This is a genomic window from Pseudaminobacter soli (ex Zhang et al. 2022) (genome assembly GCF_014595955.1).
In the GTDB taxonomy this organism is placed as follows: Bacteria; Pseudomonadota; Alphaproteobacteria; order Rhizobiales; family Rhizobiaceae; genus Kumtagia; species Kumtagia pseudosoli.
In genome coordinates this window covers 115,185-172,855 of the sequence record NZ_JABVCF010000006.1, presented here as the reverse complement: position 1 = coordinate 172,855, position 57,671 = coordinate 115,185, and the positions used below count along the sequence as shown (strand labels likewise).

Below are 57,671 nucleotides of genomic sequence, written 5' to 3'. Positions count from 1 at the left end.
CTTTTCGTCATTGCGCCAAGGCCGGCTGATGAGAGAGCGCTGAGCGCGGCCACGCTCGCGGCCCCCTTGAGCACGGAGCGCCGTGTGGCACCCATGCGCATGAGATGGTTGTAGATGTCGACCTTCATGTCATTTCCTCCCAGACATGCTGCTGACCATGCAGAGTTCGGCGGCCGTGGCCGCCATCTGCAAGATCTTTCCCCCTATTGAGATCCAGAACGGGCGAACCTCCCAGCGGCCCGTTCGGTAGCGCAACGTCTTAGATGCGCCTGTAGAGCATCACTATTCTCGCAAGTCAGTCCGGTGTCAACGAGGGGCCGAGCGGCGATTCGCTTCATTGCTGCACGAACTTATAGTCTATCAGGCTCTGCTGTAGACTTGGGCGAGAGGCTTCGATAGCTTCCGCGAAAAATGGCGTGCCAGTGGGGGAGAGATGGCGCAAGTAGCAGTCCGCGACGTGTCGAAGGCGTTTGGCGCGGTGAAGGTGCTTCACGGCGTCAATGTCGACATTCCGGATGGCGCCTTCGTGGTCCTCGTCGGCCCATCCGGCTGCGGCAAGTCGACCTTGCTGCGCATGGTGGCGGGCCTCGAGAGCATCACCGGCGGAACGATCTCCATCGGCGACAGGGTCGTCAATCACCTGCCGCCGGCCCGACGCGACATCGCCATGGTCTTCCAGAACTACGCGCTCTATCCGCACAAGACGGTGGCGCAGAACATGGCGTTTGCGCTGAAGCTCAGGAAGACTGACCCCGCCGTCATCACGGAGCGCGTTAAGAAGGCGGCGGAAATCCTTGATCTGACGCCTTATCTCAGTCGATATCCCCGCCAGCTCTCGGGCGGTCAGCGCCAGCGCGTCGCCATGGGGCGAGCGATCGTGCGCGATCCGCAAGTGTTCCTGTTCGACGAGCCGCTCTCGAACCTCGATGCCAAGCTGCGCGTGCAGATGCGCACCGAGATCAAAGAGCTCCACCAGCGCCTGAAGACCACCACGATCTATGTCACCCATGACCAGGTCGAAGCCATGACCATGGCTGACCGGATCGTGGTGATGCAGGCCGGGCGGATCGAGCAGATCGGCGCGCCGCTGGAACTGTTCGATCGGCCCGCCAACACCTTTGTCGCCGGTTTCATCGGTTCGCCGGCCATGAATCTGCTGAAGGGCAGGGTGGCCGGCGGCGCGGTGGAAGTAGAGGGGTTTCAGTTGCCGCTCCCGCCCGGAGCACAAGTCACCGAAGGCCAGGAGGTTCTCTACGGCATCCGGCCGGAGCATTTCGAGCGCACGCCCGATGGCTTCTCGGCCCGCATCAGGGTCGTCGAGCCGACCGGCTCCGAGACGCTCGTATTCCTGCGGTTCGGCCAGGGGGAGATCGTGGCGCTCTTCCGCGACCGGCACAATTTCCAGCCGGACGAGACGCTGGCATTGCGTCCGCGACCCGAACTCGTTCATCTGTTCGATCCGGCCACGGGCAAGAGGCTCTGACCGTCTCGCCCCAAGCCGATGACAAAGACACCGGGAGGAACTGAATGCTGAAGGGTATCAACCCGCTTCTCAATGCGGACGTGCTGCGCGCGCTGCGGGCGATGGGGCATGGCGACGACCTGATCATCGCCGACACCAACTTCCCCTCCGACTCGGTGGCGCGCCAGACCCGGCTGGGCAAGCTGCTGCGGATAGACGCCAGCGCCGCCGAGGTCGCGAAGGCCGTTCTCTCGGTCTATCCGCTCGACACCTTCGTCGACGATGCGGCGGCACGCATGGAGATCGTCGGCAAGCCGAATGAGGTCCCGCCGGTGCAGCAGGAGGTTCAGCGCGAGATCGACGCCGCCGAAGGCAAGCCGTGGCCGATGATCTCGATCGAGCGCTACGCCTTCTATGAGCGCGCCAAGCAGGCCTATTGCGTGATCCAGACGGGCGAGAGGCGGTTCTACGGCTGCTTCGCGTTCCGCAAGGGCGTCATTCCTCCGGATGCGGTCTGACCCCATGTCCGGAAAGCCGGTCGTCATTCTCGGCGTCTTCGTCGCCGATACCGCGTATAGGGCGGCCCGCCAGCCTCGGATGGGCGAGACGCTGCTCGGCAGCGGCTTCAAGCTCGGGCCGGGCGGGAAGGGCTCGAACCAGTCCGTCGCAGCGGGCCGGCTGGGCGCTGACGTGACCTTCATCACCAGGCTCGGTCGCGACCCCTTCGCCGACATGGCCAAGGCGACCTGGCGCGATGCCGGTGTGAAAGCTGCTGTCATCGAGACGCCGGAGAGCTACACCGGTGCCGCCTACATCTTCGTCGAGGAGACGACCGGGAACAACGCGATCATCGTGTCGCCGGGAGCCGCCGGCCTCATCTCAGCCGACGACATCGAGGACAATGCCGAACTGATCCGCTCCGCAGGGGTGTTCGTCACCCAACTCGAGCAGCCGATCCCCGCCGCGCTGCGCGCGCTTGAGATAGCGCGGAAGGCGGGGGTTGTCACGATCCTCAATCCCGCGCCTGCCGCCGCCCTGCCGGAGTCAGTCTTCGGCCTCTGCGACTATGTCACCCCGAATGAGACCGAGACCGAGGAATTGACCGGGATCAGGGTGGAGTCGGTGGAAGACGCCCGCCGCGCCGCCGATGCGCTGCTGCAAAGGGGAGTGGGCGCCGCCCTGATAACGCTAGGGGAAAGGGGGGCGCTGCTTCACACGAGGAACGGTTCCGAGATGATCCCTGCCTATGTGGCAGGCCCAGTGGCGGAAACCACGGGCGCGGGGGACGCCTTCAACGGTGGATTTGCCGCCGCTTTGTCGCGTGGCTACGAGCCGGTCGAAGCGGTGCGCTTCGCCTGCGCCGTCGCAGGCATCTCGGTGACCAGGCCCGGCACGGCGCCTTCCATGCCGACGCTCTCCGAGGTGGAGGCGCTCCTGGCGCGATGAGCGCCAGCATCCCATGGACCTAGCTCGATTGGGGAACGATGTGGTTCTCCGGCTGACTCAATCGGACCCCTTCGACGTCCGCTTCACCAGCAAGATCCTGCGGTCGAACCACGGCCGCAGGAACGGCAGCGCCACCGACCCGAACATGCCTAGCATCTTCATCTGCAGGCCGGGATAGATTGCGAACCGGCCGCGATGCAGCCCGGCGAGAGCCGCCCGCGCCACCTCGTCCGCGCTGCGCATGCCGCCGGCTCCGATCGCGGCATGCGCCTCGGGCGGACGCAGTGAACGCTCGGCCAGGAGTTGGGGCGTTTCCGTGTCCGGCGGGAAGCAGATGGAGACGGTGACACCGTAAGGCCTGGCTTCCGCTCGCAACGCCTCGGCGAAGCCGGCGACCGCGTATTTCGACGCGCAATAGGCGGTGTATCCGTACACCCCGATCAGGCTCAGGCCGGAGCCGACCATCAGGATCTGTCCGCGACGCCGGGCCTTCATGCCCGGATAGACGGCGCGGACGGCGTTCACAGTCCCCAGCAAATTGATCCTGATCTGGTTCTCGAATTCCTCGGAGGTGACGGATTCGAAGCGGCCGGGAATGACGATGCCAGCGGACGTGATCAGGGTGTCACACGGGCCGAGCTCGCGCTCGCATTGTTGGATCGCCGAGCCGAGCGTCGCGGCATCGCCGACATCGGCAGGCTGTGCCGCAAACCTTTGGCCGTGCTTGCCGAATTCGGAGACGAGCGCCTCGCGCTGTGCCGCGAGCGCTGCTTCTGTCCGTGCTATGACCGTCACGTCGTCGCCGCGAGCGGCACTCGCGCGAGCCAGGGCGGCGCCGATGCCGCTCGAACCTCCGGTGATGATGACGTGTGCCACGATCCGCTGCCTGTTGCGGTGCGACTAGCATGGGAAGGTCCGTCGCGCCAGAACTGCGCCTTGGATAGAGTGACAGCAAAGCTTGCGCTGATGTTCCGAAATTGCGTAGAGGCAAGTATCGGCGGCCTGCCTGAGGGGGCAGTCGTCGATTGAGTGATTCCGCAGGTGCGGAATCGTGAGTGGGGACTTCTTGCGTTTTGGCGACCTTCGGGCATGGCTGGTGGCTGGTCGCGGCAACCTTCGTCGTCGCAGTGGCCGTGACATACCTCACCGATCGCTTCGCTCTGCCCCGCAAGGTGGCAGCAGGTGCTCTTGGCGAGCGCCAGCCCGGGCAGGCAGTGATCGACATGGCCGCGCGCATTCCCGCGGTAGCCTTGATCTATGCCCTGTTCTTCGCGATCTCGTGGCGCCCGTATTACGCGCTGACTGCAGTGGTGAGTACCTTCTTTATCTTCACCGCTATTTCACGTGCGAAATACGAGTTCATTCGAGAGCCGCTGGTCTTTTCGGATATCGCACTGGTTCTGCTGGTGTTCCGTCACAAGACCATGTTCTACGCCACCTGGCTCAATCTGGTGTTCTGGTGTGTTGCGCTCGGCTACGTGTTCGGGGCCTCGGCGCTTTTCATGATCTATGAGCCGTCGTTGCTTCCATCACAGGGGCGTTTAATCCTGATTTCAGGCATGGTGATGGCGGCGGCCGCGCCCTGGCTTTTTCTGTATCAGCCAGGGTACAGACATGCGATCTCGCGCATTTCCTCGGCCTTGACCGGCAAGGATGGCGCAATTGCTCTCACCGCCAGGCTCGGCACGTTCGCGTCTGTCCTGTATGGATTTCTCGCCTGGCTGAAGGAGCCGACAGCCCCGGTTTCGGTTCCGGCTTCGGCGGGGGAAGGCCGTGATCTGCCGATGCCCAACATCGGCAAGGGGGAGGAGGAGAATCCGCTCCTCGTCGTCTGGCAGTCCGAATCGTTCATGGACATGCGCCATTTCGGTGTCTCGCCGCTGTCTCTGCCCAACCTGGACCGCCTGAGAAGCCGCGCGGCCGAATGGGGCCGCATGTCGAGCATCTTCGAAGGTGGCTATACGCTGCGAACGGAGTTTTCGGTCATCACCGGCTTACCCCCGGACGATCTCGGCCCGGATGCCGCTCACCCTTACCTCCGAGCCGGTGCGTATTCGGAAGCCGCCTGGCCGAATCGCCTGCGCCGCGCGGGATGGTCCACCCGCTTCCTTCACCCCTACGACCGGCAATTCTTCTCGAGGGACCGCGCCCTGCCGCAACTCGGCTTCGAGACGCTTTCCATGCTGGAAGAATTCGAGAAAACGGGGGGCGCGGCCGGCGCTTACGTAAGTGACATGACGTTGGCCGAGCGGGTCCTTGAATACTGCCGAGAAGGTTCCAAGAGCACTGGGCAGTTCATCTTCGCGGCCTCGATCGAGAATCACGGCCCTTGGCAGCCTGGCCGCCACGAGGGATGCAAGCACCCGCTCGACATCTATCTCGCGATCCTCCAGCGTTCGGACGAAGCCCTCGGCTTCCTGGCAGACGAGTTGGACCGGCTCGACCGTCCGGTGTGGCTTGCCTTCTACGGCGATCACGCCCCCTTGCTTAAATCCTTCTCCGATCCCTTTCCCGATCCCCGGACCGACTATCTGATTGTGCCGCTCGCTCGCGCGGGTGCCGGATCTCGGCCGGCCAAGACAGCGACGGAAAAGGCTCCCTGGCAGATCATAGCCGATACGCTGAGGCACATGGCAACTGAGCAGTTCGACAGGCGGGCAGTGGAGGCCCGCCAATGACGCCCGGAGCGAAGGGCGAGACAAGATCGCCGCGTGAGACCTTTCTGTTCCTTCAGGGGCCGTCCTCGCCGCTCTTCGCGAGGATCGCCGACAAGTTGGAGGCGCTTGGCCACCGTTGCATCCGGGTCAATCTCTGTGCGGGTGACTGGATGTTCTGGCGTCGGCCGGGCGCAGTCAACTATCGGGGTCGCATCGAGGACTGGCCGGCCTATGTGGCGGCGCTGATGGATGCACAAGGTGTGACCGGCATCGTCCTTCTCGGCGAAGAGCGGCCGCATCACGTCGCAGCGATCATGGCCGCCAGGGCGCGCACCATCAAGATCTACACCGTGGAGATGGGATATCTGCGCCCCGACTGGGTAAGAGTCGAGATTGGCGGGAGCGGCCACCACTCGCATTTTCCGGCGGACCCGGACGCCATTTTCGAGGCCGCCAGACACCTGCCGGAACCCGAGTTCGCGCCGCAGTTCGAGCACAGTTTCTTCTACGAGGCTGTCTATGACCTGATGTTCAACCTTCCGAACGTCTTCCTCTGGTTCCTCTATCCGCACTACCGCTGGCATGCGATCTATCACCCGCTGGCGGAATATGCCGGCTGGATCGCACGTCTCATGAAGGCGAAGCGACGCACACGGGAGCGCGAGGAAACGCTGAAGAAGGTGCTCGCCGACGACGCTCCTTACTTCATCTTCCCCCTGCAATTGGAGACGGACTACCAGATCAGGTCCTATTCCACCTTCCGGAGCCAGTTGGAGGCGATCGACCTCGTCATCGGGTCGTTCGGGGCGAATGCGGCGTCGAATTCCCGGCTGCTGGTGAAGGTCCATCCGCTCGACAATGGCCTCGTCGACTGGAAGGCGAAGGTATCCGATCTGGCGGAAAAGTACGGTGTTCCCGACCGAGTGTTCTTCATCGACGGCGGCAATCTTACCCGCATGCTCGCAGGCTCCGCCGGCGCCATCACGATCAACTCGACCGCCGGGCTCGTCTGTCTCCAACAGGGACGTCCGCTCAAGACGCTGGGCCTCGCGATCTATGACATTCCCGGCCTGACCTCGTCCCTGCCGATCGACCGCTTCTGGCAGGAGGCGACAACGCCCGACGAGGCGCTATTGAACGCGTTCATCCGCCTGATAGCCGTCACGATCCACGTGCGCGGCAACTTCTACTCCCAGAAGGGCGTGAACGCCGCGGCCAAGGCGATTGCATGGCGCTTCGACGAGGGCTCGGTCAACGAGCCCGGCGGCTTCGTCTCCAAGCCGCCGCGCTCGCGGCCCTTGAAGTCAGGCGCTAGCCTGACCGAGCGTGCCGGCTAGCTTTCTCCGGCCATCCTGCGCAGCACCGCCTCGATATCGACGGAACCGACGCCGAAGTTCCGGGAAACCAGCGCCTGCAGCTTCTCGGCCGTGGTCGCGACGGTGAACTCGATCTGCTGGGGCGTGTGCTCGCTCGTGATGAAAAAGCGCAGGCGCGCCAGGCCCTCGGGCACCGCCGGGTGGATGATCGGCATCACGTTGATGCCTGCCGCAAGAAGATCGTTCGACAACTGCGCCGCGCGCATAGAGTCGCCGACGATCAGGGGGATCACCGAGCAGCCGACGCTCACCCCTGTGTCCAGCCCCCGCGCCCGGGCAAGTTCGAAGAACAGCTTGCCGTTGCTCTGCATGCGCGCGACGCGTTCCGGCTCGCGGTCGATGAGTTCTAGGGCGGTCCGCGCGCTGGCGGCCAAAGCCGGCGCTAGGCCGACGCTGTAGACGAAGCCACCCGCGGCGCCTTTGAGCAAGGTGACGAGCGCCTTGCTGCCGGCAATATAGCCGCCGCAGCTCGCGGTCGTCTTGGAAAGGGTGCCCATCCAGATGTCGACGTCGCGCGGATTGCAGCCGGTGTGCTCCGAAGTACCCCGGCCGGTTTTCCCGATAACGCCGAGTGCATGGGCCTCGTCCACCATCAGCCAGAAGCCAAAGCGCGACTTCAGCTCGATCAGTTTTGGCAGGTCGGCGATATCGCCGTCCATGGAGTACACGCCCTCCACGACGACGAGCACGCGCCTGTATCGGCCCTCGGTCGACTGCAGGATCTTCTCCAGTTCCGCCACGTCGTTGTGCCGGAACCAGCGGCGATGCGCGCCCGAGAGCTTGGCGCCGACGAGAGCGCTGTTGTGGATGAACTCGTCATGGAGGATGAGATCTTCCGGGCCGAGCAGGGTGCCGATCGTCGTGACATTGGTCAGGTAGCCGCTGACGAAGACGACGGCGGCTTCGGCTTCGTAGAAGGAGGCGAGCTTCTCCTCCAGTTCGTGATGGGCCGGACGCTCGCCGGCGACCACCCGGCTCGCCGAAGCGGAGATGCCGTAACGCTCGATGGCATCCTTGCTGGCACGGAGCACCTCGGGATGCCTGTTGAACCCGAGATAGTCGTAGGACGCGAAATTGATCAGCGACCTGCCGTCGACCACCGTGGTAGCGCTGGCCGCGCCCTCGTGGCTACGGAAGAAGGGATTGCCGATGCCAAGCAATTCCCCGGCCGTCTCCTGGGCCATGATCTGCTTGTATTCGGGCAGGTCGGAGAAGGCTGTGGCCGCATGCGCCACCGACGGAGAGGGCGCCCGCGTCTGGCGCCTCTGTGCGCCAGCACGTGCATGGTCCTTCATGAACGATAGGACCTGATCGCGGACGAGGGAGGGATCACCCTCCTTGCGCCGGCCCGTCATTGTGCGCCTGCCTGAGCGCGGTTGGCGTGGAGCGCTGCGAGGTGGTCCACGACCATCGCGTCAACACCCTGCTGCTGCGTAGGTTCGGAGCGTTCGACCACCTTCTGATAAAGCTTTCGCGCCACGTCCCCGACCGTAGTGCTTTGCGTGACACTCGAAAGGGGCATCTCGAATCCGGTCTTCTGCCGGAAGTTCATTCCGAGTTCCATGGCCATCAGGCTGTCCAGGCCGATGTCCTTTATGACCTTCAGCGGAGAGATATCGCTCGCCGGAATCCTCAGGATCGAGGCGATCTCTGTTGCCACGAGTTGGAAGATCGCCTTCTCGCCTGCTTCCGGCGCCTTGCCGGCGACCAGCGCTGCAAGGTCGATCGTATCGCCGTCCGCACCGGAGACCTCGCCACGCGACGACCGCGCAACGATCTCGAACAGCGGACCGGATACGGTCTTAAGATTGCGCGCCATGCCCATGTCGATGTCCGCGATGGCGACCACGGCAGCGTCCACGTCGCCTGGATCGCGGGCGATGTAATCGTCCACGTACGCGAGCGCCTGGGCGGCTGTCATCCCAGTCTTGCCGATGCGCTTCGACAGGATTTCGTTCACGTCGGCATTGCGCGTGAGGAAACCCGTGTCGGAGATCGCCCCAAAGCCGACCGCCAGCGCAGGCAGGCCGACCCGGCGGCGCTCCTTGGCCAGACCTTCGAGATAGCCGTTGGCCGCGACATAGTTCGCCTGGCCGGGATTGCCGACAAGGGTCGTCGCCGACGAGAACATGATGAAGTTGTCGAGCTGGTCGCTCCGGGCCAGCCGGTCGAAAATGGCCGCCCCCTTTGCTTTCGGCTCGACCACGGCACTGACGCGCTCCTCCGTGAGGTTCTCGATCATCCGGTCGTCGAGCACCATCGCGGCGTGGACGACCGTCTTCAGCGGGCCATCCGAGCGGATTGCGTCGAGCATCGCACCGACCGCGGACTCATTCGTGATGTCGCAAGCATAAAGCTTGGCGGTCATACCCTGGGCTGCCCACTTCTTCATCGCCGCCGTCGTAGCTTCGTCAGCGACGCCGCGGCGCGAGCAGAGTGCAACCTTCTTCGCGCCCTTATCCACGAGCCAGTTGGCTGCGCCCAGCCCGAAGCCCCCGATCCCGCCGAGCACCAGGTGAATTCCGTCGGCATCGATCTTGAGGCCGGGGCCTTGGGCTTTCCGGACGGTGTCCACGCCGGCCGCCGGCGGCACGACCACGATCTTTCCGATATGGCCGGACGACTGCATGAGCCTGAAGGCGTCGACGATCTCGTCAGCCCGGAACGCGCGATAGGGCAACGGCGTCAGTTCGCCCTTCTCGAACATCGAGGACAACTGCGCCAGAAGCGATGCGCTGAGCTCTGGCTGGGCATTGAGCAATTGGTCAGCATCGATGCCGAAGTAGCTGATATTCCTACGGAATGGCCTGAGTCCGATCTTCGTGTCGCCATAGAAGTCGCGCTTCCCGAGCTCAAGGAAACGGCCGAACGGCTTCAGCAGCGACAGGCTGCGCTCCATCGCCTCCGAGAAGAGCGAGTTGAGCACCATGTCGACGCCGGCTCCATCCGTCACCGACAGGACGTCGTCGACGAAGTCGAGGCTGCGGGAGTTGAAGACATAGTCGGCGCCGAGCGTCTCCAGGAGCCGGCGCTTCTCCAGCGAGCCCGCGGTGGCGATGACCTTGGCGCCGCGGCTTTTCGCGACACTGAGCGCGGCGAGCCCAACGCCGCCGGCCGCGCCGTGCACGAGCACGGTTTCTCCCTCCCTCAGTCGCCCGAGTTCGACCAGCGCATAGTAGGCGGTCAGGAAGGCGACCGGCAGGGTGGCGCCGGCCACCGGGTCGACGCCGTCCGGCAGTCTCGCGACACCCGAGCGCTTGACGCGGACGTGGGTCGAGAAGGCTGCCGGGGCCACCGCCATGACGAGGTCGCCAGGGGCGAGGTCGCTCACCTCGGCGCCGATTGCCACGACTTTGCCGGCACACTCCATGCCGATCGTCGGGCCGGCGAAGCCATCCTCGAGCGCCTCCTCGGGCAGCATGCCCATGGCCCACATGACGTCCCGGAAGTTCAGGCCTGCCGCCGCCACTTCGATCAGCACTTCGTCGAGGCCGGGCGAGGGGACGGAAGTCTCCTCCCAGACCAGGCTCGTGACCTGCGAGGTCACGTCCTGACGGATCGTGGCCGCGGAGAAGCTGGACGTCGCCAGTTGGGCGTTGCTCAACGGGCCAGGTACGACGCGAACCTCGTCCGCGTCTCCGGTTGCCGCATCGAGCGCCCATTCGCGGTTTCCGCTGGCCTGAGAGATCAGCGACAAGGCGAGTTCCGCCCGCTCTGCCAGGTCGGATTTTGCGGTATTGGTCAGTTCGACCCAATGCACCTCGATCCCGGGGAATTCGTTCCGCAGGACGCGAGCATAGGCATGCAGGCCGTCGCTGCTTGCTGCCGAATGCGAGAGTGGCGGGACATCGGTAGTGGCCGAAGCGACTCCGGCATGCTCTTTTGCGACGAGGATCGCAAGCTGCTTCCGCCTTTGCCCCTCGTCGGCTCCGTTTTCAGGCACACCGTCCAGCAGTCCCGCGATCATGCCGAGCTTCATCACGTTCGAGGCGAGCCAGTTCGATCCGTCCCCTTCGACTTGTTCCGGGATGAATATCAGTCTGGTGTCACCGTCGAGCTTCTGGACCGCTTTGGAGATAAGGTTTCTGTCGGCTTCGGAGTGGCCGCCGATCGCCACGGCTGCAATGAGCGAGCGGTCGAGATCGGCCTTGGCCTTCGACAGGACATCCGCCGAGGCAACGAGCAAGCCGCCGCTGACTTCATGCGCCGCAGTGCGCGGCGCACGCCGCATGGCTATCCCTTCGATCGAAACGACGGCGCCATCGGCAAGTTGGTGTTGTACGGCCGACCCATCATCCACCTGGAGGGTGCGCAGCAGTGCGCTCCAGTCATCAACATTCGCGAACTGGCCGACAGGGAAGTCGACATCCTTGCTGCGGTCGAACCATCCCGGCATAAGCCCATGGATGAAGTCCGCCAGAGGCCCCGCATCGGGAGCGCAAAGCAGAAGGCGCGTCGCTGGCCCGAGCAGCGGCTCCACATCGGCGTCGGAACTAAGCAGTGAGAAGGCGTGGTCGGCGGCGCTGACGATGATATCCGCATGTCCGACCGAACGGGTCTCGGAGGGCTTCACAACGGACACTTCCGGCCTGTGCTCGAAGGCAATGCTCAGTTCATCGAACGCTTCCGGCCGCGTTTCGACAATGACGAGCCTGCTGCCATGCCGTGCCGCGGTCCTGGCCAGACTCTCGGAAAGCGACCGCGATACGGTGCCAAGTTCAACGATCGTGCGAACGGGAGCGTCGTGACGCAGAGCCCCGACAGCTTCCTCGAGCCCTGCGGTCACCATCTTCGCCCGCGCCGAGGCCGCCGGAGCACTTGCCCGCAAAGCTTCCAACGTCGTCTCGCCGACACCTTGCGAGCCCGAGCGCGCAGTGTCTTCTGTGCCGGTGGAATCCATCGCGGACCCGCGGACCTCGAGGCGCGACAATGCCTCCGCATAGACGCCATTGATCGCGGTGATTTCGGCAATCCGGTCCGGGCGCTCCCGATAGATCACGTTCAGAATGTCTGACACCGGAGGGAGCGAACAGTCGCTCTTCAGCGCCCAGCCGGTTTCGTCCTGCTCGGCGAGCCCGATATCGACCAGGGTGTTCAGGCAGTTCGAGAGGAAATGCTGGAAATCCTGATCTCCGGGCAATCGGTGCGCAACCGCCAGTCTTGGGCCAGTGCAGAGCCTGCGTGCGATATCGTAGCAGGACCGGAAGACCGCAGCCTCGAGCATTTGCGAGGAACCGTCTCCCTGCTCCTGACCCTCTGACTTGATGAAGGTCAGCGAGCGCGACTTGCTGTCGGCCCGATCCAACGGCTTGCGCAGGCTCAGGCTGCTAGGCACTCGGGCCTGATGGTAGCTGACGCTGGCGAGCGGCTTGCGCTGGCGCAGATAGGTCCGCCGGAAACGGCAATCCTCGAACCTCGCCACCACCTCGCCGCTTTCGTTGACGAAGCTGAAATCCGCCTGGATCGAACTGCGGGAAGCCCGTCGCGTGTCGATGCGGGCTCCTGTGACGGTTTCTCCGATGCGATAGATCCGCGCCGAACCGATCCGGACCGGGACGTAGGGAGCGTCGCGCATCTCGGCCGAGGTATCGGCGAATACCCCGAGCAAGCCGTGGAAGACCGCATCGACCGAAACCGGATGCAGGCTGTATTCCAGATAGGGATTGCGGGTCGGCAGTGGGGGCTTGAGGGAAACCTCGGCATGTCCCTCGCTGACTGGGATTGCCTGGGCGAGCAATTGGAAGCTCGGTCCGTAGTCGAGACCGAGCTTGCGGGCGGTCTCATAGACTTCGGAGCCGCTCAATTTCTTCGCGATGCGCTTGACGGGGGCGACGCGCTCTGGCTCGGCCGAACTGATCTTGCGGCACCTCGCCATCGCATGAAGCGTCCAGTCGTCGCTGCTCAGGCGATCGCGTGACCTGATCTCGATGTCGCCGGTCGACGGGGAGATCGTGGTGGAAAGTTCCCGCGTCTGGTCCGGGGACAGGTCGAGCGGGCGAACGATCTCGAGATTGGAGATCTCGATCCGATCGGAGGTCAGGAACTGGCGGGCGGCCGACACGGCGATGTCGAGGAATGCGCTTCCCGGAAGAATCGCTTTCCCGTCCACCACATGCTCGGCAAGGTCCGGGAAGAGCTGCGCGTCGATGTGGTTCTTCCAACTGGCTCCCGAAGTGTCGACCCGCCATCCGGCAAGCGTGTAGGGTGTGTTCTGGCGGCCATAGAGGTCGACCGAATCGGTCGTGAACTCGTGGCGCATCTCCACGGATTCGAAGGGAAGCGGCGGGAGCACGACCCGCGCATCGCGTGAACCGAACGCCTTGGCGCGATCGAATGCGCCGCCATTGGCGATGATGCGCGAATAAACGGCCGAGACCGGGTCGGCGGGGCTTTCATCGCGCAGAAGAGACGGGATCGTGGCTGCGGCCGTCGCCCGCTCGCGGATCGTCTCCCTGAGGTAGGTCGACAGGATGGGGCGAGGTCCGACCTCGAGGAAGAGGCCGCAGCCGAGATCGAGCGCGCACTCGGTGCCGCCAAGAAAGTTCACCGGCTCGCGAACATTGCTCCACCAGTACTCCGGATCAAGGGCGGTTCCTGACAGGATCCCACCAGTTACGGTCGAGATGAACGGGATCTGGGTGGGCCTGAGCGCGATCTGCGCCATGTCTTCGAGGAAATCTTTCCTGGCGACCTCGATGAGCGGATGGTGGAAGGGGTAGTTGATGTCGAGGACTGAGCCGACCAGGCGCTCGGCCTTCATCTTCTCCTTCAACGCTTCGATCTGCTCGCTGGGGCCCGATGCCGTGATCGACGTCTTCGAGTTGACCGCAGCAACGACCAGGTGGTCGAGACCATGGCGCTCGAAGAATGCCTGCGCTTCCTCTGCTCCAAGTTGCAGCGCCGCCATCCTGCCCAATCCGGCGAGGCGATCCTGGTGGTACGACCGCTTGGCGATGACGGAAACGGCGTCCACGAGCGAGAGGGCCCCGGACACATAGGCCGCCGCAACCTCGCCGACGGAGTGTCCATAGACCGCATCGGGACGCACGCCCATCAGTCCGAGCACGTCCGCGAGCGCTGCCTGGATCGCGAACAGCATGGGCTGCGCGATCTTGGTATCGCGTAGCTTCGTCTCCAATTCGGGATCGAGCAGAAGGTCGGCGAGGCTGATATGCGAGCGGACCTGGAACAGCGCATGGATGACGTTGAAGCGATCGCGGAACGCCGTGTTGCGTCGATAGGCATCGATGCCCATGCCCGCCCACTGCGAGCCGTTTCCGGAAAAGACGAACGCAATCTTCGCCTGGTCGCGCAAGGCCTCGGCCTCGCTTGCTTCCTGCGCGTCGCGTCCCCGCACACGCGCGTCGAGGGCCTTGGCGATCGCCTCCGGATCGTCGGCTGCCACGGCGAAACGATGCTTCATATGTGGCCGGTTGGCCCCGGCCGAAGCGATGATCCTGCGGCGCTCCGCCGGATCGGCATTACGGATCGCATCCCGGTAATCGGTGAGTAGCGCCTCGAGGGCCGATGCCGTCTGGGCGCTGGCAAGGAAGACCTTGCCAGCCGGCTCTGCCTGGCGAGGCACACGGATTTCCTCAGGATCGCTGATGATGACGTGCGCGTTGGTTCCGCCGAACCCGAAGGAATTGATGCCCGCGAGCCGCGCATGCTTCCCGCGCAAGAGCTCGATCGGCTCTGCAGCAACGTGCACGTTGAGCGCGTCAAAGTCGACGGCCTCATTCGGCGTCTCGAAATGCAGCGACGCCGGAAAGCAGTTGTTCTCGAGCGCGAGCATCGCCTTCATCAGGCCCATGAGGCCGGAGGCGGGCTCGGTGTGTCCGATATTGGTCTTGATGGAGCCGATCGGAATCGGTGCACGGCGAGCCGCCCCGACCACGGTTCCGATGGACCAGATTTCGGACGGATCGCCCACCTTGGTGCCGGTTCCGTGGCCCTCGATAAAGGCAAGGCGGTTGGCGTCGATGCCGTTGCGCTCGTAGAGCGACTTCAGCAACTGCGCCTGGGCTTTTTCCGAAGGCAGCGAGATGCCGTTCGTCCGCCCCGCAGAGTTGACCGCAGTCGCGAGAATCCGGGCGAAACTGTGGTCTCCGTTGGAACGGGCCTGGTCGCTACGGCGAAGGATGACGACCGCGCCGCCTTCCGCGCGCACGTAGCCCATGCCCTCATTGTCATAGGCGCGGCAGAGCCCCTCGGGTGACAGCATCCGCGCCTGGGCGAAGCCGACGAAGGGCAGGGGATGGGTCAGTGCATTGACGCCGCCGACGATCGCGGTGTCCACTTCTCCGGCTTCGAGGGCCTTCACGGCGAGATCGAGCGCGACGAGGGAGGACGAGCAGGCCGTGTCGACGGTAAGACTCGGCCCGTTCAGCCCGAACACGTGCGAAATGCGGTTGGAGACGATCGACAGCGTATTGCCCGTCATGAAGTAGGGGCTCGCCGCTGCCGGATCCTCGACCACCAGGTTGCCGTGATCGAGTGCCGAGGCGCCAACATAGACGCCGATCCGCTGCTCGCGCAGGGCGGCATAGTCGAGATTAGCGCTTTCGAGCGCCCGCCAGGTGAGATGGAGGACCATCCGCTGCTGCGGATCCATCATCTGCGCTTCGCGCAGGCTGAGGCCGAATACCGCCGCATCGAACTTGAAGCAGTCGTCCACGATGCCGGCAGCAAAAGTGTAGGTTTTGCCACGCGTACCGATCTGCGGGTGCCAATAGCGGGACTGGTCCCACCGATCGGCGGGCACCCGGGTGATCATGCAGCGGCGCTGCCGCAGGACCTCGAAAAGTTGCTCAGGTGAATCCGCGCCCGGCGCAAGGACTGCGCGACCAATGATTTCTACCGACATCTGCCTTACGCCGCTGTACTCAGAATGTCACCGATCGCTGTGCTCAGAGCCGGATGCATTTGCCAATCCCACCACTCCTTCCCGAATGCGACCTCCTCCGACTTCCGGGAGTAGGAGACTCCAATGGGCAAGCTGCGATGATTCGTCCTCGAGAACACAATGGTTCCTATGAAATTCTTCGCCCAAATGCCTTCGCAACACCGCTTCAGTAGCCGAAGTGGACGCGGGACACAATTCAAGCGGTTGTGCTTGCGGCGTGTTAGCAACCAAATCAAGTGTTAGCGGCCAATTTTGCATCCGGGTACCCAGATTCTCGCGGTGCATCTGTGGACAACCCGAATCCCCGAAGGAAACCATCAGTGACGCTCTTTCGGTCATCTTGCAATGAATCCTGCAATCCTCACCCTGGGTCAGGATTTGAGGCATCGCTGCGGAAAGCCGGCGTCGCCGCTGCGCCCCCGGAACGATTGACAGCGGACGGGCCCGGACCCATTGGATGATCAGCCCGTGGAAAGGTGAGAGGGAATGGTCGCATTCGGAACGAGCGGATTGCGCGGCCTTGCGGTGGACCTGCTCGCCGGGCCGGGATACGCGCATGTCTGCGCCTTCGCCAGACATATGCTGGCCGGCGGCAGCCTTGCTCCGGGCGCCAAGGTGCTTGTCGGCCGTGACCTCCGTGCCAGCAGCCCGGAACTCGCCCGTCAGACGATCGCGGCGCTGGCGCAATCCGGCCTTACACCGGTCTACTGTGGCGTGATCCCCACCCCGGCGCTGGCGCTCCAGGCGCTCAAGCTGGGAGCCGGAGCGGTGATGGTCACCGGCTCTCACATCCCGGCGGATCGGAACGGTCTCAAGTTCTATCGGCCGGACGGCGAGATCGCCAAGGCAGACGAGCGCGCCATCGCCGCCCTGGCGCGAGAGAATGCCGGAAGCGCAGCGCCCTCGGAATTGCCTCGACTGCCGCCACCCGACGACGAAGCCGTTGCCGCCTATCTGGCGCGGTACCGAACCGCGTTTCCGCAGCCTGTGCTGCAGGGCAAGCGGGTCGGCGTCTATCGGCACAGCTCCGTCGCCGCCGACATCCTGGTCGATCTGGCCGGCGCACTCGGGTCCGAGGTGGTGCGCCTTGGCGAGAGCGACGGGTTCGTCGCCGTGGACACCGAGGCAATCGACGCTAGAACGGCGGACCGCCTCAAGGCCTGGTCGCGCGACCATCGCCTCGATGCGATCATCTCGACCGACGGCGACGGCGACCGGCCGCTCCTTGCCGACGAGACGGGACGGATCGTGCGGGGCGACGCGCTCGGCCTGATCTCGGCGAGGTTCCTGAAGGCCGACGCGGTGGTCACTCCGGTAACCTCCAATCCCGGAATCGTCGGCGGTGACGGATTCCGGCTGTTCCGAACGAAGGTCGGCTCGCCCTTCGTCCTCGAAGGGATGGCGGCCGCCACGGCGGCCGGGCACCGCGCAATCATCGGTTTCGAGGCCAATGGCGGCCTGCTCATTGGCAGCCCGATTGCCTTGCCGACCGCGGAGCTTGAGCCGTTGCCGACCCGCGACAGCGTGCTTCCCATTCTCTGCGCCCTCACGTCTGCCTTCGGAGCGGGGCTTGAACTGTCCGCGCTCGTGGCAGGCCTCGAACTCCCCGCATGTGCCAGCGGTCGATTGGAAAATTTTTCGCGCGACGACAGCGAGCGGCTGATGACATGGCTCAGCGAGGACGAAGAAAATGTCCGGACTTTCCTCGGTGGGTTGGGCGACCTGTCGGGAATGGATGACACGGACGGGCTGCAGATGACGCTTTCCGATGGAGGCTCGCTGCACTTACGCCCTTCCGGAAATGCGCCTGAAATGCGGTGCTATGCCTCGGCGCAGAGCGAGGAGCGAACGTCCGCTCTTCTTGCTGCCGGCCTGGAGAGAATTCGGAGATTCGCGCAGGTCCCGGGTTTGAAGACCGGGTAAGGTTCTGAGCGGTCTGCAGGTGATCTCGGCTGTCCGGTCTCTGGCACTTGCCGGCCGGGCTGGCCCAGTTGTCGTTCGCGACGGCCTCGCGGAGCTAATATGGCTGGGCGATATGCCGTCGCGGGGATATGAAAGGAGCGCCGGGTCACCCGCGAAAAGCGGAAAACAGGAGTTCGGAGCGCTTGAAGCCAAGGAGGATCATCCTTCCGGTCGTCGCGCTGGCGGCACTGACCGTTCCGTATCCTGCGCCTCCGCAGCCGGATCTGGCTTCGCTGCCGAAGGATCAACTACAGTCGGCCCGCCCCCCGCGACCAGAAGATAAGCCCGGGTTCTTGTCCTTCGCGTTCGACAGCCCCCACCCATTCGTTCCGGTCATCGGCAGCGATCCGGAGCGAATCTGCGACCGGCTCGACGAGGCCGGATTTGCGAATTTCGGCTGGCGCGGCGCCGAAATCTCCGGGATCTGGGAGTGCATGGCCCGGCTCGAGGAGGCTCCTGTGGACATCTCTCAGGATGACGAAGCGGAGCCAGATGCCGGGGAGGGGTTGGACGCGGCAGGCCCGCCGGCAAAGGAGAACAGCCTGTTCTATCTGTTGCGCGGGACGAGCCGACAACGGCTTGCCTATGCGCGGATGAAGCTTAATCTCCTGGAGCCGCAGAACGAAGACGAGTTGTTGGGTCGAGCCAGGGAATTCCTCGAGGTGCTGGCGGACGCGGCCAGATTTCGACTTCCGCAGGAGATCGCGGCCGCCGTGCTGGCCAAGCAGCCGGTCACCGTGTGGACCGCGGAGGCGACGTTCAAGCTGAAGCCGGAGTTCGACGACCCGCGCCGCTTCAACCTGTCGATCGAATTCGGGCCGGCCCTCCGCGCCTTCCACCAGTCCGAGTATCGGGCCGCCGGTCCGGCTCCAGGCAACGGAGCCGCAGACGAAACCGTTTCAGTTAAAGAGGGCGGCAACAACTCCCCCGACAAAAGGGGAAGGTTGCGGCCGGATGGTTAGCTGTTTGGTCCCGGCATTTTCTGGAGCGGGCTTGCCCTGGGGCGTTCTTGCCGAGAATCGAACGCTTCGGCCAACCGCGATGCTGCCAGATCCGTCCGACTTGAGCGCCCGCGATTGGAACCTTACATCATCTGTGGGCTTGACTCCTATGCGCGTGTGGATACAAGGCAGCCCATCCGACCCGGGCTGCTTCGGCCCCGCAGTTGGGGAATAGGTTAACGGTAGACCAGCGGACTCTGACTCCGTTAGTCCTGGTTCGAATCCAGGTTCCCCAGCCACTTGATTTTGTTACGCTTTTTGACTTTCCGAACTCAACCATGTTCGCAGGGTCCGCGTCGAGGCGGCCCGCCAACTCGGTCCCGTGGGCCTCGATGTTCGCGCCGATCAGCGCCGGCTCGGTCCTCGTCGGGACCGGCAAGGGCATCGCGCAAGGGAACGATTGACGGCACTTGTCGCAATCCAGCCGCAGGGTTGCTGCTCGAGAGATTTCGCAACTCGACGTGCGTAAGTCGGCAGAGGCAGCGGGCGATCGGGAACGGTCTGGTCAGCGAGCGAACGGGCGAACGGCTGCCCATTCATCACGCTTCACCCCTTATCCATCACTAGCTTCAGCGTTTGCAGCAGCCGCCTGTGCACGTGGGAGTGGCGATGCCTGACATGCACGGCCGAATAAATCGGGTGCGAGATGATTGGCGCTTCAGCCACCGCGCGGACAAGGCCCTCCGCCAGGAGCGGCTCGGATGCGGCCTCGGTGACATAGGCCGTGCCGCCTCGTCGAGACAACAGAAACACGATCGCTCCGAGATTGCCCACGGAAAGCGGCGTGCTTTCCAATTGCGGAAGGAGTTGCTTGTGCATGTGGGCGAATGGCAACGAGTAGTTCGCCCTGATGTAGTCGCTCCTGTCGACTTCGCTCAAATGCAGGCGGTTTGAGCTGACCATGACGTAACGCTCTTCGGCGATCTGTTCATAGTGGAGATCCGGCATATGCCTGGGAGAATACAGGACGGCGAGGTCCAGGTTTCCACGCGTCAGATCAAGGATCATTTGATCGGCGTAGTCGATTTCCACATAGAGCGCGAGCTTGGGCATGGTGGATCGAACGCGATTCAGGAAGCTTTCGAGGACCCGCTCGTACATCTGGCTCGCGAGGCCGATTCGAATTAGCTGATCGAATGCCTCGATCGATTGGACGTTGCGCCGGGCATCGAGCCAATGCAGCTTGAGCGAACTGGCCAGTTCTTGAAAGCGCGCCCCTGCCGCCGTCGGCGAAGTACCCGACTTGCTGCGCTGAAACAGCTGCTTTCCCAGCATCTGCTCAAGCGTGCGAATGCGGCTTGAAACGGTGGACTGCCGCACGCCAAGGCGCTCCGCGGTGCGATTGAAGTTCCTCGTCTCGATCAAATCGAGGAAGGTATCCAGCAACTCGAGATTCATCGTCCCTCGGCTTTCCGCCACGCAGTTGCCAATCCTAATCGGGATTATCGATTAATGACAGATGCCGCTCGGGTTGCTTGCCGCGGGAGGAGGCTCCAAGATCGCCGCGTTGCTGTGCTGTCCATCCCGCCACTGCCGGGGCAGCGGAACCCAGTCCTGCGAGAAAGTCCGGTTATGGAAACGGTCAAATTCACTCAGATGAAGGATGGCGACAGGGAGGATTACGCCTTCCTGACTGAGCATGAAGTCGAGTACGCGGCAGGCACCGCCGACCGTCTGCTCGACGCGATGACCTCGCTGGACAAGTCACTGTCGGGCTACAAGGTTACACGGCTCGGTCATTCGTTGCAGAGCGCCACTCGCGCGTGGCGTGCGGGTGCGGATATCGACTGGGTGGTTTCGGCGCTGCTGCACGATATTGGCGACATCTATGCGCCGTATAACCACGACGAATATGCCGCAGCCATTATCCGGCCCTTCGTCCGCGAGCAGTGCGCCTGGGTGGTCGAGAAGCATGGCGACTTCCAGATGCTCTATTACGGCGAGCATGTCGGCGGAAATCCCAACAAGCGCGACGCGTTCAAGGGACACGCCTGCTATGAAGACTGCGCTGACTTCTGCGAGATGTGGGACCAGTCCAGCTTCGATCCGGATTACGACATGATGCCATTGGCCTTCTTCGCGCCCATGGTCCGGGAGGTCTTCGCGCGTAAGGCCTATGACCCGCAAGTAGTCAGGCCCGGCATACGCGTGCCGCTCACGGATGCCGGCGTCGCCGCCCAGCGCGCCAGTCAGAATTGATATTTTTCAACTCACGAAGACGGCTTCTCTTAAGCCGCTCTTAGCACACGCCATAAGGTTACACGGAGAGGAGCGAATGGCCGGTTTCAAGAGCAATGGTGACCGCGTCCCTGGTCATATCCACGATATGGCCGTCCGCGCGAAAGCGGGCGAGATGGATCGCCGCGAATTCCTGGCGATGGCCAGCGTCTTCGGCGCCGCGGCCGCCATGGCCTACGGCTTGATCGGCCTTGCCGCACCGACGCCCGCAGTTGCGCAGGAGCCGAAAAGGGGTGGCGTGCTCAAGGTCGCCATGGTGGTCAAGGAGCCGAAGGACCCGCGCATTTCCGAGTGGCCGGAGGTTGGAAATGTCCAGCGCCAGACTCTGGAAACCCTCATCCGCTACAACCGCGATTTCACCTTCTCGCCCAACCTGCTCGAAAGCTGGGAAGTGAATGATGACGCCACCGAGTATGTTCTGAAACTGCGCAAGGACGTGACCTGGACTAACGGCGATGCTTTCAACGCCGACGACGTCGTTTTCAACTTCGTGCGATGGTGCGACAGGTCGGCCGAAGGCAATTCGATGCCCGGTCGGTTGGGCACGCTGGTTGATGACAAGACCGGCAAGGCTCGCGAAGGGGCCATCACCAAGGTTGACGACCACACGGTGAAGCTGAGTCTGCTTTCCTCTGACATCACCATCATTCCGAGCATCAGCGAATACACAGCGCTCATTGTACACCGCAGCTTCGACGAGACCGGCGCCGACTTCGTGAAAAACCCGATCGGCACGGGACCGTTCGAACTGGTGTCGTACGACGTCGGCACGCGGGTGGTGTACAAGCGTCGTGAGAGTGGCACTTGGTGGGGCGGCGACGCGCTGCTGGACGGCGTGGAGTTCATCGACTATGGCGCCGACCCGAATGCCATGCTCAATGCCTTTGAGGCCGGCGAGGTGCACGCCAACTACGAGACGACCGGCGATTTCGTCTCCATTCTCGACGGCATGGGCCTGACAATGTCCGAGGTGGCGACCGCCGCCACCATCGTCTGCCGCACCAATATCAACAACAAGCCTTACGACGACCAGCGCGTGCGCAACGCGCTGCAGCTTGCCGTCGACAACGAGACAGTCCTGCGCTTGGGCTATGGCAATCTCGGCTCCGTGGCCGAGAACCACCATGTAAGCCCAATCCATCCCGAATATGCCGAGCTACCCAAGAAACAGCGCGACATTGAGAAGGCCAAGGCGCTGATGGCCGAAGCAGGCCAGATGGACTTCGAGCATGAACTGATCTCGACCGACGAGGAGTGGCACAAGAACACCGGCGATGCCATCGCCGCGCAGCTTCGCGAAGCCGGCATCAAGGTCAAGCGCACGGTGCTGCCGGGTTCGACGTTCTGGAACGACTGGGCAAAGTATCCCTTCTCGCTGACGACGTGGAATTCGCGACCCCTCGGCGTGCAGATCCTCGCCATCGGCTACCGCTCCGGGGAGGCCTGGAACGAAACCGCGTTTTCCGATCCGGATTTCGACGCCAAGCTCAATCAGGCGCGCGGCGTAGCCGACGCCGACAAGAGGCGCGAAATCATGAAGGACATCGAGACGATCCTGCAGGATTCAGGCGTCCTCATTCAGCCCTTCTGGCGCAAGCTATATTGCCACATGCAACCAGAAGTGAAAAATCATGCCATGCATCCTGCATTCGAGTTGGATTTTGGCACGGTCTGGTTGGGCGAGGCGACGTAGAGGCGCTCGCGGAGACAGAAGGCAGCCGGCCCTTCCAGCCGGGTTCCGCCATTGTGTCGTCCATCTCGTGATGAATGGGGCTGACGAACCTATGACAAGGTGCCGGGGGCGAATGTGACATCGCCCCCCGAGAAATTTCTTGTTCGACGGGCACTCGGTCAGGCGGACTCCCGGGGATCTCGTGGCGTCCGCGGGCCATCAGCATGGCGACCGCGCGACATGCGCCGTCGAACTCATTGGGGCTTGGGTGCAGGTGAGGCTGCACGTGCCTGTTGTGGCTCGCGGTCCCGGACATATGGAGCAGAGCCATAAGCCGGATGAATTCGCGACAGAGGCGCAGTTGCACCAATGCAGCGCGTTGATGATGACCCTCGTCGACGAATTGTCCTCCTGACGCCGTGCGGGATTCGCCACCGGGACAGGGTGCCTCGATCAAGCCGGTCTGGAGGATTGCTCTTGAGTTGATGATCCACGTCTTCCTTGCGAACTCTGCAAGCCGCCAAGGACAGCCTCATTGGGTTCTTCGTGGTTGACCTGTCCCGAGGGCTTCCATTTCCTTCATCCGAATGCACGGGGCTTCCGTCTCGGTTCTTCTCCCGCGATTGGCGGAACTGAGTGTTGCCGGCGCGGTTGTCTCCATCATCTCGAGTTCGCTCGTGGTCCGTAATCGACCCGCTTGAGATTGAATGCAGAGGCGACGATGGTGACAGACCCTTATCGCGAACCAGCCTCCCGCCAGGTATCTCACCTGGCATACTCGTCAGTCCGCCGACGTTCGAGCGTCTCCCTGATCCTGGTGGCGTTAGCAGCCGGGGCAGGGTTGTTCCTTGCCTGGCAGGTCTCCCGACCTCTTCTTCTGATATTTGCCGGCCTTCTCTTTGGCGCGTTTCTCGACGCATGCACGCGCGGGCTCGCTGCACTGGTTCCGCTCCGACGCGGATGGCTACTGACGATCGTGTGTCTCGTCCTTGCGCTCGGTGCGGCCTGGCTGGTCGTGTGGGGGGGCACCAATCTGATCCAGCAGGCGGATAGCCTCGTCCGCCTCATCGGCAATGAACTAGTAGACCTTCGAGCGGAACTCCAGGCGATAGGGATCGGACCGCCGCAGGATGGGGAGGCGCCGCGCACTCTCGGCCAAATACTGTTCCCTAACCCGGGCGCCTTATTCGGGACGGCCTTTTCGGCGTTCAATCTGGCGTCGAGCTTCCTGGGCAGCATCGTGGTCGTGGTCTTCATCGGCCTGTTCATGGCGGCGAGCCCGGAGACCTACCATCGCGGCGTGCTGAGCCTCGTGCCCCGAGCACGCCGGCAGCGCATCGGGGAAGTGCTAAATGAGATGGCCGGAGCCCTACGTTGGTGGCTCGTCGGTCAACTCGCTGCGGGAACCCTGATAGCCATAACGACTTGGGTTGGCCTTGGGCTGATCGGAATGCCAGGCGCGCTCCCCCTGGGGCTTCAGGCTGGGCTGTTGAATTTCATCCCATATCTCGGCCCGGTCATCGCGGGCGTGCCGATCGTGCTTGCCGCCATGGCTCAAGGCCCCACAATGGTGTGGTGGGCCTTGGGCGTCTACTTTGCGATCCAGATCGTGGAGGGCTACGTGCTCACGCCCTTGATCCAGAAACGCGCGGTTGACGTGTCGCCCGTCCTAACGCTCGCGGCGGTGATGGTGTTCGGCGCCCTTTTCGGCGCGCTTGGCTTCGCCTTGGCCACTCCGCTCGTCGCCACCCTGAAGGTCGCAGTCGAGCGGCTGTACATCGAGGATCAACTCGAGAAGGGGGAGCTTTCGTGAGCCAAACGGGTCACTGGTGGCAGGAGGCAGACGTGGGCGCAGATACGGCTGATCACAGCGGCTTCTTGAACCACTTCGACAGGACGCCGACGATCCCCTCGCGGAACAACAGCACGCCGACCACGAAGATGCAGCCCTGGATCACCGTCACCCATGCGCCGAAGGTGGCGAGATAGTTCTGCATCGTCACGATGATCGCTGCGCCGACGATCGGTCCGAACACCGTGCCCATGCCGCCGAGAAGCGTCATCAGGACGACTTCGCCTGACATCGTCCAATAGACGTCCGTGAGCGATGCCAGCTGGAAGACGATCGCCTTGGTCGCGCCGGCAAGCCCGGCCAGCGTTGCCGACATGACGAAGACCGCGAGCTTGTAGCGGTTGACCCTGTAGCCCAGCGAAACCGCGCGCGGCTCGTTCTCGCGGATCGCCTTCAGCACCTGGCCGAAGGGCGAGTGTATGATGCGGTAGATCAGCAGGAGGCCCAGGAACACCACCGCCAGAACGAAGAAATAGAGCGTGAGATCGGCCGAAAGATCGATCAGGCCGAGCAGCCTGCCGCGTGGTACCGACTGGATTCCGTCCTCGCCACCGGTGAAGGGCGCCTGCAGCGAGAAGAAGAACACCATCTGCGCGAAGGCGAGCGTCACCATGGCGAAATAGATGCCCTGGCGCCGGATGGCGAGAGACCCGAAGACGATGCCCAGAATGCAGGCGGTTCCGGTTCCGAGCAAGATCGAGAGTTCCGGGGTCAGGTTCCAGGCCTTGGCCGCATGGGCGCAGACATAGCTTGCCGAGCCGAAATAGGCGGCATGGCCGAACGACAGCAGCCCGCCATAGCCGAGCAGCAGGTTGAAGGCGCAGGCGAAGAGCGCAAAGCAAAGCACCTTCATCACGAACACGGGGTAGAGCACAAAGGGCGCCACCAGGCCCAATGCGAGCAGTCCCGCGAAGATGAGGAGATGCTGCCTCGACATGCCTGCGGCCGAGGGCGTGTCGGTCGCCAGCGCGATGCCGGGATCGCTTGTTTCGACGGCCATCAGGCGGTCCTCCCGAAGAGCCCTGCGGGCTTGACCAGAAGCACGATCGCCATGATGACGAAGATCACGACGGCGGAGCCTTCCGGGTAGAACACGCGGGTCAGCCCCTCGATCAGCCCGAGGCCGAAGCCGGTGATGATGGAGCCGAGGATCGAGCCCATACCGCCGATCACCACGACGGCGAAGACCACGATGATGAGGTCGGCTCCCATGTTCGGATTGACCGAATAGATCGGCGCCGCGAGCACGCCGGCGAAGGCCGCAAGCGCAACGCCGAAACCATAGGTGAGGGTGACGAGACGCGGCACGTTAATGCCGAAGGCGCCGACCAGAGTCGGGTTCTCGGTGGCTGCGCGCAAATAGGCGCCAAGCTTGGTCTTCTCGATCATGAACCATGTCGCCAGGCAGACCACCAGGGAGGCGACGATGACCCAGCCGCGATAGTTCGGCAGGAACATGAAGCCGAGATTCTGGCCGCCGGCAAGCTGCTGGGGGATCTGATAGGGCAGGCCGGAAATGCCGTATTGGTTGCGGAAGAGGCCCTGGATGATGAGGGCGAGGCCGAATGTCAGCAGCAGCCCGTAGAGGTGGTCGAGATGGTAGAGGCGCGAGATCAGCAGCCGCTCGATCACGATGCCGAACAGGCCGACGGCAATTGGCACCAGCAGCAGCGCCCACCAGTAGTTCACGCCGAGGTAGTTGAGCAGCATCCAGGCCACGAAGGCACCCATCATGTACTGAGCGCCATGCGCGAAATTGATGATGTTCAGCAGGCCAAAGATCACTGCGAGCCCGAGGCTGAGCAGGGCATAGAAAGAGCCGTTGATCAGTCCAAGCAGCAACTGCCCGAACAGCGCCTGCGGCGGGATTCCCAAGAGCTCGAACATCGCTGTGCCTCGCGGTCTCGTAGAATGCTGCGGGACATGCCGGTCTGCCCGGCATGTCCCATTTGCGGGGCTTACTTGACGAGTTCGCAGCCGCCGTCGGCCAGCGGGCGGAACGCCTTGTCGGCCGGGATCGTGGCGACCAGGTCATAGTAGTCCCACGGACCCTTCGACTGATCGGGCGTCTTGACCTTGAAAAGATACATGTCGTGGATCTTGCGTCCGTCCTGACGGACCGATCCCTTGCCGAAAAGGGGATCCTCGGTCGGCATCTCCTTCATCTTGGACATGATTGCGGCGGCATCCTTGCCAGCGGTGGCCTCGACCGCCTTGAGATAGTGCAGCACGCCGGCATAGACGCCGGCCTGGACCATTGTCGGCATCTTGCCGCCGTTCTGCTCGCTGAAACGCTTGGACCATTCGCGCGTCTGGTCGTTCAGGTCCCAGTAGAAACTTTCGGTCAGCACCAGGCCCTGGGCCGTCTGCAGGCCGAGCGCATGGACATCGGTGATGAAGACCAGAAGACCGGCCAATGCCTGTCCGCCCTGGGTGATGCCGAACTCGGCGGCCTGCTTGATCGAGTTGATGGTGTCGCCGCCGGCATTGGCGAGTCCGATGACCTGGGCGCCCGAGGACTGGGCCTGCAGCAGGAAGGACGAGAAGTCGGTGCCGGGGAAGGGATGCCTGACCGTCCCCACGACCTCGCCGCCCGCAGCCTTCACCACCTCCGCAGTGTCGCGCTCCAGCGCGTGTCCAAAGGCATAGTCGGCAGTCAGGAAGAACCACTTCTTGCCGCCGTTCGCCACCATGGCGCTGCCGGTGCCATGGGCGAGCGCCCAGGTGTCATAGGTCCAGTGCACCGTGTTGGGCGAGCATTTGGAGCCGGTAAGGTCGGCGGTCCCGGCGCCCGAATTGATGAAGACCTTGTTTTTCTCCCGGGTGATCTCGTTCACGGCAAGAGCGGCCGAGGAGGTGGGCACGTCGAGGATCACGTCGACGCCGTCCTGATCGTACCACTGGCGCGCGATCGTCGAGGCGACATCGGGCTTGTTCTGGTGGTCGGCGGAGATGATCTCAACCGCGATGCCCTTGTCCGCCGCCTTGAAGTCCTCGACCGCCATGCGAGCGGCAATCACCGATCCTTCGCCGGCAAGATCCGCATAGATGCCGGAGCGATCGTTGAGCACGCCGATCTTGACGGCGGTATCGGCAAGCGCGGTGCCCGCCATCATCGTCGCCGCCAACGCGGCCAGCATCATAGTCCTGATCTTCATTACCTGCTCCTCCCGTATCGGCGCGACGCGCCGGTTTCACTCCCGTTGCTACACGCCGAGATAAGCGTGCAGCTTGTTGATGTTGCGCTCGATCTCCTCATTGGGGATCGTGTCGATGACCCTTCCCTGTTCGACCACGTAATGCCGATCCGCGACAGACGCCGCGAAGCGGAAGTTCTGCTCCACCAGCACGATGGTGAAGCCTTCCTGCTTCAGGCGCATGATGGTGCGCCCGATCTGCTGCACGATGACGGGCGCAAGGCCCTCCGTCGGCTCGTCGAGGAGCAGAAGGCGGGCGCCGGTGCGCAGGATGCGCGCAATCGCCAGCATCTGCTGCTCGCCGCCGGACAGCTTGGTGCCCTGGCTGGAAAGCCGTTCCCTGAGGTTCGGGAACAGTTCGAATATCTGCTCCACCGAAAGGCCGCCGGGCCGCACCTGCGGCGGCAGCATCAGATTCTCCTCCACCGACAGGCTCGAGAAGATGCCCCGCTCCTCGGGGCAGAAGCCGATGCCCAACCGCGCGATCCGCCGCGCGGGAAGTTCTATCGTTTCGCGCCCATCGAACATGACCGAACCGCTGCGCTTGGTCATGATGCCCATGATCGCCTTCAGCGTGGTCGTCTTGCCGGCGCCGTTGCGGCCGAGCAGCGTGACGACCTCGCCCTCCGAGACATCGAAGGCAACGCCATGAAGGACATGACTCTCCCCATACCAGGCCTGAAGGTCGCGTATGGCCAATAGGGGCGCGTGCGCCCCGTGAGGGGTCGTCTTCTCCAGGAGCGCCGCCTTAGCCATGACCCGCTCCGATATAGGCTTCGACGACGCGGGGGTCGGCGGACACCTGGGCATAGTCGCCCTCCGCCAGCACCTGACCGCGCGCCAGCACCGTGATGCGGTCCGAAAGCGACGCGACCACCGACAGGTTGTGCTCGACCATCAGGATGGTGCGATTGGCTGCGATGCGCTTGATCAGGGCCGAGATGCGCTCGACGTCGGCCTGCGCCATGCCCGCCATCGGCTCATCGAGCAGCAGCATTTCGGGGTCGAGCGCGAGCGTGGTTGCAATCTCCAGCGCTCGTTTGCGGCCGTAGGAAAGATCGCTCGCCCACGAATGCGCGAATTCGGCCAGACCGACCTCCGCCAGCAGAGCCGCGGCCTCCGCGTCATAGGCGGACAGCACCTTTTGCGAACGCCAGAAATCAAAGCTGTCCCCGCGCCGCCGCTGCAATGCGATGCGGACGTTCTCTAGCGCCGTCAGATGGGGAAACACCGCGGAAATCTGAAACGAGCGGACGAGGCCCAGCCGGGCTATGTCGGCAGGCGGTCGCGCCGTGATGTCCTCGCCCTTGTAGTGGATCGAGCCACGTGTGGGTTGAAGGAACTTAGTGAGGAGATTGAAGCACGTGGTCTTGCCGGCGCCGTTCGGGCCGATAAGGGCGTGAATGGTGCCGCGCCGGACGGCGAGGTCGACGCCGTTCACGGCGACGAATCCCCCGAATTCCTTGGTCAGCCCCCTGGCCGAGAGGATTACATCCTCGCTCCTCGCCATCTCCAGCTGGGCTCCTCCTCCCGGCATTCGCGCGATCCTGGCCGAACGCTACCGCGCTTTCTGGGATAAGTCAAAGCGTTCCATCATCACGGAAAAGAGTTCATATATATGAACAGGAACAGGCGCGGAGAGCACGATGCGGATCAGGCAGGTGGACAATGCGCTCGACCTACTCGACCTCTTCGCGCGCCAAAAGGAGCCGCTGACGCTGACCGAGATTTCGCGTGCGCTGCGCGTGCCGAAGTCGAGCACGTTTAACCTGATCGACACGCTGCTGGCGCGGGGCCTGCTCTACGAAGTCCATCCCCGATCGGGCTATTACCCGACGCGACGCCTATTCGATCTCGCCCGCGACATGATGGAAGGGGACTCCTTCCTCCTACGGATCCACGGTGAACTGGAATCGCTCGCCGATAGCACCGGCGAGACCGTCCTGCTTGCCGCACGCGATCCCCAGGACCAGAACGAGATCGTCTATATCGATGCGGTGGAATCGAAGGCGCCGATCCGATACTTCGCGAAGGTCGGCGACAAGCGGCCGATCTACACCACGTCGAGCGGCAAGGCGATCTTGAGCAGCTATCCAGACGAGGAACGCAGCCGCGTTCTTGCGTCGCTCACCTATGTCGCGCACCAGACGGGCACGATGAAGAACGCCGAGGAGTTGGCGGCGGTCCTCGATGCGGCGATCGCCCGCGGCTGGTGCGAGGATAATGCCGAATACACGCCGGAGGTCATGGGCATCGCAGTGCCGATCCGCTACGGCGAACGGCGTTTCGGCCTCGCATTGGCCGGACCCGTCTACCGCATGCAGGACCGCCGCGCCGAACTGGCCGCTCTTCTGCGTTCGACGGCGCAGCGCATCCAGACGACGCTCGCGAGCGACTGACCCGGCAAGAAACGTCCATCAACTGAGTCTTCCTCAAACGGCTCCGAAACTGGAAGCCGATATCGGGCCGCCTGCTGGTCGCCGCCCTCGTCAGTCGAGGAATCCTTACGAAGCGCAGGCGCACCGACGCCGACTTCCAAATGCCCCGTGCTTGCCGCCTGCTATGCGCCCGCCCTGCGGAAGGATCTGCTGGTAACGCAGTGCGCTACCGAACCGATCTGATATCCGACACCAGTCTTGGTGACAGCTATCTGCCCAGGAGATTGCGTTCTACGGTCTGCAGATGGATCAGCATGGCTTGCCGCGCCGCATCGGGATCGCGCTGCATCAGTGCGTCGAGGATCGCTTGATGCTCCCCGCAATAGGTCACACGGCGCTCTTCGGAGAAGGAACGCTTCTTCATCTCGAACCAGGGCGACTGGTTCCGCAGAATACGCATCAGATTATGGATTTCCTTCAGGAAATCGTTTCGTGAACAGGCGAAGACGCGGTGGTGGAACTCCGCGTCCCAATGCTCGAAGACCGGCATGTCGGTGCTGTCGCAGGCCGTCTCGTGAGCTTCGCGCACCGAGTTGAGCTCGCTGGTGCTTGCATTGGTGGCCGCGAACGAGGCGGCGGCGGGCTCCAGGAGTTTTCGGATCTCCATCATGTCGGCTGGGCTGGTTCCCTCCATGCGGGCGACCACGGCGCCAAGAGAGTTGGGGTCGACCGTGGCCAGGAATGTGCCGCGGCCGACATGCCGCACCAGGGTTCCGTCCTGTTCGAGGAGACCGACTGCGCGGCGTACCGTATTGCGGGCGACGCCGAACTCGTCGGCCAGGTCGCGCTCCGGCGGGATGCGGCCATTTTCTGCCCATTCGCCCGAGGAAATCCGCTTCCTGAGTTCGATTACGATATCGGCGGCGACGAGCCGTGGCATGGCAGCAGCCTCTTATGTGATCCGATTGTGAGCCATTCATAGTGCCAGCGGGCGTCAACGTCCACAGTAAATATTCATCGAGTGAACCAAAGAAAGACTGCGTAAGTACTCAATTCAGCAACGTTCTCCGGGACTGTCACGGAATTTGTCCGTCCGGCGACCTCCAGAATCCGCTTGCGTCCTGAACCATCCAACGTTAGCGTAGCAGAAAGAAGCCAAATTGGTTCAATAATGGCTCAAGGAGGGGAGGCGCATGAGGGTTGCGACATTTTCAATCGCGGGCGAGCGCCGCGTAGGCCTCATCGATGCCGAAGCTGAGACGATCGCCCCCTTTGATCTACCCGTCGAGCGTGCGGAAAGTGGCGTCCTCGCGCTGATAGAGCGAAACGGTGCAGGTCTGCCGCGAACGCTTTCACCCATGCCGCTGTCAAACGTCGAACTCGAGGCGCCGATACCGCGGCCGCGCCGCAACATCTTCTGCGTCGGCAAGAACTACTACGAGCACGCGCATGAGTTCGCGCGTAGCGGCTTCGATTCCAGTGCAGCCGCCGGTGCGGTACCGAAGAATCCAATTATATTCTCGAAGGTTCCGGAGTCGGTTGTCGCCACTCATTCCAAGGTGCTGATCGACACGAATGTCTCCTCCGCAATCGACTACGAGGCTGAGCTTGCCGTCATCATCGGGAAGGAAGGGCGCGGCATTTCCAAGGAAAGCGCGCTGGACCATGTGTGGGGCTACACCATCGTCAACGACGTGACGGCGCGCGACCTCCAGGGAAAGTACAGCCAGTGGCTGATCGGCAAGTCCCAGGATACGTTCTGCCCGATGGGCCCCTGGGCGGTGACCAAGGACGAGTTCGACCTCGAAACGGCCGGCATACGCTGCTTCGTCAACGGCGACATGCGGCAGAACTCCAAGATCTCGCTGCTGATCTTCGACATCCCGACGATCATCTCGACGCTTTCGCAGGGCATCACGCTGAAGCCCGGCGACATCATCGCGACGGGCACGCCGGCTGGCGTCGGCATCGGCTTCGATCCACCGAAATATCTGAAGGCTGGCGATGTGGTCCGCGTCGAGATCGACGGCATCGGCGCGCTCGAGAACCGCGTTTCGGAGCGGGCGCAATGACCACGGTCACGGTCGGCCAGACCGTCGTCGAGGTGACGGGAGAGGGTTTTCCGGTCGTGATGATCCACGGCCTCGGCGGAACCTCCAACATGTTCCAGCCGCAGATGCAGGCGCTGTCCGGCTATCGCGTCATCCGCATCGACCTTCCCGGCTCCGGCCGTTCGCCGCGCCCGCTCGATCCGCTCACCATAGAGATGATGAGCGATGCGGTGATCCGCGCCATGGACGGGGTAGGGGTGACCCGGGCGCATTTCGTCGGTCACTCGATGGGTACGATCGTCTGCCAGCAGATTGCGGCAAGGGAGCCGCAACTGGTCGCTTCGCTTTGCCTGTTCGGTGCGCTCGCCGAACCGGCGGATGCGACGAGGACCGGTCTCGCCGCCCGCACCAAGCTCGCCCGCTCCGGTAGCATGTCCGACATTGCCGACCAGATCGTCGCCAATGCGATTTCCGCTCATACGCGGGAGAACTCGCCGGCTGCCGTTGCCTTCGTTCGGGAGTCGATCACGCGGCAAGATCCGGAATCCTATGCCCGGACCTGCGAGGCACTGGCGAAGGCAAGCGCCGTCGATTTGCGCCGGATCAGTGCGCCGACGCTGCTGGTCACGGGCGACGCGGATGTCGTCAATCCGCTGAGCGTGGCGCAGGCGATGGCCGACAAGATCAAGGGCGCGGTGCTGTCTTCGATAGACAGATGCGGCCATTGGGCTACCATCGAGCATCCGCGCGAATGCAATCAGAAACTGACTGAATTCTTGAGGCGCGCGGACCGGGTGACCTGAGGACGAAGGACACCGGCGCGGGAAACCGCCCTTGCCACTTTGGGAGGAAGAGATGGCAGACGATAGCTGGAGCGGAAACGGCTCAGGTGGCACGCTGTTCACCAATGTGCGCATCCTCGATGCCACCGGCGACTATCCCTATACCGGCGAAGTCCTGATCCAGGGCAATCGCATCAAGCAGATCACCAGGGGCTCGTCGCGTTTCGGCACGTCGTCGAGCACCTATGGCGGAACGACCGTGATCGACGGCATGGGTGCGACGCTTATGCCCGGCATGATTGACGCGCACCTCCACCTTTCCTGGAACAATGCGCCAGGTGTCGACCCCATCAATTTCATGGAGGTCGAGGAGCACATGCTCGTCACCATGGAGATGGCCAAGATCGTGCTCGACGCGGGCTTCACGGCCGGCCGCGGCGCTGCCGCCGCCAAGCCGCGCCTCGACGTTGTCGCCAAGAAGTTCATCAACCAGGGCCGCTTCCCCGGTCCGCGCTATACGGCAGCCGGCCCGGAGATCACCACCGTCGGCGGGCTCGGCGACTCCGCGCCGTCGCACATCCCGCATCCTGGCCTCAACCTCGGCATCGTCGTGTCGGGTCCGGAGGAAGTGCGGCGCACGGTGCGCACGCTCATCAAGTACGGTGTCGACTCCATCAAGCTGAACCTCTCCGGCGAGGCGATCACCGGCATGGGAGCCGAGGAGACGCCAATGTCGGAAGAGGAGGTGGCGATGGCCGTCTCCGAGGCTAGGTGCCGCAACAAGGTGGTGTCCGCGCATGCCCGCTCGTCCAACTCGGTCAAGCAGTGCATCCGCCATGGCATCCGCAACATCTATCACGCCTCGTTTGCCGACGAGGAGGCGCTCGACATGCTGGAGGCCGTGAAAGACAAGCACTTCGTCGCACCCGGCATCGCCTGGCTCATCAACACCGCGCGTTACGCCGAACAGTGGGGCATCAAACCCGGCTCGGCGCTTTCGATGGAATATGAGCGCGAGCTCGAGATGTGCATCGATACGATGAAGAAGATGCACCGGCGGGGCATCCGCATCTGCATCGGCGGCGACTATGGCTTCGCCTGGACGCCGCAGGGCACCAACGCCAAGGACATCCAGACCTTCGTCGATTTGCTCGGCTTCTCGCCCATGGAAGCGATCCAGGCGGCCACGAAGTATGGCGGCCAGATCATGGAAATGGGCGACGAGCTCGGCATGATCAAGGAAGGCTTTCTCGCCGACCTGCTCCTCATCGACGGCGATCCGGTCTCCGACGTTCGGATCCTGCAGGACAAGAATCGCATCCTTGCCATCATGAAGGACGGCAAGTTCCACAAGGCGCCGCGCATGAACGAGCAGCGCCGGCGGCTGACTGCATGAGCGCTCTCGAACGGCCAGGCACTTCCGCCGACCTGTCGAGCGGAGGCATCACGAGGCGGCAGGCCTGGGGCCTGTTCTGGCTGCTCGTGGCTGCCGTGCTTGCCTGGCTGTTCCTCGCCGTCTGGCCGGACTGGCTGAATGCGGTCCTGATCTCCAAGAAGGCCTTCGTCAGCGCCGTCTTCAACGGTGTGACGCTGGCCGGCCTCTACTTCCTGGTGGCGAGCGGCTTCACCCTGGTCTTCGGCCTGATGCGCAACGTCAATCTGGCGCACGGATCGCTTTACCTGCTAGGCGCCTATATCGGCTACGAGGTGGCCAGTCGCACCGGCTACTGGCTGCTCGGCGTCGCGGCCGGCTTCATCGTGCTGGCGCTGATCGGGCTGGTCATGCAGGTCTTCGTGTTTAGGCGGCTCGAGGGCGACGACCTGCGCCAGACGCTGGTCACCATCGGCATTTCGATCGTCGCAGCCGACCTGATGCTTGCCGTCTGGACCGGCACGACCTACCAGATCGTCACGCCCGCCTGGCTCGACGGCGCGGTGGCGATGCCGATCGTGACAGCCGTGAAGTCCAACGGCGAAGCCGTCTTCATGCGGTATCCGTTCTATCGACTGGTGGTGCTGGCTGTTGCGATCGTGATCGGCATCGGGCTGTGGCTGATGCTCAACCGCACCCGCGTCGGCATGATGATCCGAGCCGGCGTGGACGATCGCGCCATGCTCTCGGCTTCCGGCGTGAACGTGCATGCGGTCTTTGCCATCGTCTTCGCGATCGGCGCCGGCCTGGCCGGATTTGCCGGCGTGGTCGGCGGCTCGGCGCTGTCGGTGGCGCCGGGCGAGGACGTGCGATACCTGCTCGCCTCGCTGGTTGTGGTGATCGTCGGCGGCATGGGTTCCATCACCGGCGCGGCAATCGGCGCGCTTCTCATCGGTCTCGCCGAGCAGATCGGCCTCGTCTATTTCCCGACCTACGGTATCGTGCTCACCTTCGTCATCATGGTGGTGGTGCTGGCGGTGCGTCCCCAGGGCATCATGGGGAAGGCGCGATGACGGTCCTTGCCTCGACCGAGCAGCCGGTTTCCGCCGGAACGGTCATCGAGAAGATCGGTGCGGGCAACATCGTGCTGCTGGTGCTGCTGGTCCTCTATCCGGCGGTCGCGTCGAACTTCTTCCTGGCGCAGATAGGGGCCTATTCGCTCATCCTCGGCATGATCGCGCTGTCGCTGATGCTGCTTGCGGGCTATGGCGGCATGGTCAGCCTGGCGCAGATCTCTGTGGCAGGCATCGCCGGCTATACGGTGGCGGTGTTCGGGCTCAACAATTCCGGCGTGCACGGCTTCGGCTGGCCGTTCTGGATCGTGGTGCCGTTTGCGACGCTCATCGGGGCAGTCGCCTCGGCGCTGATCGGGCTCATCTCGAACCGCACCGAAGGCATCTACACGATCATGATCACCCTCGCGATCGCGACGGCCTTCTTCTACTTCACCCAGCAGAACTATTCGCTGTTCAACGGCTTCCCCGGCTATACCGGCATCCGCGCGCCGGAGTTCTGGGGTGTCGCCTGGCGCGATCCGCTGCCTTTCTACTATCTCTGCCTCGGCTTTGCGGTCGTCACCTATGCGGCCGTGCTCTACGGCTCGCGCTCGACCTACGGGCTGACGCTGCAGGCCGTCCGCGACAACCCGCGCCGCATGCGGGCGCTGGGCTTCAACGTCACCGCCCACAAGGTGGTCGCCTATTTCTATGCCGGCGTCATCGCCGGCCTCGCCGGCGTCCTGCTGGTCTGGTTCAACGGTCGCATCTCGCCCGGCACCATCAATGTCGCAGCCGCCATCAACGTTCTGATCATCGCCGTGATCGGCGGCATGCGCCATCCGATCGGGCCGTTCCTGGGCGCGATCGTGGTGGTGCTGATGCAGACTTTCGCCATCGACATCGTCGGCGCCGAGCGGTTCAACACGCTGATCGGCCTGTTCTTTCTGGTGATCGTTTTCGTGTCGCCGGACGGTCTTCTTGGGTTGTGGGGGAGGATCAAACCACATCTGGCCCAGGAATCCTTGCGCTCGCTCAGATGAGGGCAGGGCGGCTTCAGTTTGGTCCATTGATGACAGGGAGGAAGAAATCATGAGGATACACAGGCGGGCACTTCTGGCGCTGGCGGTTGCCACCGGGCTCACCGCTCCGTCGCTCGCGTTTGCGGAAGATTCGATCAAGATCGGTCTTCTCGCGACTTTCGAGGGCCCCTTCACGGTGCTCGGCGAAGACGGCGAGCGCGGCGCCATGACGGCCATCGAAGAGGTGGGCGGCACGGTGGCAGGCAAGAAGATCGAGATCGTCAAGGGTTCGTCCGACGCCTCGCCCGACAGCGCCGTGCGCGCCGCGCGCAAGCTGGTCGAGCAGGATGGCGTGAAGGTGCTGGTCGGCCCGCTCTCTGGCGACGAGGGCATTGCGGTCAAGGACTACGCCAAGACGCAGCCGGACGTGACCTTCATCAATGGCACCTCGGCTGCGCAGGACACGACCCTGCGCGACCCGGCGGAAAACTTCTTCCGCTTCTCCACCGACGGCGCCCAGTGGATGGCCGGACTCGGCACCTATGCCTACAACGAGAAGGGCTACAAGAAGGTCGCGACCGTCGCCGAGGACTACTCGTTCCCCTACACCCAGGTCTTCGGCTTCATGGCCGAGTTCTGCAAGGCAGGCGGCACGGTGCCGTCCAAGTCGTGGGTGCCGATCGGCAACAAGGATTATTCCTCGGTCATCGCGGCGATCCCCGATGACGTCGACGCCATCTATGTCGCGCTCGGCGGTGCGGACGGCGTGAACTTCCTGACGCAGTACCAGCAGGCCGGCGGCAGCGCGCCGCTGATCGGCGGCTCCATCACCGTCGACCAGACCGTGCTCACATCGAAGGGCAAGATTCGCGAAGTTGTGATCGGTACCCCGTCTGCTGGCCCGGTCGCCGACACCAACGACGCGCCGGAGTGGAAGGCGTTCGTCGAGGCCTACAAGAAGCAGCCCAACGCGTTCCCGTCGCCGTCGCTCTTCGCCCATGGCTACTATGTCGACATGAAGGCGACGCTGCTGGCGCTGGAGCAGGTGGGAGCGGATGTCTCCGATGGCGGCGCCAAGCTGCGCGAGGCGCTGTCGAAGCTCTCCTTCGACACGCCGACCGGCAAGGTCTCGCTGGACAAGAACCGCAACGCGATCGCCGACATCTACCTGACGGAAGTGGCGGAAGGCTCCGACGGTAATCTCTACAACAAGCTTGTGAAGGTTGTGCCGCAGGTCAATCAGACGCTCGGGATCCCGGAGGAGGAGTTCCTGAAACTCGGCGTCGTCGGCCGCGACAACCCATCCTGCCCGTAACGACCGAAGCGTAAGGCAATTACCGGTGTCCGAAGTGTCCGTGGCATCCCGCCTGCAAGGCTCCGGCGCATACGCGCTGGAACTGGAGGGCATTGCACGCCATTTCGGTGCGCTGGTGGCCCTTTCGGGCATCAATATGAGGATCGCGGCCGGCGAACGGCGCGCGGTCCTCGGCTCCAACGGCGCCGGCAAGACGACCCTGTTCAATGCCATCACCGGCGACTTCCTGCCGACCGCCGGGCGCATCCGCTTCTTCGGCGAGGACATCACCGACCTGCCGCCGCATGAGCGGATCCGGCGCGGACTGCGCCGCACCTACCAGATCTCGCAGCTCTTCAAGGGGCTCTCCGTACTCGACTCGATCTTCCTGGCCTGCCGCGGCGTGTCGCGCCGGCGCTTCTCGGTGCTCCGCCCCACGAGTGGCGACGTGAACATGGTCCAGGCGGAATCGATCCTGAACGCCGTGCATCTCGAGGGCGACCGCGACGCGCTTGTCGCAACGCTGTCCCATGGCCAGCAGCGACAGCTCGAGATCGCTCTGGCGCTTGCGGGTGCGCCGCGCTTCATCCTGTTCGACGAGCCGGCCGCGGGCCTGTCGCCTACAGAGCGGCGCGATCTCGTCGCCATCCTCAATGCGCTGCCGAAGCACATCGGCTACATCATCATCGAGCACGATCTCGATGTCGCGCTGCGTGTCTCCGAGCATGTGTCGATGATGCACAATGGCAGGCTGTTCAAGGAGGGCACGCCACAGGAAATCGAAGCCGACCCGGAGGTGCAGGAGATCTATCTCGGGGGCAAGCATGGCTGAGCGCCCCACCTCTTTCGGCAAAGCCGTACTGCGAATCGACGACCTGCAGGTCTATTATGGCGAAAGCCATGCCCTCCAGGGCGTGTCGCTGACGCTCGAAAGCGGCGTGCTGTCGATCGTCGGCCGCAACGGCATGGGCAAGACGACGCTCTGCAACACGATTGCGGGATTGAAGCGCGCGGGCTCCGGCTCGATCCGCGTGAACGGCCGCGAGATTTCTTCGCTAGAGCCGCACGAGATCCACCGGCTCGGCGTCGGCTATGTGCCGCAGGGCCGGCGCGTGTGGCCGAGCCTGAGCGTGGACGAGCACCTTCGCCTTGCAGCCGGCAGCCGCCGCGACGCGAGTTGGACCGTTGAGAGAGTGTATCAGACGTTCCCACGGCTGGCGGAGCGCCGGAGCAATGGCGGCTCGCAGCTTTCCGGCGGCGAGCAGCAGATGCTGGCGATTTCGCGGGCACTGCTGAGCGATCCGAAGCTGTTGGTCATGGACGAGCCGACCGAGGGCCTGGCGCCCGTCATCGTCCAACAGGTCGAGCAGATGCTGGTCACGCTCGCCCACGAAGGCGAGATGGCGATCCTCGTCATCGAGCAGAACATCGGCGTCGCGACTGCGGTCTCGGACAGCATCGCGATCATGGTCAACGGCCGTATCAACCGCATCATGGACGCCAAGGAGCTGGCCGCAGACCGCGACCTGCAGCAGCGGCTGCTCGGCGTCGGCCGCCATTCCGAGGATGAGGTCGTCACGCCGGCGGCTGCCGCGGAGGCCATGGAGCAGCTCGCCGAAGTCTACCGCATCGAACGCGGCGGCAGCGAAGCCGGACAGGGCGACCAGCCGGTCGACGGCGTCTATCGCCCCGTGACCCAACTGCCCAACCGCTGGAACGTGCCGGTTACGGCCATGCGGCAGGCCGCGGTCGACAAGGCTGTGCCGCAGAACGACCTCAAGAAGGTCTTTGCTATTCCTTTCTCCGAGCGGATCGGGCGGACCGTGCTGGTGGCCGGCACCTTCGACACAAAGGGCAAGGAGTTGCGCTTCATCGCCGACCGGCTGAAGTCGCTCGGCATCCCGACCCGCACCGTCGACCTCTCGACCTCGGGCAAGCCGTCCAGCGTGGATGTGCCGGCCATCCAGGTGGCGAGCATGCATCCGCTCGGAGCGTCGGAGGTCATGTCGGGCGATCGCGGCAGGTCGGTCGCGGCCATGGCCGAAGCCTTCGCCCGCTGGGTCGAGCGCGAGCCACGTCTTGGCGGTATCATCTCGGCTGGTGGCTCGGGCGGCACGACGCTCGCCACGGCCGGCATGCGTGTCCTGCCGGTCGGCATCCCGAAGGTGATGGTCTCGACGGTCGCGGCCGGCGATGTCGCCAAATATGTAGGGGGGGCCGACATCATGATGTTCCATTCGGTCGCCGACGTGCAGGGACTGAATTCGATCACCGAGCAGGTGCTCGGCAATGCGGCGCACGCCGTGGCCGGCATGGTGGCGCAACTGCCGGACGCGCAGGCCTGGGAAGCCAAGCGCAAGCTCGCGCGCCCGGCCGTCGGTATAACCATGTTCGGCGTCACCACGCCTGCCGTTCAGGCGGTGACGAAACGGCTCGAGGCCGACTACGACTGCCTCGTCTTCCATGCCACCGGCATCGGCGGGCGGGCCATGGAGAGCCTGGGCGATTCACGCTTGCTGGCCGGCTTCCTCGACCTGACCACCACCGAGGTCGCCGACATGATCGTCGGTGGCGTGTTCCCGTCCGACCAGGACCGGTTCGGCGCGGCGATCCGCACGAGCCTGCCTTATGTGGGCTCGGTCGGTGCGCTCGATATGGTCAATTTCGGGCCGCGTGAAAGTGTCCCCGAAAAGTTCAGGAGCCGCAAGTTCGTCGTCCACAATCCGAACGTGACGCTGATGCGAACCACGCGCGACGAGAACCGCGCCTTCGGTGAGTGGATCGGCGCTCGGCTGAACCAGATGAACGGGCCGGTGCGCTTCCTGCTGCCTGAAGGCGGGGTATCGATGCTCGATGCCCCTGGCGCTGCGTTCCACGACCCGGAGGCCGACAATGCGCTCTTCGAGGCGATTGAGCGCACAGTGCGCCAGTCGCCGCAGCGCCGCGTCCAGCGCGTGCGCGCCAACATCAACGATGAAGCCTTCGTGGATGCCGTTGTCGAGGCATTCCAGGCGACGATGCCAAAACTTCAGAGACGGGCGTAGATGCCCAGGGAACAGGCCCGGACCGGGCAGACGAAGAATTAGAAGTCGGTCGCCTTCGGCTGACCGCAGACTATCCGGGGAGGAGAGGACATGGCCGCGCAGACCTTTGGCACTTTGCTGGTGTGGCTGATCATTTTCGTCATCGCCGTCGTGGTGGCCGTCTACATTCTGAGATGGCTCTACCGGCGCTCGACCAAGGAGACGGCTTTCGTGCGCACCGGCTTCCTCGGCGAGAAGGTGGTGGTGAATGGCGGCGCCTTCGTCATCCCGGTGCTGCACGAGATCACCCCAGTGAACATGAACGTCATGCGCATCGAGGTGCGGCGCGAGAACGAGGGCGCGCTGATCACCAAGAACCGCATGCGCGTCGACCTGATCGCCGAGTTCTTCGTGCGCGTCGGCGCCAGCCGCGGCCTAGTCGCGGCTGCCGCCCAGACGCTCGGCCGGCGCACCATGCAGGAGGGCGGCCTGAGAGAGCTTCTGGAAGGCAAGTTCGCCGCCGCCATGCGCACGGTTGCTGCCCAGATGACGCTCGAAGAGATGCACGAGTTGCGCCGTGACTATGCTTCCAAGGTGCGGGAAATGGCAGCCGAGTCGCTGGCGGCGAATGGCCTGGAACTGGAAAGCGTGGCCATCGTCGATCTCGACCAGACCAGCCTCGAATTCTTCGACCCCTCGAATGCCTTCGACGCCGAGGGCCTGACGCAGCTGATCGAATCCATCGAGACGCGGCGCCGCATGCGCAACGAGATCGAGCAGCGCACGCTGGTCGACATCCGCAACCAGAACCTCGACACGCAGCGCAAGGTTCTGGAGATCGATCGCGAGACCGAATATGCGCGGCTGGAGCAGGAGCGAGAGGTGGAGATCCGCCGCGCCGCGCAGCGCGCCGAGATGGCCCGCGAGCGAGCGGTGCGCGACCAGGAGGCCGAGCAGGCGCAGCTTCTGGCGCGCGAGGCGGTGGAGAAGTCGCGCCTTGCGCAGGAGCGAAGCATCACCGAAGAGCGCATACGCAGCGAAGAAGAGACCCAGCGCCGCGAGATCGCGCGCCGACGCGCTTTGGACGAAGCCGAGCTCAAGATGCGCGAGATGACCGAGCGCGAGCAGATCGCGCTGGAGCTGTCGCTCGAAACGGCCCGCATCGAGCGCGAGCGCGCCCAGAGCCAGCTCGAGATCGAACGCAAGAAGGCGCTGGAGCTGGTCGAGCTGGAACGCCAGATCGCGCTTGCCGAGAAGGCACTCGACGTGACCAAAGCTGAGGCAGAGAAGCGCCGCGGCGAGATCGTCGCCAACCAACAGACCGAAGCCGAGCGGATCGCCCAGGAACGCGCTCTCGACCAGCTCAGGCTCGAACGCGAGCGGCACCGCGAAGCGCTGCAGATCGCCAAGCGCCAGGCCTTCGAGGAGGCCGAAATCGCGGCTGCCGAGGAGGTGGAGCGGGCCCGCATCGCCACCGAGCGCGGCATCGAGGAGGCCAAGCTCGTCAAGGAGCGCGACCTGCGCCAGCTTGCCGTCGATCGCGACCAGAAGGTGGAGATCGCCGAGATCCAGAAGGCCATCGACATCGCCAAGAAGACGCAGGAGCGCTCGGCGGCAATCGCCACTGCTGAGGCCGTGCGCGCCAAGGCCATCCAGGCCGAGGAGCAGGCTTTGACCGCTCGCGAGAGGGAGATCGCCGAGCGTCGCAAGCTGACCGACCTGATCGCCGCTGCGCGCGAGGCCGAGCGCGAGGCGCTTCGGGTGACGGCTGCGGCCGAAGCCGAGATGCGGGCCGCCCAGAGCCTTGCCGAGGCGCAGAAGATCGCGGCCACCGCCGCTGCCGAGGCCGAGAAGATCCAGGCCCTCGCTGCCGCCCAGCGCTACGAGGTCGATGCCGCCGGCAATCGCCTGCTTAACGAGGCGGAGAACCTGCTGTCGGACGAGGCGCGCGCCGGCCGCCTGCGCGGCAAGCTCCTGGAGCGTCTCGAAGGCATCGTGCGCGAAAGCGTCAAGCCGATGGAGAAGATCGATGGCATCAAGATCCTGCATGTCGACGGCGTGAATGGCGGCTCGGGCGGCAACCGCAACGTCACCGACGAGGTGATCGACTCCGCCCTGCGCTACCGCGTGCAGGCGCCGATGATCGACAACCTCATGAAGGAGATCGGCATCGAGGGCGGGTCGCTCGGCCGCATGACCGATGTGCTGCGCGACGCCAAGGACATCTCCAGCCTGACCCGCGACAAGAAGGGCAAGTCCAAGAACGGCAAGGATGAAAACGACGACGATCGCGATCGCGATCGTTGATGCGGCGCGCGGGGATGACGGAATAGTCCGATGCCGAAAGTCTATGTTTCGACGGTGGTCAACGCGCCCGCGGCGGAGGTCTGGAAACTCGTCCGCAATTTTGACGGCCTGCCGAACTGGGCGCCGTTCGTTGCGGAAAGTCGGATCGAGCAGAACGCACGCCCCGACCAGATCGGCTGCATCCGCAACTTTCGGCTAAAGGACGGCGGGCGCATTCGTGAGCGGCTGCTGGCGCTCTCGGATTACGACCTTTCCTGCACTTATTCGATCCTCGAAAGTCCGATGGCGGTAGAGAACTATGTCGCCACGCTGTCGCTGACCCCCGTCACCGACGGCAATTCCACCTTCTGCGAATGGGAGGCTGAGTTCGACTGCGCGCCGGAGCGCGAGGCCGCCCTCGTCCAGCAGATCGGGTCCGGCGTGTTCCAGGCCGCGTTCAGCGCGCTAAAACAGCGCTTTGCGCGCTGACGTCTGCCACGGATGGTCAAGGTCTGCCAGAGCACGATCATCGACGCGCCGATCGACGAGGTCTGGCGCGTCCTGCGCGATTTCAACGGGCACGACCGCTGGCATCCGGCTATTGCCTCAAGCGCCATCGAGAATGGCGAGCCTGTGGACGCTATCGGTTCGGTCCGGCGCTTTCGTCTCGCGGACGGAGGCGAGTTGCGCGAGCAGCTTCTATCGCTCTCCGACACGGATTTTCGGCTGACCTATTGCCTGCTCGAAGCGCCGCTGCCGCTGATGGGCTATGTCGCATCGATCCGGCTGAAGCCGGTAACGGACGGCAATCGAACCTTCTGGGAATGGCGCTCGGAATTCCAGCCGCCTGCCAACCGGCGCGAGGAACTGACTAGGCTGGTGACGGAGGATATCTATCGCGCCGGCTTCGCCGCCATTCGAAAACTGTTGTCCGCAGGGCAGGCGCGGACTCCGGTCGCCGCAAGGCCGATCGCAACTCCAATCGAAACACGGCCGGCATCAAGGCCGCTCGAACCGATCTCCGCCACCGGCTCAGATCACACCCGCGCCATCGTGGTAGCGCGCCATGGCGGGCCTGAGGTGATGGAGTTTCGCGAGATTGGGCTGCCTGAGCCCGGCTACGGCGAGCTGCGCATCCGCCATACGATTATCGGCGTCAACTTCATCGACGTCTATTGCCGCACAGGCTATTTTGACCTGCTCACGCCGCCGGGCGTGCCGGGCATGGAGGCGGCTGGCGTCATAGAGGCCATAGGCCCGGGTGTCTCCGGCTTCAGGGTGGGCGAACGCGTCGGCTATGCCTGCCCGCCGGTTGGGGCCTATAGCGAGCGCCGCAACATGTCGCCGGAACTGCTGGTGCGCCTTCCCGACGACATCTCCGACGAGACCGCTGCAGGCGCGCTGCTCAAGGGCGTCGCGGCGAGCTTCCTGCTTCACGACGTCCATGCGGTGAGGCCCGGAAGCACAGTCCTCGTCCACGCTGCGGCCGGCGGCATCGGCCAGATCCTGGTGCAATGGGCACGCCATCTCGGCGCGACCGTGATCGCGACCGTCTCCAGCGACGATAAGGCGCGTCTCGCAGAGCGCCTCGGCGCCCATCATGTCGTAGTCTATTCCCGCGAGATTTTTGCCGACGCGGTGATGGAGATCACCGGCGGACGGGGCGCGGACGTCGTCTATGACGCGGTCGGCAGCGACACCTTCGCCGGCTCGCTCGCCGCGCTCGGGGTGCGCGGCCATCTCGTCAGTTTCGGCCAGGCGTCCGGCCCGGTCGGCAACTGGGACATCGGCCGCTTCTCGTCAAAATCGATCACGGTCTCCCGCCCCAACTACGGCCACTACACAGATACGCCGGACAAGCTTGCGCTTCAGATGAACCGCTTCTTCACGGCACTAAGGCAGGGCGTGGTGCGGATCGATGCGCCGCGTCGCTATCCGCTTGCGCAGGCCGCCGACGCCCATCGCGATCTGGAATCCCGCCGAAGCACCGGTTCACTCGTCCTCGTTGCGTGAGTGCCGAGGCGGGGAGGGCTCGGCGAGTAGGCGGGGGTGTGACAATATCCCCGCTCTCGCTCCTGCGACCGATCAGTTCGCGAAACCCAGGTCGTTGCCGTGTTCCAATGCGGTCCGCCTAATAGGAACGCGGCATGCCGAGCACGTGCTCGGACAGGTAGGACAGGATCAGGTTGGTCGAGATCGGCGCCACCTGGTAGAGGCGCGTCTCGCGGAACTTGCGCTCGACGTCGTACTCCTCCGCGAAGCCGAAGCCGCCATGGGTCTGGATAGCTGCGTTGGCGGCCTCGTTCGAGGCGTCCGCGGCGAGCATCTTGGCCATGTTGGCCTCGGCGCCGCAGTCCTCGCCCGCCTCGTAGCGCCGCGCCGCCTCCTTCACCATCAGTTCGGCCGCGCGCATGTTGGCGTAGGCGCGCGCGATCGGGAACTGGATACCCTGGTTGGCACCGATCGGACGTCCGAACACGTTGCGCTGCTTGGCGTAGGTCGCGGACTTCTCGATCAGCCATTTGGCGTCGCCGATGCATTCCGCGGCGATCAGGATGCGCTCCGCGTTCATGCCCGACAGGATGTAGCGAAAACCCTTGCCTTCCTCGCCGACCAAGTTTTCGGCCGGAACGCGCACATTGTCGAAGAACACCTCCGTGGTGGAGTGGTTCATCATCGTGCGGATCGGCCGGATGGTGAGCCCGTTGCCGAGCGCCTCGCGCATGTCGAGAATGAAGACGGAGAGACCGTCGGTGCGCTTTGTGAGCTGGTCGCGAGGCGTGGTGCGCGCCAAGAGCAGCATGAGATCCGAATATTCGGCTCGGCTTGTCCAGATCTTTTGCCCGTTGACGACGTAATGGTCGCCCTCGCGGCGCGCGAAGGTGCGCAGCGACGTCGTATCGGTGCCGCTCGTCGGCTCGGTGACGCCGAAGGCCTGCAGGCGCAGTTCGCCCGAGGCGACGGCAGGCAGGTATTTCTGCTTCTGCGCGTCATTGCCGTGACGCAGCACCGTGCCCATGACATACATCTGCGCGTGGCAGGCGGCGCCGTTGCAGCCGGCACGCTGGATCTCCTCGAGTACGGCCGCGGCAGCCGACAGGGTGAGCCCGGCGCCGCCGTAGTCCTCCGGGATGAGGGTCGCGAGATAGCCGGCCTCTGTCAGCGCCCGCACGAACTCCTCCGGATACTCGCGCTCGGCATCGAGCGTGCGCCAGTACTCGCCGGGGAAGCGCTCGCAGAGCTTGCGCACCGCCTCGCGGATCTCGACGTGATCTTGCGGTTCGAACATCTCAGGCGCTCCTGGCGCGGAGGGGTGGTTCACCGTGCGGCGCGGCGGGGAACAGGCCGAGGCTCCTGACCGGCCGATCACCCGGGAGATCGAGAACGACGGCGACGAGCCGGTCCGCCTCGGCGCTCGGCATGCCGCTGCCGGCAAGCAGCATCCTGGCCTTTGCGGAGAGCTCGCTCGCGGTCACCGGGTTCTCGGGATCGCCCTTCGCTTCCTTCCGGGCTGCCTCCAGGACGCGGCCGTTTGCAGTCTCGACGCGAACGTCCGTGCCCCAGGAGCGCGGATAGGCGCCGTCAACTGCCAGCGAGCGCAGCACCGTGACCTTGCGACGTTCGGGGGCCATGCGGGCACGCGCCGTTGCGTCGAAGCTTGTCTGGTCGACGCGGCCGTCGGCTAGCGCGATCGCAACACAGTGCTGCAGCGAAAACTTGGCGCTGTATGGATCCTGAGGGGCCGGCCGGTCGCAGACGTCGAGCGCGGCTTGGTAGGCGCCGACAGTCACGCTGACGATCTCGGCTCTGCCGAGCCTGCCATGCAACTCGATGGCGGCATCGATCGTCGGGTGGGTGTGGCGGCAGCACGGCCACGGCTTGATGGACGTCTTGGTGAGTTCCCACGGCCGATCCGGATCGGCTGTGATCGCGTCCGGCAGGGGGTCGGGGCAGAGCCCGGCATAGAAACCCTTCGCGCCTTCGAGGATGTCGGGGGCGCCGGTGAATCCCTCCGCGGCGAGGAGGGCTGCGAGCACCCCGGATTCGGCACCGCGCGCCGTGTGCAGGTGTTTCGACATCGAGCCGCTTTCCAGGAATTGCCACAGGCCGGACGACTGGGTGCCCGCATTGCCGAGCGCCCAGACCGCCCGCTCATGCGACAGGCCGATCAGGTCGGCCACCGCCATCGCCGAGCCGAACGGGCCGCAGGTGGAGGTGTTGTGCCAGACGCGGTAGTGCGCCTTGCCGACCGACATGCCGACACGGCAGCACGCCTCGTAGCCGGCAAGCACGGCCTTGAGGAAGGCGACGCCGCCGAGATTTCGGTCGTCCGTGATGGCCCAGGCCGCGGGAATGACCACGCACCCCGGATGGGTGACGGAATCTCGGTGCAGATCGTCCATTTCAAGGATGTGCGACAGTCCGCCGAGATAGAAGGCGCGCCGGGCGACGTCGCCGGTTTCCGGTGGCGCTACCGCGCGCAGCATGCGTGCCGGTCCGGTGTCGAGCCCGCCAAGAGCGCAGGCCAGCGTGTCGAGAACGAAGAGCGCCGCCGCCTCGAGGTCCGATTGCCCGACCGGCTTGTTGCGGATGAGGGAGACCAGTTCGCTTGTGAGGCTCATGTTGCGTTCGCCTCTCCGTGAGCTTGGCCCGAAACCGCAACCGGCGCAAACTCCGCGCGGATGGCCGCATCGTGCTCGCCTAGAGCGGGCACGCGACCGAGCGTCGGGCGTCGGCCGTCGACGATGGTTGGCGGTGCGATCAGGTCGGCTGAACCAGCCGGGGTCTCGACCGGAACTTTCGCCACGCTGCGGTGAGCGGCAAGCTGGGCCATGGTCGACACGCGGCCATAGGCGATGCGCAGCCGGTCGAGCCGGTCGACCAGATCGGCGACCGACTGGGGGCCGACGATCTGCTGCACCTTGTCGTCCAGGGCTGTGCGGTTGGCGCAGCGCTCCTTGTTCGTCGCGAAGCGCGCGTCCGTCGACAGCGCGGGATCGCCGAGGACGCCTTCGCAAAAGGTTGCCCACTCCCGCTCGTTCTGAATCGAGATCAGGATCTCTCCGTCCCGCGCCCTGAACACGCCGTAGGGAGCAATCGACGGATGCGCGAGCCCAAGCCGCGGCGGCTCGCTGCCGCCGTACTGACGCGCCAGATACGGCACGTTCATGTACTCGGCGATGGTGTCGAAGAGCGATAGCTCAATATGGCTGCCGGCGACGCTGTGCTCGCGGCTGTAGAGCGCCTGGAGGATTGCAGCATAGGCCGCCTGGCCGGTGGAGATGTCGCTGATCGAGATGCCGACGCGGGTTGCCCCGGAGGCGACGGAACCGGTGACGGCGGCCAGTCCCGCCTCCGCCTGGATAAGCAGGTCGTAGGCCTTGCGGTCGTGGTCCGGGGTGCCTGAAGCGAAGCCGACGATGTCGCAGACGATGAGGCGGGGGAAGCGGCGGCGCAGGTCGGCGCTGCCTATTCCGAGGCGGTGCGTCGCGCCGGCCGCGAGGTTCTGGATGAACACGTCGGCGCGTTCGAGCATGCGCTCGACGAGGGCCAGGTCGTCCGGCTTCTTCAGGTCGACGGTGCAGGATTCCTTGCCGCGGTTGTTCCAGACGAAATAGCTCGACTGGCCGTGGACGAATCCATCATAGCCGCGTGCGAAGTCGCCTTCGCTGCGCTCGAGCTTGATGACGCGGGCGCCCGCATCAGCCAGGCGCGAACTTGCAAACGGTGCGGCCACCGCCTGCTCGAGCGCCACGACAAGAATGCCCTCAAGTGGCCCCGCCATGGCATCCTCCTGTTTCGATCTTTCGCTGGCCACAACACACCGGTGTCCTTGCGCGGTCAAATAGCGTTTCTGGATTGCGGCTATAGCGTCGTGTTGTAGCTCGCAGGCTGTCCGCCGCGGGACGATCGACGGCGCGGCAGGAAGTGCGCGGGGTGTAATAGCCGAGGCAAGAAACGCCTAGAACAGGTCCAGACCGGCCTGCCCCTCCGGGAGTCTGGCAGTCCAGACCTTGTCGCGGACCAGCAGGCGGAGGATCTCCCAACTGAGCTGGGCGACGGCGCGCGGTGCGGCATTCAGCGGGCGTTCGGTGGAGTAGGCGAGGTGGACCTTGCGCGTCAAAGGCGGTTCGACAAAACGCCAGGCAACGAAACGGTTCTCCGAAACCTCGCGGTCGATCGCCATTCGCGGAAGGATACCGTAGCCGATGCCGCGCTCGACCAGCTTCTTGATCTGGTTGTAGGAATCGATCTCGATCGCCGGCCTGATGGCGAACCCGGAACCTGCTGCACTGGAATCGATCAGTTCGCGCAGGCCATGGCCTGGCCCGGGCACGATCATTGGCAGATCGGCGATGTCGGCGAAGCGTACGGCGCCCGGATCCGTTGCCAGCCGGCCGTCCAGGTCAGCGCTGGCGAACAGACAGATCTCCTCCGACAGGCCCAGATGGTAGGCGAGCCCCCTAGGGTCGGAGGTCGAGTAGATCATTGCAAGATCGATGTCGCCCTTGCGCAGCCAGTCCAAAATATACCCGCTCATCGCCTCGACCACCCTGATGCGGACATCCGGGTACTTCGCCTTGGCAGCCTCGATCAGCGGTACGGCGAGGATCTCGCTGACGGTTCCGGGAAGGCCGAAGCGGACGTCGCCGCGCGGCAGGGCGCGCAATCCCCTGACGCTGTCGGGTATTTCGGCGAACTCGGCCAGAACCCGCCGGGCATGCAACATAAGTCGGTTGCCGGCATCGGTCGGCTGGACGCCGTGCGGACCTCGGAACAGCAGCGGTACGCCAAGTTCCTGCTCCATCTGGCGGACATGGTGGCTGAGCGCCGGCTGGGCGACACGGAGGACGAGCGCAGCCTTCGAGAACGAGCCACTCTCTACGACCTGTGCGAAATATCGCAGTTGCCGCGACTCCACCGCATGCTCCTCCATCGGAGCGCCCTTTGCGCCGCTCCCATAGAAAAACATTATACCGGCGCAACCGAAGTCAGCAATTCGGTAGGGCGTCGGATCTGACGTGGTGTCGTTTTCCTTGGTGATGGCTCGGCCTCGGCGAGCCTGAAATCCAAGCCTCTCCAACGATGCACGAGGCAAGGGCAGAAGATCGCGCGGCCTCGTGTCACAAAGTAGCAGCTCGGGCCTGAGCCTCTTGTAAATCTCAAAATACATATGTACCGGTTGGGCTGAGCGGCGTTGCTAGACCGAGAGGAGATCGGCCGGCGCCGCCATATGGAAGCTCGAACCCGATGTTGGGAGGACCTATGAAGACCTTGTTCCGGGTGGCTGTGGCCGGCCTACTACTCGCCTCGACGGCGGCATTCGCGCAGGACGCGGCGCCGGGCACGATCAAGAAAGACAGCTATCGCTTTGTCATCATCCCGAAGGTCGTGCATCCGTGGTTCGACAAGGTGAACAACGGCGCCAAGGCTGCCGCCCAGGCGATCGAGGCGCAGACAGGCTCCAAGGTCACGATCGAGTACAGCGCGCCGCAGCAGGCTGACGTCGTACAGCAGAACCAAATCCTCGAAAGCTCGATCGCGACACGGCCGGATGGCATCGCGATCGACCTGCTCGACCCGAGCGGCAACCGCGCTCCGCTGGAGGAGGCAGTCGGCCAGCAGATCCCGGTCACCATCTTCGACTCCGTCCCGCCGGAAGGCATGGAGTTGACCAGCATCGGCAACGATTTCTGCGAGCAGGCGAAGATCGCATCGCGTCGACTCGTCGAGTTGCTCGGCGATGAAGGTGGCGAGGTCGCCATCATGATGGGCGTGCCGACCGCTCCAAACCACGCCATCCGCGCCGAGTGCCACCAGAAGCTGTTTGCCGAGCATCCGAACATCAAGGTCGTTGCGACCGGCATCGACAATGACGACATCGAGACGGCGCAGAAGCAGGCTGCCGCGATCATGCAGGCCAATCCGAACCTCAAGGGTTGGGTCGCTAGCGACGCTGCCGGCCCGATCGGTATCGGTCAGGCGATCAAGGAGGCCGGCAAGGTCGGGCAGGTCCAACTCGTCGGCCTCGACGACCTGCCGGAGATGATCCAACTGATCAAGGACGGCGTCGCCGACAGCTCCTCCTCGACCAAGCCGGAAATGCAGGGCTACTGGTCCGTGCTGACGATGTGGCAGAAGGCGACCGGCGCCGACACGCCGAAATACATCGACACCGGCATCGCCGTCCTGACGAAGGACAGCGTCAAGTAGGATCGCAGGCGAGGCCGCGGCCGACGCGGCCCCGCCACTCTATCGGGTCGTGTCGCCCGAAAAGGGGCAGTATGACGGCGGCTGCGTTCGGCGGCGACCGGACGAGCCCACAACTCCTGGATACACTACAACAGTGGCCTATCTCGAGACCAAGGGACTTGGTCGGGACTTTCCCGGCGTTACCGCACTGAACGATGTCGACATCTCGGTCGAACTCGGCCGCGTTCATGTCTTCGCCGGCGAGAACGGCGCCGGAAAGTCGACCCTGGTCAAGCTCCTGACGGGCGCCTACAGCCCGTCGCGCGGAAGAGTCCTTATCAATGGCAGGGATCCGGCCGAGGACCCGAGCCTGTTCCGCAACATCGCCTATGTGCCGCAGGAACTGACGCTGTTCCCGCACATGTCTGTCGCGGAGAATCTGTTTATTCCCTTCGATCGCTCGGGGCATGGCGGAAGCTATTTCGATCGGCGCCGACTCGAGAGGGAGGCGACGGAAATCCTGGATCGGTTCGGCATAGCCGCATCGCCAGGGGACCTGGTGCGCCACATTTCGGTTTCCGACCAGCAACTGCTTCAGATCGCGCGCGCGTCGACGAACCGGGACATGAAGGTGCTGATCCTCGATGAGCCGACCTCGGCGCTGACGCGCACCGAAGTCGACCGCGTGTTTCGCGTCATCTCGGGGTTTCGCGACCGCGACCACGCGATCATCTTCATCTCGCACAAGATGGACGAGGTGTTCGAGATCGGGGACGACTACACGGTCCTGCGCAACGGCAAGAAGGTGGAGGCAGGCCGCCTTGCCGACACCGACGCCGACGGCCTCATCAGGGCGATGTCCGGCGAGGCGATTCATCTCGGCGACACCTTCCGGCCGGAGGTCGCCCCTCCCGGCGCCGGCGAACCGATGCTCAAGGTGCGCGGACTTTCGGGGGCCCACTTCAGCAACATCGATTTCGACCTGAAGCGGGGCGAGATTCTCGGATTCGCGGGGCTAGTCGGCGCCGGCCGCTCGGAAGTGATGCAGACGATTTTCGGCTACCTGAAAGCCAAAACGGGAACGGTCGAACTGGAAGGCGCGCCGTGGAAGCTCGGCGACACGACGGCATCGATCCGCAACGGCATGATGTATCTGTCCGAAGAGCGGAAACATCATGGAATTTTTCCGCTCATGTCGGTGCGCGACAACATCGGCATGTCGATCTACGAGCAGACCACCTCGGCATTCGGCATCTCGGCCCAGAAAGAACGCGCGCAGGTCAGCGAGATCATCAGGGCGTACGACATCAAGACGCCGAACATGAACAAGCAGATCGTCTATCTGTCCGGCGGCAACCAGCAGAAGGCTTTGATCGGCCGCGCGATGGCGCGTCGTCCGCGCGTTCTGATCTTCGACGAGCCGACCAAGGGCATCGACGTGCGTACCAAGGCGGAGATCTACCGGATCATGAAGAGTCTCGCCGAGCAGGGTGTCGGCATTATCCTCGTCTCCTCTGAGATGGACGAGTTGCTTAGGTGCGCAACGCGCATCATCACCATGCATTCCGGCAAGGTGACCGGCTCCTTCGATGCGGTCAGCACCAGCACCGAAACGATCGTCGGCGCCATGTTTGGCAAGGAGAGCACGTCCAATGCGGCTTAATCCATTCAAGGCGCTCGTCGTCAACCCGGTGGCGGGCGTCTTCGTCGTCCTGCTCGTCATCTTCGCCGTGTCGTCGCTGCTGTCGCCCTACTTCCTGTCCAGCTACAATCTTTCCGTCGTGGCGCGCGCCCTGGCATTCGTTGGACTGGTCACCATCGGCCAGGCCTCGCTGATGATCCTGGGCGAGATCGACCTGTCGCTCGGCATGATCGGCGGCCTGTGCGGGGTTGTGGCTGGCATTCTGATGGTCAATTTCGGCCTCAACCCGTGGCTGGGAATGCTGTTGGCGCTGATGCTCGGTGCGGCCTGCGGCCTGCTCAACGGTGGGCTGGTCTCGCTGCTGCGTCTGCATTCCCTGGTGCTGACGATCGGCACGGCCGGGATATTCGGCGGCGCCAACCTGGTGCTTACTCGCGGGGTCGCCATCACCAATATCCCGAAGGAGATCCAGTTCCTGGGCCGCGGCGACCTTTTCGGCGTTCCGATGCCGTTCATCATCATGCTCGTGGTGCTGGTGCTGGTGTCCTACCTGACACTGAAAACGCCATTCGGCCGCTACATGTACGCCATCGGCAACAATGCCGCGGCCGCCCGCATGCTCGGCATCAAGGTCGACGGTATCCGTACGCTGGTGTTCGTCTTCGCTGGCGTCATGTCGGCGCTCGCTGGCGTGTTGATGGTGGCCAGGCTCGGCACTGCGCAGCCATCGATCGGCGAGACCTGGGTGCTGGCGCCGATCGCTGCGTCCGTCATTGGCGGCGTCACCACCACGGGCGGAGTCGGCACGCCGCTCGGCGCCATCTTCGGCGCGGCGATCATCGGCATCATCGAGAACATCATCGTCCTGTTCGGCGTCTCGCCCTATTGGCAGGGCATCGTCAGCGGCGTCATCGTCGTGCTTGCGATCTCCTTCGATGCGATCTCGCGCCGCTATCTCAGGGCCGACACGGCCTGAGCACGGTCTCCATAGGCGTTTCCCCGGAGAGAAGAATGAAGCTTGGATTGAACCTGTCCTTCGCCATCAAGCGTTGGCTCGGCGGCGATGCCATGGCCCATATCGTCAAGGACGAACTCGGCTTGGATATCGTGCAGTTCACCTGGGACCTCGTCGACCCGTGGTGGCCGGCCGAGAAGCGCGACCCGATCGCGCGGGAATACGCCGCTGCATTTCGACGCGCCGGGATCACTATCGAGAGCACATTCGGTGGGCTCGCGTCGTACACCTACAACCATCTGCTGGGTCCGACGCCGGAACTGCGGGCGCTCGGCAAGGAGCACCTCAAGCGCGCGATCGACATGACGTCCGAGATGGAGGTGCGCGCCGCCGGCATGCCGTTCGGTTCTTTCTCGTCGGCCGACGCTCTCGACCCGAGCCGCCGCGAGGCGATCTACAAGGAAGCGGTCGAGACTTACGTCGACATCTCCAGATACGCCAAGGAGAAGGGGCTGGAGACGCTCTATGTCGAGCCGGTGCCGCTGGCGACCGAGTTTCCGTCTTCGGCGACCGACGCGCTACGCCTGATGAAGGACCTGAACGCACAGACCGCGATCCCGGTGAGGCTCATGGTCGACTGGGGGCACGCGCTGTTCACGCCGCTGTTCGGCGAGCAGGCCGACATGGACTACTGGATGAAGACCTGCGGCGAGTACATCGGTGCCTTCCATATCCAGCAGTCCGATGGACTTCTGGACCGGCACTGGAACTTCACCCGCGATGGCATCATCACGCCGGAGCGGCTTGCCGAGTTCTGGAAGCGGCACAAGCTCGCCGACCAGACCTACTTCATGGAAATCATCTATCCGTTCGAGGAAACGGACGAGCATGTCCTTGCTGACATGAAGGCCTCGGTTGCCCTTCTTCGGCAAGCCGCCTGAGCCGTCTCGACCAACTTACTTCGTGAGGGATTACCCGGTGACTGCCAAGACCAAGAAAATTATGAACGCGCCGGAGAACATCATTCCCGAGATGATCGAGGGGATGATCGGCGCTCACCCCGATCTGCTGCGGGTATCGGGCGCGACCGGGCGTGCGGTCGTCGCGGTCGACGGGCCGAGGCCTGGAAAGGTCGGTGTTGTGGTCGGCGGCGGCTCCGGGCATGAGCCGGCCTTCGCGGGCTATGTCGGGCGGGGCCTCGCCGACGCGGCCGCGGTCGGCAATGTGTTCGCGTCGCCATCGCCGGAGCAGATCCTCGATGCCGCGCGTGCCGCCGATGGCGGTGCCGGCATCATCTTCCTTTACGGAAACTATTCCGGCGATGTCATGAACTTCGATATGGCAGCGGAGGAACTGAGTGCTTCCGGCAGCCCGGTGAAGAGCGTGGCGGTCACCGACGATGTCGCCTCGGCGCCGAAGGAACGCATGGATGAACGGCGTGGCATTGCCGGCGACTTTTTCGTCTTCAAGATCGCAGGCGCGGCGGCCGACCGTATGCTGCCGCTCGACGAGGTCGATCGGCTGGCGCGTCACGCCAATGCCTCGACCCGCACCATGGGTGTGGCTTTGTCCGCCTGCTCCCTGCCGCAGACGCGTAAACCTAACTTCGAGATCCCGCCGGGCGAGATGGAGATCGGCATGGGGCTGCATGGCGAGCCCGGCATCCGCCGCGGCCCGCTCGAAAGCGCGGACAGCCTCGCGGAGCAGCTTGTCGCGACGATCATCGCCGACCTCGGCCTGCGCCGAGGCGACGAAGTCGCCGTGCTGGTGAATGGCCTCGGCTCCACGTCGTCGATGGAGCTCTACCTGCTGCATCGCAGAACCCGGCAGATCCTTGACGAGCAGGGCATCCGTATCGCGCGAAGCTGGGTGGGGGAGTACGCCACCTCGCTGGAGATGGCCGGCGCCTCGATCACGCTGCTGCGGCTGGACGACGAATTGCGTGTCCTGCTCGAGCATCCCTGCCGTTCCGTCGCGCTGACGGTCGGCGAGGTCGCTGTCGCGGGTTCCTTGCGTTCGGCACCGGCCAGTGCGGGTTCCGGCGCGAGCGCGGAGAAGGGGAGCGTCGCTTCCGACCGCAAGGAACTCGTGACGGACGGGGAGATCACGCCGATGATCTTCCGCCAGATGATGCGCAATGTCGGCAGCGTCATCGTCGCCGAGAAGGACTGGCTTTCCGAGTTGGACGGCGTCATCGGCGACGGCGATCACGGAGTCACGATGGAGATCGGCTGGATCGCGGTCGGCAAGGCGCTTGACGCGGCTCCGAAGGAGGAGACCATCGAGGTAACCTGCAAGCGCATGGCGAAGGCTTTCCTGGATGCCGTCGGCGCCTCGTCGGGCCCGCTCTACGCCACGGCGTTCCTGCGCGCCGGCACGGCGGTGGGGGACCGGCTCAATCTCGATGCCGCCGCTCTGGCGAGTTGGATCGCAGCCGCTTCGCAGGGCATCCAGGACCGCGGCCGTGCAGAGCCCGGCGACAAGACCATGGTCGACGCCTGGGTCCCGGCCGCCGTCGCCGCAAAGGCTGCCGCGCAGAGCGGAGCCTCGTCCATAGAGGTGATCGAGGCGGCAACTACCGGTGCGAAGGACGGCATGGAGAAGACGGCTCACATCGCTGCCCGCCGCGGGCGCTCCGCTAAGCTTGGCGAAAGGTCCCTCGGGCACATCGATCCGGGTGCGGCCTCGACCTATCTCACGTTGCGCGCCATGGCAGAGGCATTGAGACGGGCGCTGGCTTAGCACGGCCGGTCCGGAGGGAGCATGGACGACATCTATCGCAAGGCGGTGGACGAGCTTCACGACGTTCTCGTCGCCGTCGACAAGGCCGAGGTTGCGGCGGCACTCGACGTCCTGGCCGGGGCGCGGCGGATCGCCCTCTACGGAGTCGGGCGCGAGGGCCTTCAGATGAAGGGTTTCGCGATGCGTCTCTTTCATCTCGGACTCGATGCGCATGTGGTCGGCGACATGACCACGCCGCATCTCGGGGACGGAGACCTCCTGATCGTGTCCGCAGGCCCTGGCGATTTCTCCACCGTCAGTGCGTTGATCGGTGTCGCGCGCTCGGCAGGAGCGAAGAGCCTCTGCGTCACGGCGGAGCCGGATGGTGCTGCGCCGCGTGCTGCCGACGTGAAGCTCGTTGTGCCTGCTCAGACGATGGCCCGCGACACGACGGCACCAAGCTCCGTCCTGCCCATGGGATCCCTCTACGAAGGCGCGCTCTATGTGCTGTTCGAGATCCTGATCCTGCAGCTTCGCGAGCGGCTCGCCGTCGATGCAGCGGAGATGCGGTCTCGCCACACCAATCTGGAGTAGTGCCCCGACAATCTGCTATTTCCAGTTCCGCGAGTTCACCTGCGAAGAACGATTCGAGGGGGGGAATTCAAGGTGCTGGATAAACCAAAACTCGACTCGGTCGAAGGCGAGTTCCGCTCGGATCGTGAGATCGCGCGCGTCGCGTGGCTCTATTTCGTCGGCGGGATGACCCAGCAGGAAATCGCCGATGAACTGGGCACGACCCGGCTGCGCGTCAACAAGATCATCGGCCAGGTTCGGACCGCAGGACTGGTCAATATCGAGGTACGCACGCCGCTGGCGGACTGTGTGGAACTCGAAGAGCGGCTGAAAGATCGCTTCAATCTCAAGGGCGCCGTGGTCGTGCCTGCGCTGATCGATCCGATCGAACAGCAGCGCACCATAGGCGAGGCGGCCGGCGAACTTCTCAACTCGGTCATCGCCGAGCGGGATCTCGGCGTCGGCATAGGGTGGGGACGGACGCTTTCCTTTGCCACGAGGCGACTTGAGACCCGCCCGAACCCGAATTCCTGGGTCGTGGGATTGATGGGCGGCG

At 64.1% G+C, this 57,671-nt stretch carries 44 protein-coding genes and 1 tRNA gene (2 of these 45 cut by a window edge); 30 read left to right on the top strand and 15 right to left on the bottom strand.

Features of this window, described 5'->3' with window-relative positions:
- Nucleotides 1-128 carry the beginning of an extracellular solute-binding protein gene (locus HUI96_RS12955; protein ID WP_188255075.1) on the bottom strand. Its footprint begins 1,531 nt before the window's first position, so only the first 128 of its 1,659 coding nucleotides appear in the window; the start codon lies at nt 126-128; the stop codon falls past the left edge of the window.
- A gap of 305 nt (nt 129-433) precedes the next feature.
- Here HUI96_RS12955 and HUI96_RS12950 point away from each other — a divergent pair, with 305 nt between their 5' ends.
- Genes HUI96_RS12950 through rbsK form a run of 3 tightly spaced genes read left to right on the top strand, consistent with a single transcriptional unit; the run spans nt 434 to nt 2,908 of the window.
- On the top strand, nt 434-1,483 hold the full coding sequence (locus HUI96_RS12950) for an ABC transporter ATP-binding protein (RefSeq protein ID WP_188255074.1): 1,050 nt from the start codon (nt 434-436) through the stop codon (nt 1,481-1,483).
- A gap of 44 nt (nt 1,484-1,527) precedes the next feature.
- Nucleotides 1,528-1,980, top strand: coding sequence for an RbsD/FucU family protein (locus HUI96_RS12945; RefSeq protein WP_188255073.1), 453 nt, complete (start codon nt 1,528-1,530; stop codon nt 1,978-1,980).
- A gap of 4 nt (nt 1,981-1,984) precedes the next feature.
- Nucleotides 1,985-2,908, top strand: coding sequence for a ribokinase (gene rbsK, locus HUI96_RS12940; protein WP_188255072.1), 924 nt, complete (start codon nt 1,985-1,987; stop codon nt 2,906-2,908).
- 57 nt (nt 2,909-2,965) lie between these two features.
- On the opposite strand, the gene HUI96_RS12935 is transcribed toward rbsK, so the two are convergent.
- The gene (locus tag HUI96_RS12935; RefSeq protein ID WP_188255071.1) at nt 2,966-3,784 is read right to left on the bottom strand and encodes an SDR family NAD(P)-dependent oxidoreductase; all 819 of its coding nucleotides are present in this window, start codon (nt 3,782-3,784) and stop codon (nt 2,966-2,968) included.
- Nucleotides 3,785-3,963: 179 nt separating this feature from the next.
- Between HUI96_RS12935 and HUI96_RS12930 the strand changes: the two genes are divergently transcribed.
- Both HUI96_RS12930 and HUI96_RS12925 read left to right on the top strand, forming a co-directional pair.
- Complete coding sequence (locus HUI96_RS12930) at nt 3,964-5,586, top strand: LTA synthase family protein (protein ID WP_337918297.1); 1,623 nt, start codon at nt 3,964-3,966, stop codon at nt 5,584-5,586.
- Complete coding sequence (locus HUI96_RS12925; RefSeq protein WP_188255070.1) at nt 5,583-6,902, top strand: capsule biosynthesis protein; 1,320 nt, start codon at nt 5,583-5,585, stop codon at nt 6,900-6,902. The genes HUI96_RS12930 and HUI96_RS12925 overlap by 4 nt, the downstream gene beginning before the upstream one ends.
- On the opposite strand, the gene HUI96_RS12920 is transcribed toward HUI96_RS12925, so the two are convergent.
- Together HUI96_RS12920 and HUI96_RS12915 are read right to left on the bottom strand one after the other, a co-directional pair.
- Nucleotides 6,899-8,296, bottom strand: a complete 1,398-nt coding sequence (locus tag HUI96_RS12920) for an aminotransferase class I/II-fold pyridoxal phosphate-dependent enzyme (RefSeq protein ID WP_188255069.1) — start codon at nt 8,294-8,296, stop codon at nt 6,899-6,901. The two genes, HUI96_RS12925 and HUI96_RS12920, sit on opposite strands and share 4 nt — an antisense overlap.
- Nucleotides 8,293-15,807, bottom strand: coding sequence for a type I polyketide synthase (locus HUI96_RS12915; protein WP_188255068.1), 7,515 nt, complete (start codon nt 15,805-15,807; stop codon nt 8,293-8,295). Before HUI96_RS12915 ends, HUI96_RS12920 begins: the two co-directional genes overlap by 4 nt.
- A gap of 525 nt (nt 15,808-16,332) precedes the next feature.
- Here HUI96_RS12915 and HUI96_RS12910 point away from each other — a divergent pair.
- The 3 genes from HUI96_RS12910 to HUI96_RS12900 all read left to right on the top strand — a co-directional run bounded on the left by HUI96_RS12910 (nt 16,333) and on the right by HUI96_RS12900 (nt 19,048).
- On the top strand, nt 16,333-17,769 hold the full coding sequence (locus HUI96_RS12910; RefSeq protein ID WP_188255067.1) for a phosphomannomutase: 1,437 nt from the start codon (nt 16,333-16,335) through the stop codon (nt 17,767-17,769).
- Between the two features lie 182 nt (nt 17,770-17,951).
- The gene (locus HUI96_RS12905) at nt 17,952-18,770 is read left to right on the top strand and encodes a DUF6030 family protein (protein ID WP_188255066.1); all 819 of its coding nucleotides are present in this window, start codon (nt 17,952-17,954) and stop codon (nt 18,768-18,770) included.
- A 204-nt stretch (nt 18,771-18,974) separates the two neighbouring features.
- Nucleotides 18,975-19,048 (top strand) — tRNA-Gln (locus HUI96_RS12900).
- Between the two features lie 307 nt (nt 19,049-19,355).
- Here HUI96_RS12900 and HUI96_RS12895 read toward each other — a convergent pair.
- Nucleotides 19,356-20,195 carry a LysR family transcriptional regulator gene (locus tag HUI96_RS12895; protein ID WP_237684117.1) on the bottom strand — a complete coding sequence of 280 codons (840 nt, stop codon included), beginning with the start codon at nt 20,193-20,195 and terminating at the stop codon, nt 19,356-19,358.
- A 186-nt stretch (nt 20,196-20,381) separates the two neighbouring features.
- On the opposite strand from HUI96_RS12895, the gene HUI96_RS12890 reads away from it, so the two are divergent.
- From HUI96_RS12890 to HUI96_RS12880, 3 genes are all read left to right on the top strand, one after another.
- Complete coding sequence (locus HUI96_RS12890) at nt 20,382-21,008, top strand: HD domain-containing protein (RefSeq protein ID WP_188255064.1); 627 nt, start codon at nt 20,382-20,384, stop codon at nt 21,006-21,008.
- Nucleotides 21,009-21,084: 76 nt separating this feature from the next.
- Complete coding sequence (locus HUI96_RS12885; RefSeq protein ID WP_188255063.1) at nt 21,085-22,740, top strand: ABC transporter substrate-binding protein; 1,656 nt, start codon at nt 21,085-21,087, stop codon at nt 22,738-22,740.
- Between the two features lie 700 nt (nt 22,741-23,440).
- Nucleotides 23,441-24,532: an AI-2E family transporter gene (locus HUI96_RS12880; protein ID WP_188255062.1), complete on the top strand. Its 1,092-nt coding sequence runs from the start codon at nt 23,441-23,443 to the stop codon at nt 24,530-24,532.
- A gap of 52 nt (nt 24,533-24,584) precedes the next feature.
- Here the strand turns inward: HUI96_RS12880 and HUI96_RS12875 are convergent, their stop codons facing one another.
- From HUI96_RS12875 to HUI96_RS12855, 5 genes are all read right to left on the bottom strand, one after another.
- Entirely contained in the window at nt 24,585-25,571 is a 987-nt protein-coding gene (locus HUI96_RS12875; protein WP_188255061.1) for a branched-chain amino acid ABC transporter permease, read from the bottom strand.
- Nucleotides 25,571-26,458 carry a branched-chain amino acid ABC transporter permease gene (locus HUI96_RS12870; RefSeq protein WP_188255060.1) on the bottom strand — a complete coding sequence of 296 codons (888 nt, stop codon included), beginning with the start codon at nt 26,456-26,458 and terminating at the stop codon, nt 25,571-25,573. Before HUI96_RS12870 ends, HUI96_RS12875 begins: the two co-directional genes overlap by 1 nt.
- A 71-nt stretch (nt 26,459-26,529) precedes the next feature.
- A complete protein-coding gene (locus HUI96_RS12865) occupies nt 26,530-27,729 on the bottom strand; it encodes an ABC transporter substrate-binding protein (protein WP_188255059.1) in 1,200 nt (399 codons plus the stop codon).
- Between the two features lie 48 nt (nt 27,730-27,777).
- On the bottom strand, nt 27,778-28,524 hold the full coding sequence (locus HUI96_RS12860; protein ID WP_188255058.1) for an ABC transporter ATP-binding protein: 747 nt from the start codon (nt 28,522-28,524) through the stop codon (nt 27,778-27,780).
- Nucleotides 28,517-29,278: an ABC transporter ATP-binding protein gene (locus HUI96_RS12855; protein ID WP_188255057.1), complete on the bottom strand. Its 762-nt coding sequence runs from the start codon at nt 29,276-29,278 to the stop codon at nt 28,517-28,519. The genes HUI96_RS12860 and HUI96_RS12855 overlap by 8 nt, the downstream gene beginning before the upstream one ends.
- Before the next feature lie 136 nt (nt 29,279-29,414).
- Between HUI96_RS12855 and HUI96_RS12850 the strand changes: the two genes are divergently transcribed.
- A complete protein-coding gene (locus tag HUI96_RS12850; protein WP_188255056.1) occupies nt 29,415-30,167 on the top strand; it encodes an IclR family transcriptional regulator in 753 nt (250 codons plus the stop codon).
- 247 nt (nt 30,168-30,414) lie between these two features.
- Here the strand turns inward: HUI96_RS12850 and HUI96_RS12845 are convergent, their stop codons facing one another.
- Nucleotides 30,415-31,086: a FadR/GntR family transcriptional regulator gene (locus HUI96_RS12845; protein WP_188255055.1), complete on the bottom strand. Its 672-nt coding sequence runs from the start codon at nt 31,084-31,086 to the stop codon at nt 30,415-30,417.
- Between the two features lie 253 nt (nt 31,087-31,339).
- Here HUI96_RS12845 and HUI96_RS12840 point away from each other — a divergent pair, with 253 nt between their 5' ends.
- From HUI96_RS12840 to HUI96_RS12790, 11 genes are all read left to right on the top strand, one after another.
- Nucleotides 31,340-32,218, top strand: a complete 879-nt coding sequence (locus tag HUI96_RS12840) for a fumarylacetoacetate hydrolase family protein (RefSeq protein WP_188255054.1) — start codon at nt 31,340-31,342, stop codon at nt 32,216-32,218.
- The gene (locus HUI96_RS12835) at nt 32,215-33,000 is read left to right on the top strand and encodes an alpha/beta fold hydrolase (protein ID WP_188255053.1); all 786 of its coding nucleotides are present in this window, start codon (nt 32,215-32,217) and stop codon (nt 32,998-33,000) included. Before HUI96_RS12840 ends, HUI96_RS12835 begins: the two co-directional genes overlap by 4 nt.
- 52 nt (nt 33,001-33,052) lie before the next feature.
- Complete coding sequence (locus HUI96_RS12830) at nt 33,053-34,375, top strand: metal-dependent hydrolase family protein (protein ID WP_188255052.1); 1,323 nt, start codon at nt 33,053-33,055, stop codon at nt 34,373-34,375.
- Nucleotides 34,372-35,424: a branched-chain amino acid ABC transporter permease gene (locus HUI96_RS12825; protein WP_188255051.1), complete on the top strand. Its 1,053-nt coding sequence runs from the start codon at nt 34,372-34,374 to the stop codon at nt 35,422-35,424. The genes HUI96_RS12830 and HUI96_RS12825 overlap by 4 nt, the downstream gene beginning before the upstream one ends.
- Entirely contained in the window at nt 35,421-36,449 is a 1,029-nt protein-coding gene (locus tag HUI96_RS12820; RefSeq protein ID WP_188255050.1) for a branched-chain amino acid ABC transporter permease, read from the top strand. Before HUI96_RS12825 ends, HUI96_RS12820 begins: the two co-directional genes overlap by 4 nt.
- A 49-nt stretch (nt 36,450-36,498) precedes the next feature.
- Entirely contained in the window at nt 36,499-37,743 is a 1,245-nt protein-coding gene (locus HUI96_RS12815; RefSeq protein ID WP_188255049.1) for an ABC transporter substrate-binding protein, read from the top strand.
- Nucleotides 37,744-37,777: 34 nt separating this feature from the next.
- Nucleotides 37,778-38,554, top strand: a complete 777-nt coding sequence (locus HUI96_RS12810) for an ABC transporter ATP-binding protein (RefSeq protein ID WP_425299219.1) — start codon at nt 37,778-37,780, stop codon at nt 38,552-38,554.
- Nucleotides 38,547-40,766, top strand: coding sequence for an ABC transporter permease (locus HUI96_RS12805; protein ID WP_188255047.1), 2,220 nt, complete (start codon nt 38,547-38,549; stop codon nt 40,764-40,766). The genes HUI96_RS12810 and HUI96_RS12805 overlap by 8 nt, the downstream gene beginning before the upstream one ends.
- Before the next feature lie 90 nt (nt 40,767-40,856).
- Nucleotides 40,857-43,052: a flotillin domain-containing protein gene (locus HUI96_RS12800; protein WP_188255046.1), complete on the top strand. Its 2,196-nt coding sequence runs from the start codon at nt 40,857-40,859 to the stop codon at nt 43,050-43,052.
- Nucleotides 43,053-43,082: 30 nt separating this feature from the next.
- Nucleotides 43,083-43,520 carry an SRPBCC family protein gene (locus tag HUI96_RS12795; RefSeq protein WP_188255045.1) on the top strand — a complete coding sequence of 146 codons (438 nt, stop codon included), beginning with the start codon at nt 43,083-43,085 and terminating at the stop codon, nt 43,518-43,520.
- Nucleotides 43,521-43,532: 12 nt separating this feature from the next.
- Nucleotides 43,533-45,044: a zinc-binding dehydrogenase gene (locus HUI96_RS12790; protein ID WP_188255044.1), complete on the top strand. Its 1,512-nt coding sequence runs from the start codon at nt 43,533-43,535 to the stop codon at nt 45,042-45,044.
- 118 nt (nt 45,045-45,162) lie between these two features.
- Here the strand turns inward: HUI96_RS12790 and HUI96_RS12785 are convergent, their stop codons facing one another.
- The 4 genes from HUI96_RS12785 to HUI96_RS12770 all read right to left on the bottom strand — a co-directional run bounded on the left by HUI96_RS12785 (nt 45,163) and on the right by HUI96_RS12770 (nt 49,968).
- On the bottom strand, nt 45,163-46,320 hold the full coding sequence (locus HUI96_RS12785; protein ID WP_188255043.1) for an acyl-CoA dehydrogenase family protein: 1,158 nt from the start codon (nt 46,318-46,320) through the stop codon (nt 45,163-45,165).
- A 1-nt stretch (nt 46,321) separates the two neighbouring features.
- A complete protein-coding gene (locus HUI96_RS12780; protein ID WP_188255042.1) occupies nt 46,322-47,653 on the bottom strand; it encodes an MmgE/PrpD family protein in 1,332 nt (443 codons plus the stop codon).
- Nucleotides 47,650-48,816: a CaiB/BaiF CoA transferase family protein gene (locus HUI96_RS12775; RefSeq protein WP_188255041.1), complete on the bottom strand. Its 1,167-nt coding sequence runs from the start codon at nt 48,814-48,816 to the stop codon at nt 47,650-47,652. Before HUI96_RS12775 ends, HUI96_RS12780 begins: the two co-directional genes overlap by 4 nt.
- A 177-nt stretch (nt 48,817-48,993) precedes the next feature.
- Complete coding sequence (locus HUI96_RS12770) at nt 48,994-49,968, bottom strand: LysR family transcriptional regulator (protein ID WP_188255040.1); 975 nt, start codon at nt 49,966-49,968, stop codon at nt 48,994-48,996.
- A 329-nt stretch (nt 49,969-50,297) separates the two neighbouring features.
- On the opposite strand from HUI96_RS12770, the gene HUI96_RS12765 reads away from it, so the two are divergent.
- The 7 genes from HUI96_RS12765 to HUI96_RS12735 form a co-directional block, all read left to right on the top strand.
- Nucleotides 50,298-51,245, top strand: a complete 948-nt coding sequence (locus HUI96_RS12765; RefSeq protein WP_188255039.1) for a substrate-binding domain-containing protein — start codon at nt 50,298-50,300, stop codon at nt 51,243-51,245.
- A gap of 133 nt (nt 51,246-51,378) precedes the next feature.
- Complete coding sequence (locus HUI96_RS12760; RefSeq protein ID WP_188255038.1) at nt 51,379-52,887, top strand: ATP-binding cassette domain-containing protein; 1,509 nt, start codon at nt 51,379-51,381, stop codon at nt 52,885-52,887.
- Nucleotides 52,877-53,842: an ABC transporter permease gene (locus tag HUI96_RS12755; protein ID WP_188255037.1), complete on the top strand. Its 966-nt coding sequence runs from the start codon at nt 52,877-52,879 to the stop codon at nt 53,840-53,842. Before HUI96_RS12760 ends, HUI96_RS12755 begins: the two co-directional genes overlap by 11 nt.
- Before the next feature lie 35 nt (nt 53,843-53,877).
- Nucleotides 53,878-54,762, top strand: coding sequence for a sugar phosphate isomerase/epimerase family protein (locus HUI96_RS12750; protein WP_188255036.1), 885 nt, complete (start codon nt 53,878-53,880; stop codon nt 54,760-54,762).
- Nucleotides 54,763-54,799: 37 nt separating this feature from the next.
- Nucleotides 54,800-56,563: a dihydroxyacetone kinase subunit DhaL gene (gene dhaL, locus HUI96_RS12745; protein WP_337918290.1), complete on the top strand. Its 1,764-nt coding sequence runs from the start codon at nt 54,800-54,802 to the stop codon at nt 56,561-56,563.
- A gap of 21 nt (nt 56,564-56,584) precedes the next feature.
- The gene (locus HUI96_RS12740; RefSeq protein WP_188255035.1) at nt 56,585-57,136 is read left to right on the top strand and encodes an SIS domain-containing protein; all 552 of its coding nucleotides are present in this window, start codon (nt 56,585-56,587) and stop codon (nt 57,134-57,136) included.
- 72 nt (nt 57,137-57,208) lie between these two features.
- A protein-coding gene (locus HUI96_RS12735) for a sugar-binding transcriptional regulator (RefSeq protein WP_337918287.1) crosses the window boundary here: on the top strand, nt 57,209-57,671 show its 5' portion. It continues 506 nt past the right edge of the window; only the first 463 of its 969 coding nucleotides appear in the window; it begins with the start codon at nt 57,209-57,211; the stop codon falls past the right edge of the window.

Bases quoted from the DNA above. Each gene is read 5' to 3' on its own strand.
- HUI96_RS12950 (WP_188255074.1), top strand. From the start codon at position 434: ATGGCGCAAGTAGCAGTCCGCGACGTGTCGAAGGCGTTTGGCGCGGTG.
- HUI96_RS12945 (WP_188255073.1), top strand. From the start codon at position 1,528: ATGCTGAAGGGTATCAACCCGCTTCTCAATGCGGACGTGCTGCGCGCG.
- rbsK (WP_188255072.1), top strand. From the start codon at position 1,985: ATGTCCGGAAAGCCGGTCGTCATTCTCGGCGTCTTCGTCGCCGATACC.
- HUI96_RS12925 (WP_188255070.1), top strand. From the start codon at position 5,583: ATGACGCCCGGAGCGAAGGGCGAGACAAGATCGCCGCGTGAGACCTTT.
- HUI96_RS12920 (WP_188255069.1), bottom strand. From the start codon at position 8,296: ATGACGGGCCGGCGCAAGGAGGGTGATCCCTCCCTCGTCCGCGATCAG.
- HUI96_RS12915 (WP_188255068.1), bottom strand. From the start codon at position 15,807: ATGTCGGTAGAAATCATTGGTCGCGCAGTCCTTGCGCCGGGCGCGGAT.
- HUI96_RS12910 (WP_188255067.1), top strand. From the start codon at position 16,333: ATGGTCGCATTCGGAACGAGCGGATTGCGCGGCCTTGCGGTGGACCTG.
- HUI96_RS12890 (WP_188255064.1), top strand. From the start codon at position 20,382: ATGGAAACGGTCAAATTCACTCAGATGAAGGATGGCGACAGGGAGGAT.
- HUI96_RS12885 (WP_188255063.1), top strand. From the start codon at position 21,085: ATGGCCGGTTTCAAGAGCAATGGTGACCGCGTCCCTGGTCATATCCAC.
- HUI96_RS12880 (WP_188255062.1), top strand. From the start codon at position 23,441: ATGGTGACAGACCCTTATCGCGAACCAGCCTCCCGCCAGGTATCTCAC.
- HUI96_RS12875 (WP_188255061.1), bottom strand. From the start codon at position 25,571: ATGGCCGTCGAAACAAGCGATCCCGGCATCGCGCTGGCGACCGACACG.
- HUI96_RS12870 (WP_188255060.1), bottom strand. From the start codon at position 26,458: ATGTTCGAGCTCTTGGGAATCCCGCCGCAGGCGCTGTTCGGGCAGTTG.
- HUI96_RS12865 (WP_188255059.1), bottom strand. From the start codon at position 27,729: ATGAAGATCAGGACTATGATGCTGGCCGCGTTGGCGGCGACGATGATG.
- HUI96_RS12860 (WP_188255058.1), bottom strand. From the start codon at position 28,524: ATGGCTAAGGCGGCGCTCCTGGAGAAGACGACCCCTCACGGGGCGCAC.
- HUI96_RS12855 (WP_188255057.1), bottom strand. From the start codon at position 29,278: ATGGCGAGGAGCGAGGATGTAATCCTCTCGGCCAGGGGGCTGACCAAG.
- HUI96_RS12850 (WP_188255056.1), top strand. From the start codon at position 29,415: ATGCGGATCAGGCAGGTGGACAATGCGCTCGACCTACTCGACCTCTTC.
- HUI96_RS12845 (WP_188255055.1), bottom strand. From the start codon at position 31,086: ATGCCACGGCTCGTCGCCGCCGATATCGTAATCGAACTCAGGAAGCGG.
- HUI96_RS12840 (WP_188255054.1), top strand. From the start codon at position 31,340: ATGAGGGTTGCGACATTTTCAATCGCGGGCGAGCGCCGCGTAGGCCTC.
- HUI96_RS12835 (WP_188255053.1), top strand. From the start codon at position 32,215: ATGACCACGGTCACGGTCGGCCAGACCGTCGTCGAGGTGACGGGAGAG.
- HUI96_RS12830 (WP_188255052.1), top strand. From the start codon at position 33,053: ATGGCAGACGATAGCTGGAGCGGAAACGGCTCAGGTGGCACGCTGTTC.
- HUI96_RS12825 (WP_188255051.1), top strand. From the start codon at position 34,372: ATGAGCGCTCTCGAACGGCCAGGCACTTCCGCCGACCTGTCGAGCGGA.
- HUI96_RS12820 (WP_188255050.1), top strand. From the start codon at position 35,421: ATGACGGTCCTTGCCTCGACCGAGCAGCCGGTTTCCGCCGGAACGGTC.
- HUI96_RS12815 (WP_188255049.1), top strand. From the start codon at position 36,499: ATGAGGATACACAGGCGGGCACTTCTGGCGCTGGCGGTTGCCACCGGG.
- HUI96_RS12805 (WP_188255047.1), top strand. From the start codon at position 38,547: ATGGCTGAGCGCCCCACCTCTTTCGGCAAAGCCGTACTGCGAATCGAC.
- HUI96_RS12800 (WP_188255046.1), top strand. From the start codon at position 40,857: ATGGCCGCGCAGACCTTTGGCACTTTGCTGGTGTGGCTGATCATTTTC.
- HUI96_RS12795 (WP_188255045.1), top strand. From the start codon at position 43,083: ATGCCGAAAGTCTATGTTTCGACGGTGGTCAACGCGCCCGCGGCGGAG.
- HUI96_RS12790 (WP_188255044.1), top strand. From the start codon at position 43,533: ATGGTCAAGGTCTGCCAGAGCACGATCATCGACGCGCCGATCGACGAG.
- HUI96_RS12785 (WP_188255043.1), bottom strand. From the start codon at position 46,320: ATGTTCGAACCGCAAGATCACGTCGAGATCCGCGAGGCGGTGCGCAAG.
- HUI96_RS12780 (WP_188255042.1), bottom strand. From the start codon at position 47,653: ATGAGCCTCACAAGCGAACTGGTCTCCCTCATCCGCAACAAGCCGGTC.
- HUI96_RS12775 (WP_188255041.1), bottom strand. From the start codon at position 48,816: ATGGCGGGGCCACTTGAGGGCATTCTTGTCGTGGCGCTCGAGCAGGCG.
- HUI96_RS12770 (WP_188255040.1), bottom strand. From the start codon at position 49,968: ATGGAGGAGCATGCGGTGGAGTCGCGGCAACTGCGATATTTCGCACAG.
- HUI96_RS12765 (WP_188255039.1), top strand. From the start codon at position 50,298: ATGAAGACCTTGTTCCGGGTGGCTGTGGCCGGCCTACTACTCGCCTCG.
- HUI96_RS12755 (WP_188255037.1), top strand. From the start codon at position 52,877: ATGCGGCTTAATCCATTCAAGGCGCTCGTCGTCAACCCGGTGGCGGGC.
- HUI96_RS12750 (WP_188255036.1), top strand. From the start codon at position 53,878: ATGAAGCTTGGATTGAACCTGTCCTTCGCCATCAAGCGTTGGCTCGGC.
- HUI96_RS12740 (WP_188255035.1), top strand. From the start codon at position 56,585: ATGGACGACATCTATCGCAAGGCGGTGGACGAGCTTCACGACGTTCTC.